Genomic DNA, 56,445 nt, shown 5'->3' on the forward strand with positions numbered 1-56,445 from the left:
CGGTCTCCTTCTCCTCGTGCCGGTCCGCCTTGTGCTCGGCGATCCGGGCGAACTCCTCCACGGTCAGCGACTCGCCCCGGGCCTGCGGGGAGACCCCGGCGGCGACCAGGGCGGTCTCGGCTGCGGCGGCGGAACCGGCCCAGCCGGCGAGCGCGGCCCGCAGGGTCTTGCGGCGCTGGGCGAACGCCGCGTCCACGACGGCGAAGACCTCGGCCTTGGACGCCGTCGTCTTGACCGGCTCGGTCCGGCGGACCAGGGAGACCAGGCCGCTGTCGACGTTGGGCGCCGGCCAGAAGACGTTCCGGCCGATGGCGCCGGCGCGCTTGACCTCGGCGTACCAGTTGGCCTTGACCGACGGCACGCCGTACACCTTCGAACCGGGGTCGGCGGCGAGGCGGTCGGCGACCTCCGACTGGACCATGACGAGGGTGCGTTCGATGGTCGGGAAGGTGTCGAGCATGTGCAGCAGGACCGGGACGGCCACGTTGTAGGGGAGGTTGGCGACCAGCGCGGTCGGGCCGGGTCCCGGGAGCTCCGTGACGTGCATCGCGTCGGAGTGGACGAGGGCGAAGCGGTCGGCGCGGTCCGGCATGCGGGCCGTGACGGTGGCGGGCAGCGCGGCGGCGAGGACGTCGTCGATCTCGACGGCCGTGACGCGGTCGGCGGCCTCCAGCAGGGCGAGCGTCAGTGACCCGAGCCCCGGGCCGACCTCGACGACGGTGTCGTCGGGGCGGACCTGTGCGGTGCGGACGATGCGGCGGACGGTGTTCGCGTCGATCACGAAGTTCTGGCCGCGTTGTTTGGTGGGGCGTACGCCGAGGGTGGTCGCTAGTTCGCGGATGTCGGCGGGGCCGAGGAGGGCGTCGGGGGTGGGGCTGGTCACGGGGACAAGGGTACGGGGGGTTTCGTGGGGTGGGGTTCCTGGTGCTCGGGGTGGGGCTGGGGGCGGGGCGTCGCGCAGCCCGGCGGGGCGGGGTGCTGCTGCGCCCACCCGTGCCGCCCCAAGCGGCACGACTGCCCGCAGTTGAGCGGGACGGGCCCGCCGGCTGTCAGCCGTGCAGTCTGCCGCCGCAATGGGGCCACGGGCTTGTGCCCTGTCTCACGTAGAGCTTCTTCGCTCGGTAGGTCTGTTCTGCCGCTGGGGCTTCCTGGGGGCGGCCTCGGCCGCCGAGGGACTGCCAGGTCTGGGTGTCGAACTGGTACAGGCCGCCGTAGGTGCCCGAGGAGTCGACCGCGTCGGGGCGGCCACCGGACTCGCAGTTGGCGAGGCCCTGCCAGTCGAGGTGGTCGGCGCCCTGCACGGAGTCCGGAGGGGTTCTGGTGCCGACCTTCACCAGTTGCGGGCGCGGTGCGCGCACCAGCTCGGCCTTCACGCGGCGCGGCTTCTGCTTGACGCCGTTGACCGTGCGCAGGGCGTAGGTGACGCGACGCAGACCGGGCTCTCCCGCCTGTTCGACGACCTCCGTGCCGCGGAACAGGGCCGGGTCCTCGGTCCGCTGCACGTGGAAGGGGACCGGCTCGTCACGGACCTCCCGGCCGCCGGTGATCCGCAGCACCGTGACGGTCTGCCCGTCGCGCGGGAAGCTTCCCTGCGGGACCGAGGTGGTGTCCTGGCCGCGCAGGGTGATCCCGGCCTCCTCGACCGCGTCCAGCACGGTGGCCGCGTTGGTGCGGACGGTGCGGGCCCGGCCGTCCGCCATGATCGTGACCGTGCGCTCGGTCCGTACGTCCAGCGCGAGCCCCGCGCGGCCGATCCGCCGGGCGCGGGACGTGGACACGTACGCGCCTTCCTGGCGCACCCCGAGCTGTCTGAGCGCCCCGTCGACCGTGTGGGCGGTCGTCCACACCTCGCGCCGGTGGCCGTCGAGGGTGAGCCGCACGGGGCGGGCGTAGTGCACGGCGACCTGGTCGCCGCTGGTGATCCGGGCGCCGGGGCCGGGTGCGACCACGTCGTGGGCGCCGACCTCGACGCCCTCCTCCGCCAGCAGCTCGGTGACGTCGTCGGCGAAGGTGTGCAGGGTGCGGGTCTTGCCGTCGACGTTCAGCTCGATCGCCTTGTCCTTGGCGACGAACGCCGTGGTGCCGCCCGCCAGGAAGGCGACGACCAGGGCCTGTGGGAGCAGTCGCCGCATGGAGCCGTCGCCAGGGCGTTCGACGTACCGCGTCTTACGCCGCCGCGCTGATCTGCGGTGGGAGCCGTTACGCGCCCCCGTACGCGATCCGGCACGTGCCTCGGCGCGCGCTTCGGCGCGTGATCCGGCCCGCGTTTCCGTACGCGCGTCCGGCCGAGATTCCCTACGGGGTTCCACACGCGATTCCCCACGGGGTTCCACACGCGATTCCCCACGGGGGTCCATGCGGGGTTCCCCACGGGGTTCCATACGGGGTTCCATACGCGGCCCCGGGCGGGGTGTGAGACCCCGCCGGGGCAGTCCGGGCAGGGGTGGTGCCTCGTAGGCGGGCCGGTAGGTGTCCTCGTGAGCGTCGGTCGTCCCGTAGCCGAGCGTCTCGGTGGTGTGCAGATCGGCCGGGGGCGTGTCGTAGCCGCCGTACACCGGTTCCAGGTAGGCCGGGCCGTACGTCTCGTACGTCTCGTAGTGCGAGTTGCTCACGCCGACGCGCTCCAGGGGCCGGAGGGGGTCCAGAGGGGTCCGGATCGGGCCCCCAGAACCTAGCGGAGCGATCGTCACTCTCCAAAGCGACGCGACTACGCACAGTCGTGCGGTGGAGGTGGCGGAAACCGCGGAGCCGGCGCAGTCGGCGCAGTCGGCGGGTCAGCCGGAGGTCAGTAGCCGAAGGCGCGTGCCGTGTTCGCCGCGAGGGCCGTCGCCAGCGCGTCCTCGTCGGTGCCGCGCACGTCGGCCATGGCCCGCACGGTGATCGGCACGAGGTACGGGGCGTTCGGCCGACCCCGGTACGGCGCCGGAGTGAGAAAGGGCGCGTCCGTCTCGACCAGCAGCAGCTCCAGCGGGGCCACCGCCACCGCGTCCCGCAGGTTCTGGGCGTTCTTGAAGGTGACGTTGCCGGCGAAGGACATGAAGTAGCCCGCGCTCGCGCAGATCTCCGCCATCTCGGCGTCGCCGGAGTAGCAGTGGAAGACGGTACGCTCGGGAGCGCCCTCCTCCTTCAGCACGCGCAGGACGTCGGCGTGGGCCTCGCGGTCGTGGATGACCAGGGCCTTGCCGTGCCGCTTGGCGATCTCGATGTGGGCGCGGAAAGACCTCTCCTGGGCCTCTTTGCCCTCGGGCCCGGTGCGGAAGTAGTCGAGGCCCGTCTCACCGACGCCCTTGACCTGCTCCAGCGCGGCCAGCCGGTTGATCTCGGCGAGCGCCTCGTCCAGTGCGGTCTGCCCGCCCGGTTCGCGCGCGCCCTGGCGCGACCAGCCGTCCGGGTCGCCGTGCACGATGCGCGGGGCCTCGTTCGGGTGCAGGGCGACGGTCGCGTGGACGGCGTCGTACGCCGCCGCCGTGTCGGCCGCCCACCGGGAGCCCTTGAGGTCGCAGCCGACCTGCACGACCGTCGTCACCCCGACCGACGCCGCCTTCGCCAGGGCCTCCTCGACCGTGCCGGACTGCATGTCCAGGTGGGTGTGGGAATCGGCGACCGGTACCCGGAGGGGTTCCGGGAGGGGTGGGGCCGCGTTCTTGTCCTGCCGGCCGGAGTCGTTCGAAGGCATGCCCCGATCCTACGAAAGGGCGACGCCCTCCCCGATGGGGGAGGACCGGGGAGGGCGTCGACAAGGGGAGCCGGACGGGTCAGCTCGCCTTGCGCTGGAAGGGGTGCAGCAGGTCGGACAGATGCCAGTGGTGTTCGCCCTTCTCCTGGTCGCCGGCGTCGTCGGTCTCGGCGTCCGGCGTCGGGGCCTGCGCGGGCCCGGCCGGGGACACGCGCTCGGGCCGGTGCGCCGCGTCACGGGCCGACGCGACCCGTCCGGCCCGCATGATCCGCACGACGTGACCGTCACAGTTGTGGCAGGTGGGCTTGCTCAGAGGGGAGGGCACGACCTTGCCGTCCGCGACGTAGAGGACGAACTCGTGCCCCGCGGCGTCCGTGTGGTGCTCTATCTCGAACGCCTGCTCCCAGCCGTGCCCGCATCGCATGCAGGCGAAGGAGTACGACTCGTGGACGACGGCGTTCGCACCGGCGCGGAGCCCGGTCTGCCCTGCGATCTCACTCATGCCAGCTCCAGTTGGTCCGCTGAGGCGTGAGGACGATTCCGTCCCCGCAACCCAGTGGACTCCTCAGCCGTCCGTAAGGCAGCAGACCTGCTTGAGTATTGGCGCCGATTTGGGCCTTCCTTGCCCCAGTGACGGGTCCCCTTTGCCCACCCATGGGGCGCCCGCTCAAACGAAAAGCGCCCTGCTCAGAGGCTACTTAGCGCCCCTTTACACGGGCAGCCGTCACCCGGAATGCTTCGCAGCAACAACGGCATCAAAAACCACTCGCTTCGGCACACCGGCTTCTTGCGCCACAGCGGCGATGGCCTCCTTACGCCGCTCCCCCGCCTCCTCCCGCACCCGGACCCGCCGCACGAACTCCTCGGGCCCGACTTCCTCCGGCCCCTTCTCGGGAGCCCCCTCCACCACGACGGTGATCTCCCCCCGCACTCCCTCAGCGGCCCAGGCCGCCAGCTCCCCCAGCGCCCCGCGCCGAACCTCCTCGTACGTCTTCGTCAGCTCCCGGCACACCGCCCCCCGCCGCTCCGCCCCGAACACCTCGGCCATCGCGGCGAGCGTGTCGTCGAGCCGATGCGGAGCCTCGAAGTAGACGAGCGTCCGCCGCTCCCCGGCCACCTCCCGCAGCCGCCCCAGCCGCTCCCCCGCCTTGCGCGGCAGGAACCCCTCGAAGCAGAAGCGGTCCACGGGCAGCCCCGACAGCGCGAGCGCGGTGAGCACGGCCGACGGCCCGGGCACGGCGGTCACCCGCACGTCCCTCTCGACGGCGGCCGCGACCAGCCGGTACCCCGGGTCGGACACGGACGGCATCCCCGCGTCCGTGACGAGCAGCACCCGCGCCCCGCCCACCAGCTCCTCGACCAGCTCCGGTGTGCGCGCGGACTCGTTGCCCTCGAAGTACGACACCACCCGCCCCTTGGGCGTGACGCCCAGCGCCTGGGTCAGCCGCCGCAGCCGGCGCGTGTCCTCGGCGGCGACGACGTCGGCTCCGGCCAGTTCCTCGGCGAGCCGGGGCGGCGCGTCCGAGATGTCGCCGATGGGGGTGCCTGCGAGTACGAGGATTCCGGTCACGCCCCCATCCTCCCAGGGGCGGAGGTTGCGGACGCATACCGGCCATGCACGGGACTCACACAGCACGGTTCCCTACGATGGCGCGGTGACCAGTACCGCGTCCTCCACGGACACCCGGCAGGGCCAGGCGCCGCACGAGCAGCGGCCGTCCTGGCAGCAGCGGCTGCGCCGCTTCGGCTATCGGCAGCCCGAAAGCGACGCCCGTGAGCCCCGTGACGTCCGTGACCGTCTGGTGCCGCCGTACACCGAGCCCAGCCCGCGCCTGTGGGCCGCGCTCGGCATCTCGTACCCGCTCGCGGGGCGGCTGGTGCGCTGGTCGGGCTGGATCGGCCCGCTGCTCGTCACGCTGCTGGCGGGAGTGCTGCGGTTCTGGAACCTGGGCAGCCCGAAGGCGGTGATATTCGACGAGACGTACTACGCGAAGGACGCGTGGGCGCTCGTCCACCGCGGTTTCGAGGTCAACTGGGACAAGAACGCCAACGACCTGGTCCTCTCGTCCGGCGGGCACGTCACCATCCCGACCGAGGCGGCGTACGTCGTGCACCCGCCGGTCGGTAAGTACGTGATCGGGCTCGGGGAGCTGCTGTTCGGCTTCGACCCGTTCGGCTGGCGGTTCATGACCGCGCTGCTCGGCACGCTCTCGGTGCTGCTGCTGTGCCGGATCGGCCGGCGGCTGTTCCGCTCCACCTTCCTGGGCTGCCTCGCGGGCGCGCTGATGGCGGTGGACGGCCTGCACTTCGTGATGAGCCGCACGGCGCTGCTCGACGGCGTGCTGATGTTCTTCGTGCTGGCCGCGTTCGGCTGTCTGCTCATCGACCGGGACAGGACCCGCGCGAAACTCGCCGCCGCGCTCCCGGTGGACGCGGACGGCCGGGTCCGTCCCGACCGGCACATCGCCGAGACGGCCCGCCTCGGTCTGCGGCCCTGGCGCTGGGCGACCGGTCTGATGCTGGGCCTGGCCATCGCCACGAAGTGGAACGGCCTCTACATCCTGGCCGCGTTCTGTCTGATGGCGGTCCTGTGGGACGTCGGTTCGCGCAAGGTCGCCGGGGCCCGGCACCCGTACTCGGCGGTGCTGCGGCGCGACACCGGCCTGGCGTTCGTCGCCACCGTCCCGGTCGCGATCGTCACCTACGTCCTCTCCTGGACCGGCTGGATCCTCTCCCCGACCGACGGCTCCGGCGGCTACTTCCGCAACTGGGCCGCGACCAGCGGCAAGGGCGGCGGCTGGACCTTCCTGCCCGACTGGCTGCGCAGCCTGTGGCACTACGAGCACCAGGTGTACGAGTTCCACGTCGGCCTGTCCTCGCCGCACACCTACCAGTCGAACCCGTGGAGCTGGCTGGTCCTGGGCCGCCCGGTGTCGTACTTCTACGAGTCCCCGGCGCCCGGCCGGGACGGCTGCCCCGCCGACGCCGGCGAGAAGTGCGCCCGCGAGGTCCTCGCCCTCGGCACGCCGCTGCTGTGGTGGGTGGGCTGCCTCGCGGTGCTCTACGTCCTGTGGCGCTGGCTGCTGCGCCGCGACTGGCGCGCGGGCGCCATCGCCTGCGGTATCGCGGCCGGCTACCTGCCCTGGTTCATGTACCAGGAGCGCACGATCTTCTTCTTCTACGCCATCGTCTTCCTGCCCTTCCTGTGCCTGGCGGTGGCCATGCTCCTGGGCGCGATCATCGGACCGCCCCGCTCCTCCGACACCCGCCGCGTCGTGGGCGCCACGGGCGCGGGCGTCCTCGTCCTGCTGATCGCCTGGAACTTCATCTACTTCTGGCCCCTCTACACCGGCCAGGCCATCCCGATCGACGACTGGCGGGCGCGGATGTGGCTGGACACCTGGGTATGACTCCCCGTACGAACCGGGGGGTTGGGGATGGATCAGGGATTAGCCGGACTTCTCGCAGGCATAGCGGGACTCATCGGTACGGGAGTCGGAGGGCTCGCCACGGCGTACGGCGCCCGCCTCGGTGCCGCCAAGACGCTCGAGGCCGCACACGCCCAGGTCGAGGCACAGTCCGGAGCTGAGCACGAGCACTGGGTGCGAGAGCAGCGTCGGCAGGCGTGTTCGGACATATTGGACGCCTATGGGACGTTCATGCTGTCGTTCAACCGCGTCACGGACAGCGTCTGGGGCCACGTGCAGCCGGCGGACAGCGACTTCGAAGCCGTGAAGGACGACGCGCGGAACTTCTATCTCGCGGGCGAGCGCCTCGGCTTGTGGGGGCCGGACGAACTCGTGGCGCGCTTCTCGCCGATCAGAGGCGCGGTGGAGGAATTGCAGTCCCTCGCGTTCGACTCGTACGACGTCGTGGCGTCGGCCGACGCGGCCGTGATCAGCAGTCATTACGACGCGTGCAGGCTCAAGGGCGACTCGGCCAAAGCCGCGAGGGCGCAGTTCATGACCGTCGCGCGCCGCGCCCTGGGGAGCCCGCTCTGAGCCCCGGCAGCGGGGTTCGAGATTGATCCCTGTTCGGCCAAGAATCGAAACTCAGGTCCCGACAGTAACCGCTTCCGCATAGAGTGCCCCCGGGATCGAGCTTTCTGAACGCGTTCAAAGGAGCGCGGAAGGCTCAACGGGGAGGGGACCGCCTCATGGGCAAGGGGGTCAAGGTCGCCGTCATAGGCGGCGTGTTCGCGGTGATGGTGGGTGGGGCCGGATACGGGGCCTACAACATCGTGAGCGCGCTGAACGGCGACGGGGGCACGAGCGGGGTGGCCGCGGGGAAGAAGTCGGGCCCGCCCGGCAAGGACGAGGTCGAGGAGACCACGGCCAAGTTCTTCGCGGCCTGGCAGGAGGGCACGGTCGCGACAGCGGCGTCGTACACCAACAACGACGCGGCCGCGGATCAGCTGCTGACCGCCTTCGCCACCGACGCGCACATCACCGACGTCAAGATCACTCCGGGCCCCGCGAAGGGCACCACGGTGCCGTACACGGTGAAGGCGAAGGTGTCCTACGACGGGAAGTCCAAGCCGCTCAGCTACAAGAGCAAGCTGACGGTCGTACGCGGCCTCACCACCGGCCGGGCGCTGGTCGACTGGCAGCCGTCCGTCGTCCACCCCGAGCTGAGGAAGGACGACACGCTGGTCACGGAGCAGTCGGCCAGCCCGCCCATCGAGGCCGTGGGCCGCGACGGCTCGGTCCTCACGAAGGAGAAGTACCCCTCCCTCGGCCCGGTCCTGGACGCCCTGCGCGACAAGTACGGCGAGAAGGCCGGCGGCTCCCCCGGCATCGAGCTGGTCGTCCGGCACAACGGCAACGGAGCTCCCGACACACCGCTACTGACCCTCGCCAAGGGCAAGCCCGGCAAGCTCGACACCACGATCAGCCCGAGCGCGCAGGCGGCGGCCGAGAAGGCGGTCAAGCGGTTCGCCGAGTCGTCGGTGGTGGCCGTCAAGCCGAGCACGGGCGAGGTGCTGGCTGTGGCGAACAACCGTACGGACGGCTTCAACGCGGCCTTCCAGGGCCAGGCGGCCCCGGGCTCCACGATGAAGATCATCACCGCCGCGATGCTCATCGACAACGGCGTGACCTCGATGAACGGCCCGGCGCCCTGCCCGACCGACGCCGTGTGGCAGGGCCAGACCTTCAAGAACCTCGAGGGCATGAAGCCCGACGAGGGCGCCACACTCGCGGGCAGCTTCATGCGGTCCTGCAACACCGCCTTCATCAAGCTCATCGACGAGAAGCCGCTCACCGACGCCTCGCTGACCCAGGAGGCCGAGGAGCACTTCGGCCTCGGCCAGGACGACTGGAAGACCGGCGTCGCCTCCTTCGACGGCCGCGTCCCCACGGTCAGCGGCCCGGACCGGGCGGCGGGCGCCATCGGGCAGGGCCAGGTCCAGATGAGCCCGCTGAACATGGCCTCGGTGACGGCCACCGCGATCACCGGCACCTTCCGCCAGCCCTACCTGGTCTCCCCGGAGCTGGACGACCGTGAGCTCGCCCGGGCCGAGGGCCTGAAGGCCGGCACCGCCGACCAGCTGAGGCAGATGATGCGGCTCACCGCCACCCAGGGCACCGCCCAGGAGGCCATGCGGGGACTCCGCGGCGACATCGGTGCCAAGACCGGCTCCGCCGAGGTCGACGGCAACGCCAAGTCCAACAGCTGGTTCACCGGATTCCGGGGCGACATCGCGGCCGCGGCCATGACGGAGGAGGGCGGTCACGGCGGTGACGCGGCCGGTCCGATTGTCGCAGCCGTGCTACGAACGGGCGGCTGATCTCATCCGGGCCGGGCGGGACTCTAGGGTGGTGGCGTCGTTGGTACAGCTGAGGGCAACGGGGACCCTGGGGATTCGCGGAGGAACGGACAGCAGTGGGCAACAGAAGGCGCGTCGCCGAGCGACGGAAGACGAAGCCCGCAGTGATCGGCGGGATGATCGCCGTGGTCGTCGGCGGAGCCGGGTTCGGCGCCTACGCGCTGTACGGCGGTGGTGCGGCGGCCGACGACGGGTCCAGATCGGCCTCCGCCGACGAGAAGCCCAAGGTGAAGACCGGGCCCCTGTCACCGTCCGAGGTCACCACCACCGCGCGGGCCTTCCTCACCGCCTGGCAGTCGGGGAAGGTCCCGCAGGCCGCCGCGGCCACCGACGACCCGGCCGCGGCGAAGCTGCTGCTCACCGGCTACACCAAGGACGCCCGCATCAAGGACGTCACCGTCACCCCGGGCACGCCCACGGGTGACAAGGTGCCGTTCTCCGTCAAGGGCACCGTGGCGTACAAGGACACCGAGAAGCCCCTGACGTACGAGAGCGCGCTGACCGTCATGCGCCGCACCAGCGACGGAAAGCCGCTGGTGGACTGGCACTCGGCGGTCGTCCACCCGGATCTGAAGGACGGCGACACGCTGGTCACGGGCGAGGCGGGCACGCCCCCCGTCAAGGCGCTCGACCGGGACGGCGGCGAGCTGACCAAGCAGAAGTACGCCTCGCTCGGCCCGGTCCTGGACGGGCTGCGCGAGAAATACGGCAAGGAGGCCGGCGGCAAGGCCGGCATCGAGCTCCGGGTCGTCCGCGGGAAGGCCGCCAAGGAGAAGGACCTGTCCGACAAGACCCTGCTGGAGCTGAGCGAGGGCACGCCGGGCACGGTGAAGACCACGCTGGACCCCGCCCTCCAGGCCGCCGCCGAGAAGCAGGTCGCGAAGAAGGCCAAGTCGTCGGTGGTCCTGATGCGGGTGTCGACCGGCGAGATCCTGGCCGCCGCCAACGCCTCGCCCGGCTTCAACACCGCCTTCCAGGGCTCCCTCGCCCCGGGCTCCACGATGAAGGTCATCACCTCGTCGCTGCTGATCGAGAAGGGTCTGGCCTCGGCGGACAAGAAGCACCCGTGCCCGAAGTACTTCACGTACGGGCACTGGAAATTCCAGAACGACGACAAGTTCGAGATCAAGGACGGCACGTTCAAGGCGAGCTTCGCCCGCTCCTGCAACACGGCCTTCATCAGCCAGGCGCCGAAGCTGAAGGACGACGACCTGACCAAGCAGGCCCAGCAGGTCTTCGGCCTCGGGCTGAACAACTGGGCGATCGGGGTGCCGTCCTTCGACGGCGCGGTGCCGGTGCAGTCGGCGGCCCAGAAGGGCGCCTCGCTGATCGGGCAGGGCGGGGTCCGGATGAACCCGCTGAACATGGCGTCGGTGTCGGCGACGATCAAGTCCGGCACCTTCCACCAGCCGTACCTGGTCTCCCCGGACGTGGACGGACGCCGGCTCGCAAAGGCCTCCCGCACGATGTCCTCGGGCACGCTGGGCCAGATGCGTGAGCTGATGTCGTACACGGCCGCCTACGGCACGGCCGCCGAGGCGATGGCCGGGGTCAGCGGTGACGTCGGCGCGAAGACCGGCTCCGCCGAGGTCGACGGGCAGAAGAAGCCCAACGGCTGGTTCACCGCCTACCGGGGCGACCTGGCCGCCGCGGGCGTGGTCCAGCAGGGCGGCCACGGCGGATCGACGGCCGGGCCGATCGTGGCGGCGCTGCTGAAGATGGGCGGCTGAGCCGCGGGCTCAGTGCGTCACGGGTTCCGCGGCGGCCATGTAGGTCCGCCGCAGGAACCGCAGCAGCGCCTGCCGTTCGAACTGCACCACCAGCACGCCCTCCGGCGAGTGGAACTCCACCACGGCCTGCACCCGCCCGCACGGCCACACCCGCACGTCACCGCTGCCCGTGGGAGCCCGCAGCCCCTCCTCCAGCAGCTCGCGGCCGAAGGTCCACTCGTGCGTCCCGGCCCCGGCCCCGGGGAGGCCGATGCGCACCGCCCGGGGGTCGCGTTCCGGGTCGTACCGCAGCGTGACCGGTATCGCCTCCAGCTCATCGATCAGCGGGACGGACACGTCCGTGACGATGTGGGCTCGCGCGTACTGCTCGACTACGGACATCGGGCGGTCCCTTCACCGTGAGCCAGGCGGACGGAATCTGTGCGTCCGCCCCCTCTTAAATTTCCCATATTTTCCGGATTGCACCCTTTGAGACGGAATATCCGTACTGGGATAAAACAAGCCACACGCTCTTGCAAACCGTTCGCATCAAGCCACATCATCGAACCGTGCATGTACCTGACGGATTCATCAACGCGCCCACCTCCGCCGCCACCGGTGTGATCGCCGCGGGCGCCGTCGCCGTGAGCCTGCGCGGCGCACGGCGCGAACTCGACGAGCGCACCGCACCGCTGGCCGGCCTCGTGGCGGCGTTCATCTTCGCGGTGCAGATGCTGAACTTCCCCGTCGCGGCGGGGACCAGCGGCCATCTGCTCGGCGGCGCGCTCGCCGCGATACTCGTCGGCCCCTACACAGGGGTCCTGTGCGTCTCCGTCGTCCTGCTCATGCAGGGCATCCTCTTCGCCGACGGCGGCCTGACCGCACTCGGCGTGAACATCACCAACATGGCGATCGTCACCACGGTCGTCGCGTACGCCGTCTTCCGCGGCCTGCTGAAGGTGCTGCCCCGCACCCGCGGGTCGGTCACGGCCGCCTCCTTCGCCGCCGCCCTGCTCTCCGTCCCGGCCGCCGCCCTGGCCTTCACCCTGATGTACGCCATCGGCGGCACCACCGACGTCTCGATCGGCAAGGTCGCCACCGCCATGGTCGGCGTGCACGTGCTCATCGGCATCGGCGAGGCCGTGATCACCGCACTGACCGTCGGCGCGGTCATCGCCGTACGCCCCGACCTGGTGTACGGGGCGCGCGGCCTCACGCAGAAGCTCAAGCTGCGGGTGAACGGCGAACTGGTCGACGCCCCCGGCGCCGAACCCGAGCCCGCCCCCGCGGCCGCCCGGACCTCGCACCGCAGGGTCTGGGCCGCGGGCCTGGTCACCTCCCTGGTCCTGGCCGGGTTCGTCAGCTTCTACGCCTCCGCGAACCCCGACGGCCTGGAGAAGGTCGCCACCGACCACGGCATCGACAAGAAGGCCGAGGAGCACTCCACGGCCGACTCTCCGCTCGCCGACTACGGCGTCAAGGACGTCGATGACGCCCGCCTGTCCGGGGGTCTGGCGGGCGTCATCGGCGTGGGCGTCACGGTCGTCGCGGGCACCGGTGTGTTCTGGGCCGTGCGCCGCCGCCGCTCGGACGACGTCTCCCCGTCCGACACCACGACCACCACCGTCTGACATGGGTGCCGGGCACGCGCACAAGCTCTACCGGCACGGGCACTCGCCCGTGCACGCACTGCCGCCGCACACCAAGCTCGCCGCGGTCTTCGCCTTCGTCGTGGTCGTCGTGTCGACTCCGCGGGAGGCGATGTGGGCCTTCGGGCTGTACGCCGCACTGCTGGGGGCCGTGGCGTACGCCGCGCGCGTGCCCGCCGGGTTCCTGCTCAGGCGGTTGCTGATCGAGGTGCCGTTCGTCGCGTTCGCGGTGCTCATGCCGTTCGTGGCCGAGGGCGAACGGATCGACGTCCTCGGCATGTCCCTCAGCGTGAACGGCCTGTGGGGCGCCTGGAACGTGCTCGCCAAGGGCACGCTCGGCGTCGCCGCCTCCGTACTCCTGGCCGCCACCACCGAACTCCGCGAACTGCTGCTCGGCCTGCAGCGCCTGAAGCTCCCGCCCCTCCTCGTGCAGATCGCGTCCTTCATGATCCGCTACGGCGACGTCATCACGGACGAGATGCGGCGCATGCGGATCGCCCGGGAGTCACGCGGCTTCGAGGCCGGCGGCGTCCGGCACTGGGGCGTGCTGGCCAAGTCCGCGGGCGCCCTGTTCATCCGCTCCTACGAACGCGGCGAGCGCGTGCACCTGGCTATGGTCAGCCGCGGCTACGCCGGTTCCATGCCGGTCATCGACGAGGTGACCGCGTCCCGGGCGCAGTGGTCGTACGCCCTCACCCTCCCGCTGTCCGCGCTCGCGGTCTGTCTGCTGGGATGGTCCCTGTGACTGCTTCCCTCGAGGTCTCGGGCCTCGCCTTCGCCTACCCGGACGGACACCAGGCCCTCTTCGGCGTCGACTTCTCGGTCGCGCGCGGCGAGCGGGTCGCCCTGCTCGGGCCGAACGGCGCCGGGAAGACCACCCTCGTCCTGCACCTCAACGGCATCCTGACCGGCGGCACCGGCACGGTGAACGTGGCCGGGCTGCCCGTCGGCAAGCAGCACATGGCAGAGATCCGGCGCCGGGTCGGCATCGTCTTCCAGGACCCGGACGACCAGCTCTTCATGCCGACCGTCCGGGAGGACGTGGCGTTCGGACCGGCGGCGGCCGGACTGAAGGGGCCGGAGCTGGAGGCGCGCGTGGACCGGGCCCTGGAGCGGGTCGGCATGGCCGAGTTCAGGGACCGCCCGCCGCACCACCTCTCCTTCGGCCAGCGCCGCCGGGTGGCCGTCGCGACCGTCCTCGCCATGGAGCCGGAGATCCTCGTCCTCGACGAGCCCTCCTCCAACCTGGACCCGGCCTCCCGCCGTGAACTGGCCGACATCCTCCGCTCCCTCGACGTGACCGTGCTGATGGTCACCCACGACCTCCCCTACGCCCTGGAGCTGTGCCCGCGCTCCCTGATCCTCAGCGAGGGCGTCATCGCGGCGGACGGCCCGACCGGTGAGCTGCTCTCCGACGAGGAACTGATGCGCGCCCACCGCCTGGAGCTGCCGTTCGGCTTCGACCCGCGTTCCGTGCCGGCCGCTCCGGCCCGTCCGTGACGAAGCCCGTCCGTGACAATGGGCGCGTGACGAACGAGGAGAGTCCGGGATCGCTGCTGCTGGACCAGCAGCTGTGCTTCGCGCTGTACGCCGCCCAGCGCGCGGTGACGGCCGCGTACCGCCCGCTCCTCGACGAACTGGGCCTCACCTACCCGCAGTACCTGGTCCTGCTGGTCCTCTGGGAGCGCGGCGAGACCCCGGTCAAGGAGCTGGCGGCGGCGCTGCGGCTCGACTACGGGACCATGTCGCCGCTGCTCAAGCGGCTGGAGAGCGCGGGTCTCGTACGGCGTGAGCGGTCGGCGCGGGACGAGCGGTCGGTGCTCGTGGCCGCGACCGGGCGAGCGGAGGAACTCCGGGAGCGCGCGGCGTGTGTGCCCGGTGCGCTGCTGGCCGCGACGGGGCTCGACGACACGGAGGTCGCGCGGCTCCGCGAGGAGCTGTGGCGGCTGGCGGGACGGGCCGAGTCGGCGGCGGACCGGGCTCGCTGACCACGAGGGTCAACCCGGTCGGCAACGGGGGTTACCCCCGGTTGCATCCCCCTGATGACGGAAGGTCAGTTACCGGCCAGTACCTTGTGCACGATGTGTTTGTGCACACTTGTTTGTGGGGGAGGACAGCATGACTGACGGCCCCGCCGTCGACACCCGCCCGACGAAGATCATGTATGTCGCGGAGGCCACCGCCCACGGGGGCCGCGAAGGGTACGTCACCAGCCAGGACGGCCACATCGACCTCAAGGTCGCGATGCCCCCGCAGCTCGGCGGCGACGGCAACGGCACCAACCCGGAACAGCTCTTCGCGGCCGGCTACAGCGCCTGCTTCCACAACGCGCTGATCCTCGTCGGCAACCGCGAGGGGTACGACCTGACCGGCTCCACGGTCGCCGCGAAGGTCGGCATCGGCCCCAACAAGCAGCACGGCTACGGCCTCGCGGTCGCCCTCAGCGTCTCCCTCCCGGTCCTCGACCCCGACCTCGCGACCAAGCTGGTGGACGCGGCCCACGAGGTCTGCCCGTACTCGAACGCGACCCGGGGGAACATCGACGTGACGATCCTGCTTGGCTGAAGGGGAGCACCCAGAACGCCACAGCGAGACGAGGAGTACGGACGTGGACGTGCACGGCACAGTGGCCGAGGGCTTCGAGCCGGTCAGGGAAGCGTTCGTACGGAACTTCGAGTCGCTCGGGGAGCGGGGCGCCGCGGTCGCCGTCTACCGGGACGGGCAGCGGCTCGTCGACCTGTGGGCCGGCACGAAGGACGTCGACGGCACGGACCCATGGGAGCACGGCACCGCACAGGTCGTGCGCTCGGCGACGAAGGGCGTCGCCGCCGCCGTACTCCTGCTGCTGCACCAGCGCGGACAGCTGGACCTGGACGCGCCGGTGGGCCACTACTGGCCCGAGTTCAAGGCGCGGGGCAAGGAACGCGTGCTGGTCCGGCACGTCCTGAACCACCGGGCCGGCCTCCCGGTGCTCGACCAGCCCCTCACCCCCGAGCAGGCCCTCGACCCGCTCCGGGGCCCCGAGGCGGTCGCCGCCCAGGCCCCCGCCTGGGAGCCCGGCACCGACCACGGCTACCACGCCCTCACCTACGGCTGGCTGCTCGACGAACTGGTACGGCGCGTGACCGGGCAGGGCACCGGCGAGTGGCTCGCCGCACAGCTCACCGGCCCGCTGGGCCTGGACCTCTGGCTCGGCCTGCCGGACACCGAGGCCGACCGGGTCGGACGCGCGGGCCGCGTCGACGGACCCGAGCCGGCGGGCGGCCTGCGCAGCCGCCCCAAGCGCTCCGTCACCGAGGCCTACGAGGACCCGACGTCCCTGACCCGCCGGGCCTTCGCCGCCATCACCCCGTTCCCGGACCAGAACGACCCGGCCTACCGCGCCGCGGCCCTCCCCGCCACCAACGCCATAGCGACGGCGGACGGACTGGCCCGCTTCTACGCGACACTGATCGGCGACACCTCCGGCGCCGCCCGCCTGTTCACGCCGGAGACGGTCGAACTGGCCCGGGCCGAGGAGTCGGCGGGCCCCGACCGGGTCCTGGTGGTCGGCACCCGCTTCGGCCTCGGCTACATGCTGCACGGCAGCGCCTCCCCCCTCCTCACCCCGGGCTCCTTCGGCCACCCGGGCCGCGGCGGCGCCCTCGGCTTCGCCGACCCCGACACCGGGATCGCGTTCGGCTACGTCACCAACGGCTTCCGCAAGACGGTGACGGCGGACCCGCGGGCACAGGGGCTGGTGAGGGCGGTGCGGGGGGCCATCGGTCTCTGAGGCGGCCCTGGACGTGGGGCGGCTCTAGACGTGGATCGGGTGGGACGTCCGCCCGGATGCCTGGTCGATCTCCTCGTGGGCCTTGGTCAGCAACTGCATGGCGAGTTCGTTGAGCGCCCGGGCCGCGGCGATCTCCTCCCCGACCCTCGGCTGATTGGCGTCGGTCCGATGCCGGCTGGCGTGCCCGTGCGCCCGTACTTCGGTGCCGTCGGGCAGCCTGACCATGGCGACCGCCCGGGTGTGCTGGTCGTCTTCCCTGAACTCCATCTCGACGTGCCATCCCACCGTGGTGTGCATCATGAGGATCACCTCCGGAAGACCTAGTTCCAGGGTGCTCCTCAGGTGGGGCGAACGCACCTGTCCGTTCCCCCCTATCCGGCGTGCAGCATCAGCCCGATCCCGACGACGAGCAGCCCGGCCGCGGCGATCCGCGGCGCCCCGAACCGCTCCTTGAAGAACACGGCCCCGATGGCGGCACCCACGATGATGGACGACTCGCGCAGGGCGGCGATGGGCGCGAGTTCGGCCTTGGTCTGGGCCCACAGCACGAGGGCGTAGGCGGCGACGGAGAGAGCGGCCCCGACCAGGCCGATCCCCGCGAACGGCCGCAGGGTCGCCACGGTCTTCCCGCGCCGGCGGCTCACGGCGTACGCCGGGATCACGACCCCTTGGACCGCCATCAGCCAGGCGATGTACCCGAGGGAGGACCCGGAGGCGCGCACGCCGAGCCCGTCGACGACGGTGTACGCCGCGATCGTCAGCCCGGTCGCCAGGGCCGCTCCGATCGCCGCCCAGTCGGGCCGGTGCCCGCGCAGGCCCCACAGGGCGACGCCGGTCAGCCCCGCGCAGGACAGGGCGATACCGGCGGCGGCCCACCGGTCGGGCACCTCGTCGGCGAAGACCGCCGCGAGCACCGTCACCACCAGGGGCGCGGTGCCGCGCGCGATGGGATAGGCCTGCCCGAAGTCGCCCAGCCGGAACGACGTCATCAACAGCGCGTAGTAACCGATGTGGATGACGGCGGAAACGAGCAGATAGGGCCAGGCCCGGCCCGCAGGGAACGCCACGAAGGGCGCCATGGCCAGCCCTATGAGCAGCCCACCGCCCGAGATCAGCGCGAATCCGGCCAGCTTGTCGGTGATCTTGTGCGCGATGGCGTTCCAGCTGGCGTGCGTGACGGCGGCGAGCAGTACGGCAATGGTGACCAGCGGCGTCACGAGGCGCTCTCGCGCACGTCCACGAGAGTGGCGCCGGCGTGGGCGACGAGGTCCGCGGGTGTCATGGGGAAGACGGTGTAGGGCGTCCCGGCGGCGGCCCAGACGGTCTCGTGCGCGAGCAGGGAACGGTCGGCGAGAACGCGCGTCTTCGTCCGGTGCCCGAAGGGCGGCACACCGCCGATGGCGTACCCGGTGGTCTCCCGGACGAGGTCCACCTTGGCCCGGGTGACCTTGTCGGCACCGAGCTCCTTACGGACGAGTTCGAGGTCGACCCGGGAGGCCCCGTCCATGAGCACCAGCACGGGCACCTTGTCCGCCGCGAAGATCAGCGACTTGCAGATCTGGCTCAACTCACACCCGACAGCGGCGGCTGCCTCGGTGGCGGTACGGGTGGCTTCCGGAAACCGGCGGATCCGAGTGAGCACGTCCGCGAGCCCCAGCTCCCGCAGGGCCTGGGCGAACAAGGGGTGCGCTCCGGAATTCTCGGCGTCAGTGGCGGCTGTCGTCGTCATGGGGGGCACGGTAGCGGTGGGTGTATGAGCCACGCGAGCGAGTACTTCCCGAGCAGAAGCCACCCGGCGAGAGGCGGAGCGCTCGCGCCTCGCCAGCACGCCGGGCGGGCTAAGCGGCGACCGGTGGGTGAGGGAGTCGGAGGGCGCGGGGCGGGTCCGGGCGGTGCGGCGGCCGGTGGTGATTTCGGTGCTCGGTGCTCTCGGCTGTCGTGGAAGCGGTAAAGGAGCGGTTGGGCGGCCCCCAGCCTGCATCAGCCCAGGTAGCCAGAGAGCGTAGTGGCCGAAACACTCCACTTACTGCTTGGGGGCAACGGGCTCTGGCCACCCGCCTTTCCGGGCCGCTCGCTCGCTTCTCTCACGTGCTGGAGCGGCCTGGGTCAAGGGTCGGCCGCAGGCCGATCGGCGGAGCCGACGCGAAGCGCCCTTGAGGCAGGCCGCTCCAGCACGACACTGGCAAAGAAGCGGGCGGCCCCGACAGTTACTTCGTGACGTACGTGAGGAATTCGGCCCGCGGCCGATGAGGGCGCCCCGTCCTACGGAGCCCTCACCGGCCTGTTTCTCAGGCAGTGGGGAGCGTCAGGTGCGGGCCAGTTCCCGGTCCGTGTCCCCTCGGTCGGCGGACGAGCGGCGCAGGCCCTCGCCCTCCACGTCGACGTTCGGCAGGGCCCGGTCCAGCCACCTGGGCAGCCACCAGGCCTTGCGGCCGAGGAGGGCCAGGACGGCCGGGACGATGGCCATGCGGACGACGAACGCATCGAAGAACACCGCGATCGCGAGGCCGAAGCCGATCATCTTGACCATGGACTCGGACGAGCCGATGAAGCCGGCGAAGACGGCCATCATGATGACGGCCGCGGCGGTCACCACCCTCGCCCCGTGCCGGAAGCCCGTGACGATCGCCTGGGCGGGCTTCTCGCCGTGGACGTAGGCCTCCCGCATCCGGGTCACGAGGAACACCTCGTAGTCCATCGCAAGGCCGAAGACCACGCCGACCATGAAGATCGGCATCATCGACATGACCGGGCCCGTCTGCTCCACGCCCATCAGGTCCGACAGCCAGCCCCACTGGAAGACCGCGACGACCGCGCCGAGGGCCGCCATGACCGAGAGGAGGAAGCCGAGGGCCGCCTTCAGGGGGACCAAAATCGAGCGGAAGACGACGATCAGGAGGAGGAAGGCCAGGCCTACCACCAGGACCAGGTAGGGGATCAGCGCGTCGTTGAGTTTCTCGCTGACGTCGATGTTCATCGCCGTGCTGCCGGTGACGAGGACGTTCGCGTCCGTGTCGGCCTTGATGTCCGCGCCCGCGTCCCGGATGCCGTGCACCAGGTTCTCCGTCGTGACGGAGGACGGCTGGGAGCCGGGGATGACGGTGATGGTCGCCGTGTCACCGGCCTTGTTGGGCGCCGGGGGCGTCACCGTGACGACGTCCTTCAGGCCTTTGATCTCGTCGCCGACCTGCGTGAAGGCCGCCTTCGGGTCGTCGCTGCCCTTCGCGTCGACGACGACCATGAGCGGGCCGTTGAAGCCCGGCCCGAAGCCCTCGGAGAGCAGGTCGTAGGCACGGCGCTGGGTGGTGGAGGTGGGCTGGGAGCCGTCGTCGGGCAGGCCCAGTTCCAGGGAGCTCGCCGGGAGGGCCGCCGCGCCGAGGCCGACGACGCCGAGGAGCAGGACCGCGACGGGGCGGCGGACGACGAAGCTCGCCCAGCGCGTGCCCAGGTTGGGGCGCTGCGGCTTGGTCGAAGGCTCGCTCGAAGGGTCCCCCGAAGGCTTCTTCGCAGCCCGGCCCAGCAGCTTGCCCTTCTCGCCCATCGGCTTGACCCTGCGGCCCGCGTAGCCGAGCAGCGCCGGGATCATGGTCAGGGCGATCAGGACCGCGATGGCCACCGTGCCCGCCGCCGCTATGCCCATCTTCGTCAGCATCGGGATGTTGACGACGGAGAGGCCGACCAGGGCGATCACGACCGTCAGGCCGGCGAAGACCACGGCGGAGCCCGCGGTGCCGACCGCGCGGCCGGCCGCTTCCTCGCGTTCGCGGCCCTCGGCCAGTTCCGCGCGGTAGCGGGAGACGATGAAGAGCGCGTAGTCGATGCCGACCGCCAGGCCGATCATCATCGCGAGGGTGGAGGTGGTCGTGCCGAGGTCGAGGGCGCTGGCGAGGCCGGTGATCGCGGAGACGCCGATGCCCACGCCGATGAGCGCCGTCAGCAGCGGCAGCCCGGCCGCGACGAGTGAGCCGAAGGTGATGACGAGGACGACCGCGGCGACCGCGATACCGATGATCTCGCTGGAGCCGGTGTGCGGAACCGCCTGGAGCGCGTCACCGCCGATCTCGACGGTCAGCCCGGCCTCCCGCGCGTCCTGCGCGCTGTCCTCCAGGGCATCCTTGGCGGCGTCGTCGAGTTCCATGCCGGAGACCTTGTACGACACCTGCGCGTAGGCGATCGTGCCGTCCCTGCTGACGGCCTTCGCCTGGTACGGGTCGGTGACGCGGGCGACCTCGGAGCCGTCGGACAGGGCCCGCACGGTCTTCTCGACGGTCGCCTTGTTGCCGGCGTCGGTCATCTTCTCGCCGTCCGGCGCCTTGAAGACGACGCGTGCGGTCGCTCCGTCGGCGCTGGCCCCGGGGAAGCGCTGTTCCAGCAGGTCGAAGGCCTTCTGCGCCTCGGTGCCGGGGATGGAGAACGAGCTGTTGCCCGCGGCGGGCGCGCTGGCCGCGCCGACTCCGGCGAGGGTCAGCAGGGCCACCCAGATCAGGGCTGCGAAGTGCCGTCGCCGGAACGAGAGCCGGCCGAGTTTGTAGAGGAATGTCGCCACGAGGGCTACTCCCGTTCAGGTCGTGGGGTCGGTTCTGGGCAGGGCTGATCAGCCCGACGACGTGAGCGGTTACGTCAGGTGGAGGGCTTGCTGAAGGAGACTCGTCAGCTGACGGGAACGCCGAGGGCGGGGAGGACCACGGCGTCGATGTACGAGATGAGGAACTCCTGGGTCGGCGGCTGCTCGTCGATCAGCGTGCGCGTGGCGAACGCGCCGATGAGCATGTGCACGACGTACTCCAGGGCCGGACAGTCGGCGCGGACCTCACCGCGGTCGACGGCCCGTCGCACCATGCGGTGGAACTCCTCCATCTCCGGTTCGATGAGCAGTTCCTTGAACGCCTGGAGGAGGTCCGGGTTGCCGTGCACCGCCATGAACAGACCCCGCATCAGCGCGGCGTTCTGCTGCATGGCGCAGTCGTCCTCACGCGAGGTGATGGCGTGCAGGTCGCCCCGCAGGGTTCCGGTGTCGACGTCGGAGATGCTGCCCGGCTTGTTGTGCCGGATCGCCTTCGCCACCAGCTCCGGCTTGCCGCCCCACTGGCGGTAGAGCGTGGCCTTGCTGGACCGGGTGCGGGCGGCCACGGCGTCCATGGTGAGGGCGTCGTAGCCGACTTCGCGGAGCAGATCGAGGACGGCCGCGTACAGCTCGGCCTCACGCTCGGGGGTGATCCGGCTGCGGCGCGCGGCGGCGGCCTCGGCCATCCCTGTCACCTTCCTCCTCCGGTTCCTGCGGCGGTACCTGCCGCGAACGACACGGTTTCGTACACGACGAATGTAGCGCAGCCTCCGATAGAAACGAAACGGTTTCGTACGTGTCATGGGTCACCGCACCGTCACCGCACCCCGTTTGCCCTGACTTGCTGCGGTACGCCCCCGGGCAAAGCATGGGGAGGTGAGCTATCTGCGTCTGCCGCACCTCCATGACGACCTGCTGTGCTTCGTGGCCGAGGACGACCTCTGGCTCGCCCCCCTCGACAGCCCCGGCCGCGCCTGGCGGCTCACCGTCGACCGCACCAAGACGGGCCCCGCCCGCTTCTCGCCCGACGGCCGGCATCTCGCGTACACGAGCTGGCGCAGCCTGGTGCCCGAGGTCCATCTCGCCCCGGTGGACGGCGGCCCGGCCCGGCAGCTCAGCCACTGGGGCAGCGCCGACACCCGGGTCTGCGGCTGGACCCCCGACGGCGAGATCCTGGCCGTGGCCTCCCACGGCGAGCCGTTCTCCTACTTCACCTGGGCCTACAAGGTCTCCCCGGACGGCGACCCGGGCCGCAAGCTGCCCTGGGGGCCGGTGGCCGACATCCAGGTCGCCGACATCGACGGAGAGCGCAAGTCCCTCCTCCTGACCGGCACCCCGCCGCACGAACCGGCCTCGTGGAAGCGGTACCGGGGCGGGGCCATGGGCAGGCTGTGGCTGCACGGCGAACGGCTGCTGGCCGGTCTCGGCGGCCATCTGCACTCCCCCATGTTCGTCGGCGGCCGGATCGCCTTCCTCTCCGACCACGAGGGCGTCGGCAACCTCTACTCCTGCGCCTACGACGGCTCCGACCTGCGCCGCCACACCGACCACGACGCCTTCTACGCCCGGCACGCCGCCGGCGACGGCACCCGGGTGGTGTACCAGTGCGCGGGCGACCTGTGGCTGGTCGACGACCTGTCGCCGGACTCGGAGCCGCGCCGGCTGGACGTACGGCTGGGCGGGCCGCGCGCGGGGCGGCGTCCGTACCAGGTGGCGGCGGCCCAGCACGTGGACGGGATCTCGGTCGACGAGACCGGGCGGGCCAGTGCCGTCGTGGTCCGCGGCAGCCTGTACTGGCTCACCCACCGGGACGGTCCGGCCCGCACCCTGACCGACACCCCGGGCGTCCGGGTGCGGATGCCGGAGATGCTCGGCGCGAGCGGGCGGGTGGCGTACGTGACGGACGCGGAGGGCGAGGACGCGATCGAGATCGCCTCCCTTCCCCGGGCGAGCGGCGACCGCGTGCCCAGGCGGCTGGCCTCGGGCGCCCTGGGCCGGGTGCGCGAGCTGGTGTCGGACCCGGCGGGCGAACGGCTCGCGGTCGCCTCGCACGACGGGCGGCTGCTGCTGGTCGACGTCACCGAGGAGTCCGAGGGCGAGGTCGGTGAGCTGATCCGGTCGGTCAACGGGCCTGTGCGGGATCTCGCGTTCTCCCCGGACGGGCAGTGGCTGACCTGGTCGCATCCGGGTATCGGGCGCACGCTGCGGCAGATCAAGATGGCCCGGCTCACCGGGGCCGCGGAAGGGGGCCGGCTCGTCGTCGACGTCACCAACGGCCGTTTCGAGGACGAGAACCCGGTGTTCACACGCGACGGCCGCTACCTCGCCTTCCTCTCCTGGCGCGGCTTCGACCCCGTCTACGACGTGCACACCGGCGACCTGTCCTTCCCGCTGGGCTGCCGCCCCTACCTCGTCCCGCTGTCCTCCGCGACGCCCTCCCCGTTCGCGGTGAACCCGGAGGGCCGCCCGGCCGCCGGGGGCCTGGACCCGGTGGAGGACGACGAGAACGGGGAGAACGGGGCCGTGACCGTCGAGGTGGAGGGGCTGGAGAGCCGGGTCACGCCCTTCCCGGTGGCCGCCTCCAAGTACTCGGCGCTGCATCCGGTGGCGGGCGGCGGGCTGGTGTGGCTGCGCTGGCCGATCTCGGGCGCGCTCGGCGAGACGTTCGCCAACCCGGACGACACCAGCGGGCGGCCGACGCTGGAGCACTTCGGCATCACCAACGCCAGGAAGTCCGAACTCGCCCTGCACCTCGACTTCTTCGCGGTCAGCGGCGACGGCACCCGGCTGGTCGTGGTCGACGAGGGCGAGCTGCGCGCGGTGCCGGCCACCGAGCAGGGCGACTCGGACACGACGGTGTGGATCGACGCGCGCCGCATCCTGCACGTGGTCGACCCGGCGGCGGAGTGGCGGCAGGCGTACGAGGAGGCCGGGCGGCTGATCCGGGCGTACTTCTGGGAGCCGGGCATGTGCGGCATCGACTGGGACGGGGTGCTGGACCAGTACCGTCCGCTGGTCGAACGGGTCGCGTCCCCGGACGAGTTCGCGGACCTGCTGCGCGAGGTGCTGGGCGAGCTGGGCACCTCCCACGCCTACGTCACCGCCGCCCGGCGCAACGAGGGACCGCCGCACTACCAGCGCCGGCAGGGTCTGCTGGGCGCCAACTTCGTACGCCGGGACGACGGCTGGACCGTCAAGCGGATCCTGGCCGGCGACTCCTCGGACTCCAAGGCCCGTTCCCCGCTGGCCGGTACGGGCATCCGGGAGGGGGCCGTGCTGACTCACGTCGACGGCCGACCGGTGGATCCGGACGCGGGCCCGTATCCGCTGCTGGCGGGCGCGGGCGGTACGACGGTGGAGCTGACCTTCTCCCCGCCGGCGAAGCCACCGGAGGGTGAGGGCCCGCCGCGCCGGGTCGCCGTCGTCCCGCTGGTCGACGAGCGGCCGTTGCGCTACCAGGACTGGGTGGCCAAACGCCGGGCGGTGGTCAGGCAGTTGAGCGGGGGCCGCTGCGGCTATCTGCACATCCCGGACATGGGCGGTTCAGGCTGGGCGCAGTTCAACCGCGACCTGCGCATGGAGGTGTCCCGCCCGGCACTGATCGTGGACGTGCGCGGCAACGCCGGCGGCCACATCAGCGAGCTGGTCGTCGAGACGCTGAGCCGCACGATCCTCGGCTGGGACCTGACCCGCGACGCGCAGCCCGTGTCGTACACCTCGAACGCGCCGCGTGGCCCGGTGGTGGCGCTGGCGGACGAGGCGACCTCCTCCGACGGCGACATGATCACCGCCGCGTTCAAGCTGCTGAAGCTGGGCCCGGTGGTGGGGCAGCGCACCTGGGGCGGTGTGGTCGGCATGACCGGCCGCCACGAACTGGGGGACGGCACGGTGATCACGGTGCCGATGAACGCGGCCTGGTTCGACGCGTACGGCTGGTCGGTGGAGAACCGGGGTGTCGCCCCCGACATCGACGTCCTGCGCACCCCGCTGGACTGGGCGGAGGGCCGGCACGCCCAGTTGACCGACGCGGTGGAGCTGGCCCTCGGGCTGCTGGAGACCAACCCCGCGGCGAAGCCGCCGACTTACAGCGACGTACCGGACCGCTCCCGCCCGAAGCTGCCGCCCAGGGCGTGAGAAGCCGGGGGTGAGGGAGCCGGGGGTGAGGAAGCCGGGGGACGCGAGAAGGGGTGCCCCGCGCGAGGCACCCCTTCCGTTCAGCGCGCAACGTCAGGCGTCGTAGTCCTGGTCGAAGCGGTCCTCCTGCTCGCGCTCCCGCTCACGGTCGCGGTCACGCTGCGGGTGCTGCGGCGAGTCCATGTCCTCGTCGCGCCGGCGGCCGCGGCCCTGCATCTGCTCGCGGGCCTGGTCGGCCTTCTGGCGGGCCTGGTTCTGCCACTGCTCGGACTTCTCCTGGAACTGGTCCTTCATACCCATGTGGGTTCACTCCCGTTGGGGGTGAGGGGATCTGGCTCGATCAGATTCACACGGGTCATGACCCTGCGCATGTCGATCACTTACGGAGCGTAGTCCGCTGCTGCTCATCGGCCGCTCCACCCGCCCCGACGAGGCCGGTGCGGATGCCCGTCAGCCGGTCCGCGAACCGCCGCATCTCCCGTTGTCCCACCGTCCCGACGACCCCGGGCAGGTAGCCGCGCACGCCCTGCATGCCGCGCAGCCACCACTGCCCGTACACATGGCTGGAGCGCCGCTCGATCCCGGTCACGAGCCGGTCCACGGGCGGTCCGAGCGGGTAGGTCTTGTTGGACGGCCAGGGCAGCCGCTGCCTCAACTCCCGCATGACGTCGTCCTGGTCGGCCCCGCGCACCATGTCGGTGTCGGTCCACGACAGGTACCCGACACCGACCTTCACGCCCCGGTACCCGACCTCGGCGCGCAGGCTGTGCGCGTACGCCTCCACGCCCGCCTTGGAGGCGCAGTACGCGGTCATCATCGGCGCCGGGGTGATCGCGGCCAGGGACGCGATCTGGAGCAGATAGCCCCGGCTCTGCAGCAGCATCGGCAGGAAGGCGCGGGCGGTCACCGCCGAGCCGACCAGGTTGACCTCGATCACCCGCCGCCAGGACTCCGGGTCGGAGTCGGCGAACGGCCCGCCGGTGGCGACACCGGCGTTGGCGACGACGATGTCGACCCTGCCGAAGCGCTCCTTCACCTCGCTCGCGACCCGGGCCATCGCCTCGTGGTCGGTGACGTCGGCGTGCCAGTGGTCGCTGTCGCTGTGCAGCCGCCCGGAGACCTCCTTGAGGGCGTCCGGCTCCAGGCCGACCAGCGCCACCTTCACGCCGCGCGCGGAGAGCTTGCGGGCCAGCAACTCCCCCACGCCACGCGCCGCCCCGGTCACCACGGCGACCTTCCCTTCGAGGTTCACCCTGCTCATGCGCTCTCCTCGGTCACGACGTGGATGTGTGCGGCGGCCAGTTCCCGGATCTTCGCGCCGACGAGTTCGGGTGCCTCGACCGGGGTCATGTGGCCGATGCCGGGCAGCTCGGTGAGTCCCGCGCAGTGCGGCAGCGCGGCGGCCAGGGCCCGGGACTGCGCCGGCGGGGTCAGCCGGTCCGCCGTACCGACGACCACGGCCGTGGGCACGTCGAGTTCCCGTACGCCGTGGTCGAGGTCGAGCAGGTCCAGCACGTGCGACCAGGTGTGGCGGACCTTGCGGGGGCAGGCGTGCACGATGCGGGCGCACGCCTCGACCATGTGCGGGGCCGAACCGGGGCCCATCGTGCCGTACTTGAGGATCCGGCGGGCCAGCGGCGTGACCGGCCCGAGCGGGGCGCGGGAGCCGAGGATCCGCCGGGTCAGCCAGGTCCGCAGCCGCCCGGCCCGCATCGGTACGACGGTGGCGGCCGCGACCAGCTGCGAACTGCCCGTGCTGCACAGCAGGACGGCGGCGGTGTGCTCACGGAAGACGGCCCTGCCGGAGGCCGCCATCACGGTCATGCCGCCCATGGAGTGCCCGGCGATGACGGCCTGTTCGCCCGGGGCGAGGGTGGCGGTGAGGACCGCCTCCAGGTCGTCGGCGAGCGCGTCGGTGCTGCACGCGGGGCTCGCGGGGCTGCGTCCGTGGCCGCGCTGGTCGTAGGCGATGACCCGGTGGTCGGCGGCCAGTGCGCGGATCTGCGCCGCCCAGAAGGCGGTGGAGCAGGTCCAGCCGTGGGCGAGGACGACGGCCGGGGCGCCGTCGGGTCCGTGGACCTCGACGTGCAGCCGGGCGCCGTCGGCGGAGACGGCGGTCAGTTCCCGCGCGGGGGCGGGCGGGGCGTAGGGGCCGGAGTCGACGTGGAGGAGACGGCTCACGCGTCCACCTCGGCCTTCTCCTGCGCGATGGTCTTCCTGGCCGCGGGGGTCCGCAGGACGGCGTACTCCGTGAGATCCACCCTGCGGGTCGCTCGCCGGAACTCTCCGGTCGTGCCGGGCCAGATGGTGGTGTTGCGGCCGCTCGCGTCGAGGTACCAGCTGGTGCAGCCGCCGGTGTTCCACACGGTGCGCTTCATGCGCTCCTGCACCCGGTGGTTCCAGGCGCGCACGGCGCTCGGGCGGGCGTCGAGGGCGACCCGTCCGCCGAGGACGTCGAGTTGGCGGACGTAGTCGGCCAGGTAGTTCAGCTGCGACTCGATCATGAGGATCATGGAGGAGTTCCCGAGGCCGGTGTTGGGCCCGATGATCGTCATCCAGTTGGGAAAGCCGGCCGCGCTGGCGCCGCGCAGGGCCTCCATGCCGCCCTTCCAGCTCTCGGCGAGGGTCCGCCCGTCGGCGCCCACGACCCGCTCGGCGATGGGCATGTCGGTGACGTGGAAGCCGGTTCCGAAGACGATCGCGTCCACCTCGGCCTCGCTGCCGTCGGCGGCGACGAGGGTGGACCCGCGGACCTCCGCGAGCCCGCTGGCGACCACGTCCACGTTGGGCTGCGCGAGCGCCGGATAGTAGTCGCTGGACAGCAGGATCCGCTTGCAGCCGATGCGGTAGTCGGGGGTGAGCTTCGCCCGCAGGGCCGGGTCCTTGATGGAGCGGGCCATGTTGCGCCGGGCCAGGTCCTCGACGAGGCCGAGCTGCTTCGGGTGCTTGGTGAACGCCTGGACCTGCAACTCCCGGATGCCCCACAGCAGTCCGCGCCTGAGCTGCGAGGTGAAGGGCAGCTGCCGGTGCAGCCACCGCTCGGCGCCGCTGATGTCCCGGTCGACGCGGGGCATCACCCAGGGCGGGGTGCGCTGGAACAGGGTCAGGCGCGAGACCTCGGGCTGGATGGCGGGCACGATCTGGGCGGCCGAGGCGCCGGTCCCCACCATGGCGACGCGCTTGCCGCGCAGGTCGCAGTCGTGGTCCCAGCGGGCCGAGTGGAACACCTCGCCCGGGAAGGAGTCCAGACCCGGGACGGCCGGGATCTTCGGGTCGGACAGCGGCCCGGTGGCCGACACGACGAGGTCCGCCGACAGGCTCCCGCTGCTGGTCTCGATGTCCCAGCACAGCCGCTCGCCGTTCCAGGTCATCCGCTTCACCTCCGAGTCGAAGCGGAGGTGCGGGCGGAGCCGGAACACGTCCGTCACGTGCTCCAGGTAGGCGCGGATGTGTTCCTGGCCCGAGAAGGTGCGCGGCCAGTCGGGGTTGGGCGCGAAGGAGAACGAGTAGAGATGCGACGGCACGTCGCACCGGCAGCCCGGGTAGCTGTTGTCCCGCCAGGTGCCGCCGACGCTGCTCGCCCGCTCCAGGACGACGAAGTCGGTGACGCCCTCGCGGCGCAGCCGTACGGCGGCCCCCAGTCCACCGAATCCGGACCCGACCACCGCGACCCGCACATGCTCGCGTTCGTGTTCGCGTTCGCCCATGCCGACACCTCCACACACCACGAGACCGCGCCAGTGAACACTGGCGCAATGGGAGCGTAGGGCAGTGGCGTACTGATGGGTAGGGGGCGGGACGAGGAAGTTACCCCTGGTACGCCTTAAGGTGCCCAGGTGGCCGAGAAGCGTGAATACCGCATGGAAGAGCTGGCCCGCCTGGCCGGGATCACGGTGCGCACCCTGCGTTTCTACCGCGAACGCAAGCTGATCCCGCCACCCCGCCGCGAGGGCCGCATCGCCTGGTACGACGACGACCACCTGGCCCGGCTCCGCACGATCACGGCACTGCTGGACCGCGGCCACACCCTCAGCGGCATCGCGGAACTCGCCGAGGCCTTCGACCACGGCCGCGACGTCGGCGACTTGCTCGGCGTCGGCGCCCCGACCGAGGAGGAGCCCGTCCACCTCACCCCCGAGGAACTCGCCGACCACTTCGCCGGCGAGGCCACGCCCGAGAACCTCGCCGCCGCCATGGAACTGGGCTACCTCGGCACCGACGGCGGCGAGATCGTCCACATCAGCCGCCGCCTCCTGGACGTCTCCTCGGCCCTGGTCCACGAGGGCATCCCCCTCGCCGAGGTCCTCCACGCGGCCAAACAGGTCCGCACCCACGCCGACGCCCTGGCCGAACTCTTCACCACCCTGGTCCTCCGCCACGCCTCCGAGACCGACCTGCCCCGCCTGCGCCCGCTGGCCCGGAGCGTGGTGGAGGCGGAACTGTCGCTGGCGCTGGACCGGCGGATGCGAAAGCAGGGCTAGCGGTCGTACACCACGGTCACCGGGGCGTGGTCGGACCAGCGCTCGGCATGCGTCGCGGCCCGCTCCACGAACCCCTTGACCGCCCGCTCGGCGAGCCCGGGGGTCGCGGCGTGCAGGTCGATCCTCCAGCCCGTGTCGTTGTCGAAGGCCCGCCCCCGGTACGACCACCACGAGTACGGCCCCTCGGTGTCCGGGTGCAAGGCGCGGACGACGTCGACGTAGCCACCGTCGGCCGGGTCGAGGACACGGGACAGCCAGTCGCGCTCCTCGGGCAGGAACCCGGAGTTCTTCTGGTTGCCGCGCCAGTTCTTCAGGTCGGCCTTCTGGTGGGCGATGTTCCAGTCGCCGCAGACCAGCACCTCGCGCCCGTCGGCGGCGGCACGCTCCCGGAGCCCCTTGAGGTAGGCGAGGAACTCGCCCATGAAGCGCTCCTTCTCGTCCTGCCGTTCGGTACCGACCTCGCCCGAGGGGAGGTAGAGGGAGGCGACGGTGACCCCGGGCAGGTCCGCCTCCAGGTAGCGCCCGCTGCCGTCGAACTCCTGCGAGCCGAACCCGACCTGGACCCGGTCGGGCTCGCGGCGGGTGTAGAGGGAGACGCCGGCCCGGCCCTTGGCGGCGGCCGGCGCGTGCGTCACATGCCAGCCCCCGGGGGCACGGACGTGCTCGGGCAGCTGTTCCGGTTCGGCGCGCACCTCCTGGAGGCACACGACATCGGCTTCCGTCTGCCCGAGCCACTCCACGAAGCCCTTCTTCGCGGCGGCACGCAGTCCGTTCACATTCACAGAGGTCACAGTGAGCACCCCGGCACGATACCGGCACACTGGACCAGGTCCAGATCCGGATCGAATACGGTGGCTCGCATGCACATACGCCGGGTCTCCTTCGACCACCCCGACGCCGTGAAGCTGAACGATCAGGTCCAGGCCGAGTACGCCGTCCGCTACGGCGACGACGGTGACGCCACGCCCATGGCCCCGTCGGACTTCGATCCGCCGAACGGCATCTACCTGATCGCGTACGACGAGCACGACACCCCGGTCGCCTCGGGCGGCTGGCGTGCCCAGGAGGCGAACGGCGAGGGCAACCTGGACGGCGACGCCGAGCTCAAGCGCATGTACGTGGTGGAGCAGGTGCGCGGCCGGGGTCTGGCCCGTCGCATCCTGGCCGCCCTGGAGGAGGACGCCCGCGCGGCCGGCCGGGTCCGCATGGTGCTGGAGACGGGCCTCAAGCAGCCGGAGGCCATGGCCCTGTACACGTCCAGCGGCTACGAGCCGTGCGCGAAGTTCGGCTACTACCGCCATTACGAGGCGAGCCGCTGCTTCGCGAAGAGCCTCTGAGCCGTGTGGCGCTGAACACACGTCAGAGCCCCGGTCGGGGATCCCGACCGGGGCTCTGATCTGTGCGTGGACCTGAGGGGATTTGAACCCCTGGCCCCCTCGATGCGAACGAGGTGCGCTACCGGACTGCGCCACAGGCCCTTGCAACGAGTGAAACTTTAGCACCCCGATCGGCCTGCTTGGAAATCCGTTCCCGTAGGGCGGTCACCTGCGGCTTCGCGGGCCTATTCGTTGGCGGCCCGGGGCCGGTCCCCGTCCTCGTACTGATCGAACAGCGGCGTGCGGCCGCGCTCTCGGGCCCGCCGTGCGGAGGCCGCGCGGCGGGCGTCACTGCGCCCGTCGTCGTCGCCCCTCTCCTGCGAGCGGTGTTCCGCCTCACCGGGGTCCGCGGGGTGGGCCTCGTCCTCCAGGTCCGGGGTGACCGCGCTCGATCGCGCCGAGCTCCAGGTGTCGGGGGCGCCGAGGTCCACGTCGCTGGTGGCCCGGGGTGCGACGGGTGCGGTCACGTAGGTCGGCAGGGGCACCGGCACGGGCTCCCAGCTGTCGCCCTGTCCCGGCCGGCGCTGACGCTCGCGCTGCTGGTCGACCCACTCGGCGTGGTCGGTCTGCTCGACGAGGGCGCGCCGGTCCGCCGCGAGGGCCGACAGACCGGGGTCGGCCACCGGCTCGGGTCCCCCCTCCGGTTCGTCGGCCTCTTCGTCGGCGGAGGCGCGCCGACGGGGCTGGCGCTGCCGTTCCCGGAGCCGCTGGGCGGCGGCCTCGGCCCGGCGGCGGTCCATCTGGTAGGCGAAGCGGCGGCGCTCCTGGGTGCGCAGGTACGCGATGTAGACGCTGAGCATCACGGCGGGCACGCCCGGGGCCCACAGGAACGCGAGGCCGCCGACCGCGGCCACGATCGCGCCGAGGGTGAAGGCGAGGAACAGCATGATGGTGGTGCGCCGACGGCGCGCGAGCACCTTCGAGCGCCGGGCTCGTGCTGCGGCCGCCTGGGACTGGGGTGACGGGCCGCGCCGCGCGGCGGGCACCCGGCCGCGCCGGCGGTCGTCGCCCGGCGCGTTCGGGCCGGGCGCCGGGCGGGCCTGCTCGGGGGCGGGCGACGGTACGGGTGCCTGGGTCTGAGGACGGGTCTTGGACACGGCGAAGGCCCGGACGTCCACCGAGTCGGTGACGGCGTCCAGGTCGGCGTCCTGCTCCCCCTCGTCGGTGGAGCGCGCCCGCAGGTCCTTGGCGTACCGGCGCTCCATCCCCGCCCGTCCGGACAGCAGCCGGATGGCGGTGCTGAAGCGTTCCGTCGGACGGGCCTCGTTCAGCTCGTCCTGCCTACGGAGCCACATCGGCACCAAGTAGGCGGCCCAGGCCCCGACAATGACTGCGTAGATGAGGCCGCTGCTGCTCACGTCTCACACCGTAGAGGGGTTTGCGTGAGGCCATCCGCCAATTGCGCCGGTGTGTCGCACGATCTGGCTGATATTTCGAACTTTTTTTGTGACCGATGCGATCAGCAGACCACCGAGGCCGGGAATTCAATGCCCTGAGACGGTCATCAGCCGATCAATTTCGAACACTTATTCAATTACCGGGGTGGTGCCGCATACCCGGATTACTCTGCGATCGTGCCCGGTGCCAGCGTCTGAGCAACCCGTCCGGCACCTCTTCCGCGGTGAGCGCGAAGACGAGGTGGTCGCGCCAAGCGCCGTCGATGTGGAGATAACGCGGCCTGAGCCCCTCCTCCCGGAATCCGAGTTTCTCCACGACCCGGCGGCTCGGCGCGTTCTCGGGGCGAATGCAGACCTCGATGCGGTGCAGTCCGACGGTGCGGAAACAGTGGTCCACCACGAGCGCCACCGCCGTCGGCATCACCCCGCGGCCGGCCACCGACTCGTCCACCCAGTACCCGACGTGCCCCGAGCACATCGAGCCCCAGGTGATCCCGGCGACCGTCAACTGCCCCACCAGCCGCCCCTGGTACTCGATGACGAAGGGCAGCATCCGGCCCGCGTTCGCCTCCGACCTGAGGTGGCGGACCATCTGGCGGAAGGTCGGGCGGTGCGCGAGCGGCCCGCCGGGCGCGGGCGGCGGAATGGTCGCCTCCCAAGGGCGCAGCCAGTCGCGGTTGCGCCGGTTGACCTCGCGCCACGCCCGCTGGTCGCGCAGCTTTATCGGCCTGAGGACGATGTCGCCGTCCACCAGCTCGACGGGCCAGGATGGGCTGTTCAGCTCGCACCCCCGCTGCTGGGTCTGGGGTGGTCGCCGCCGCGGAGCTGCTCGACGGCGTGGACCAGCAGCGGCTCCAGCACCGCCAGTCCGTCCTTCACACCGCCGCTGGAGCCGGGCAGGTTGACGATCAGCGTGCCCCCGGCCACTCCGGCCAGGCCCCGGGAGAGCGCCGCGGTCGGCACCTTCTCCCGGCCGAACGCCCGGATGGCCTCGGCGATGCCCGGCACCTCGTGGTCGATCACCAGGCGGGTCGCCTCGGGGGTGCGGTCGGTGGGCGAGATGCCCGTGCCGCCGGTGGTGACGATGACGTCGTAGCCGGCCTCGACACCGGCGCGCAGGGCCGCCTCCACCGGGTCGCCGTCGGGGACGACCTGCGGGCCGTCGGTCTCGAAGCCGAAGCGCTTCAGGCCGTCGGCGATCAGCGGGCCGCCCTTGTCCTCGTAGATCCCGGCGGCGGCCCGGTTGGAGGCGGTGACGACGAGAGCGCGGTACATCATGCCCGGCTCCAGTCGCCCGACTTGCCGCCCGTCTTCTCCTCCACCCGTACGTCCGTGATGACCGCTCCCTTGTCGACCGCCTTGACCATGTCGATCACGGTGAGCGCGGCGACGGAGACCGCGGTGAGGGCCTCCATCTCGACGCCCGTGCGGTCCGTGGTCTTCACGGTGGCCAGGATCTCCACGGCGTCGTCCGCGACCGACAGGTCCAGTTTCACACCGGACATCGACAACGGGTGACAGAGCGGGATCAGGTCCGGGGTGCGCTTCGCGCCCATGATCCCTGCGATCCGCGCGGTCGCGAGGGCGTCGCCCTTGGGGACGCCCTCGCCGCGCAGCAGCTCGATCACCCGGGGCGAGACGAGGACGCGTCCGCTGGCGCGGGCGGTGCGCGCGGTGACGTCCTTCTCCGACACGTCCACCATGCGGGCGGCGCCCGCCTCGTCGATGTGCGTCAGTCGGTCCTGCGAAGGGGTGTCCTGCGGAGGGGCGTCCTGCGACGGGTTGCCCTGCGTAGGGGGGTCCTGCGTGCTCATGCTGTGTGGCGCTCCCGGTCCGGGCCTGCTGTGCGCGACACGGTACCCCCAACCAGCGGGGCTCAGCCGAGCAGGACCACCTCGACCTCGGTGCCGGGCTCGACGGACTCGGTGTCCTCGGGGACGACGATCAGCGCGTCCGCGTGGGCGAGGGCCGCGACCAGGTGGGATCCGGCGCCGCCGACCGGGGTGACCCGGCCGTCGGCGTACCTGCCACGCAGGAACTGGCGGCGGCCCTTCGGGGAGGTCAGCGCCTTGCCGGCGGCCAGGGTGGCCCGGGTCGTCGGCCGGTGGACGTCCTCCAGGCCCATGAGGGCGCGGATCGCGGGGCGGACGAACAGCTCGAAGGAGACGTACGACGACACGGGGTTGCCGGGCAGGGCCAGCAGCGGGGTGTGGTCGGGGCCGATGGAGCCGAAGCCCTGGGGCTTGCCGGGCTGCATGGCGAGTTTGCGGAAGTCGATGCCGCTGCCCGCCTCGTCCTCGTCGCCGACGTGGGACAGCGCCTCCTTGACGACGTCGTACGCGCCGACGCTCACGCCGCCCGTGGTGACCACCAGGTCGGCGCGGACCAGCTGGTCCTCGATGGTGGAGCGCAGGGTCTCGGCGTCGTCGGCGACGGCGCCCACGCGGTAGGCGATGGCGCCGGCGTCGCGGGCGGCGGCGGTGAGGGCGAAGCTGTTGGAGTCGTAGATCTGACCGGTGCGCAGTTCCGCGTCGGGCTGGACGAGTTCGCTGCCGGTGGAGAGCACCACCACCCGCGGGCGCGGGCGGACCCGGACGGTGCCGCGGCCGATCGCGGCGAGCAGGGAGATCTGCGGCGGGCCGAGGACGGTGCCGGCCTCCAGGGCGCGGTCGCCGGCCTTGACGTCGCTGCCCTTGGCGCGCACGTGGGCGCGGGGCTCGGCCGGGCGGTACACCTGTACGTGGCCGGTGGCTCCCTCGGGGGCGAGGGTGCGGGCGCGCATCCCGCGGACCGGGCCCTCGCCGAGCCCGCCGTCCGTCCACTCGACGGGCACGACCGTCTCGGCGCCGGGCGGCAGCGGGGCGCCGGTCATGATGCGGGCGGCCTGGCCCGGGCCCACGTGGAGCGGCTCGGCCTGGCCCGCGGCGACGTCCCCGACGACCTCCAGGGCCGCCGGGAACTCCTCGCTCGCGCCCGCCACGTCGGCGACCCGCACCGCGTACCCGTCCATGCTGCTGTTGTCGAACGGCGGCAGGGAGACCGGCACCGTGATGTCGTCGACCAGGACGCAGCCCTGGGCGTCGAGCAGGTGCAGCTCGATGGGTTCCAGGGGGCGGACGGTGGCGAGGATGTCCTCCAGGTGCTCGTCCACCGACCAGAGGTGGTCGGGGCCCGAGTGGTCCTGGCCGGTGACGTGGGGCGCGGTGCTGCTCAACGGGTTACATCTCCTCGGCTACGTAACTGCGAAGCCAGGTCCGGAAGTCCGGGCCCAGGTCTTCACGTTCGCACGCGAGGCGGACGATGGCACGCAGGTAGTCGCCGCGGTCGCCGGTGTCATAGCGGCGGCCCTTGAAGACGACGCCGTGCACGGGGCCGCCGATCTTCTCGTCGGCGGCGAGCTGCTGGAGCGCGTCCGTGAGCTGGATCTCACCGCCGCGGCCCGGCTCGGTCCGGCGCAGTATGTCGAAGATGTTCGGGTCGAGGACGTAGCGGCCGATGATCGCGTAGTTGGACGGGGCGTCGGCCGGGTCGGGCTTCTCGACCAGGCCGCTGACCTGGACGACGTCGCTGTCCTCGGTGGTCTCGACCGCCGCGCAGCCGTAGAGGTGGATCTGCTCCGGGGCGACCTCCATGAGCGCGACGACGCTGCCGCCGCGCTGCTCCTGGACCTCGACCATGCGCTGCAGCAGGGGGTCACGGGGGTCGATCAGGTCGTCGCCGAGGAGGACGGCGAAGGGCTCGTCGCCCACGTGCGGGGCGGCGCACAGGACGGCGTGGCCGAGGCCCTTGGGGTCGCCCTGGCGGACGTAGTGCATGGTCGCGAGGTCGCTGGACTCCTGCACCTTGGCGAGGCGGCGGGCGTCGCCCTTCTTCTGGAGCGCCGACTCCAGCTCGTAGTTGCGGTCGAAGTGGTCCTCGAGGGGGCGCTTGTTGCGGCCCGTCACCATGAGGACGTCGTCGAGACCCGCGGCGACCGCCTCCTCGACCACGTACTGGATCGCGGGCTTGTCCACGACCGGCAGCATCTCCTTGGGAGTGGCTTTGGTGGCCGGCAGGAACCGGGTGCCGAGGCCTGCTGCGGGAATGACAGCCTTGCTGATCCGAGGGTGCGACTGAGTCATGCCCGCCACCCTATCCGGTGCCTTTGTGCGGAATCCGCGGCTCCGGTTCATAGGCGCTCATATGAGCGTATTAGCACGGTACGGGAGCAACCATTGAGTCACATCGAACGTCCGGGTGATCCTGACAAGCGGATGTTGCGACGAGAGCTCCTCGGGGTGAGGAACAGGTTGACGGCGGATGACCTGCGGGAAACCTCGGCCGCGCTGGCCGGGCGGGCGCTGGAACTGCCCGAGTTGGCCGGGGCCGGCACGGTGGCGGCGTACGTCTCCGTGGGGAGCGAACCGGGGACGCTCGCGCTGCTGGACGCGCTGTGCGCCCGGGGCGTGCGCGTCATGCTTCCGGTCCTGTCGCCCGACAACGACCTGGACTGGGGCGTCTACACGGGGGAGGGTTCGCTCGCGCGTGTCCAACACGGCGGCAGGATGGCCCTCTTCGAGCCCACGGGCGAGCGCCTCGGCCCGGACGCCGTGACCACCGCGGACGCCGTGCTGCTGCCGGGGCTGGCGGTCGACGCGCGCGGCATGCGCCTCGGGCGTGGCGGAGGCTCGTACGACCGGGTGCTGGCGCGGCTGGAGCGAGCCGGGGCGCATCCCGCGCTGGTGGTGCTGCTGTACGAGACGGAGGTCGTCGAGCACGTCCCGGAGGAGCCGCACGACCGGCCGGTGCACGCGGTGGTGACGCCCTCGGGGGTGCGGCGGTTCGGGCAGCGGGCCGGCTGACGCGAAAAGGGCCCTCCACGCGTGCGTGGAGGGCCCTTTTCAGTGGCTCACGGTTTGAGCACCAGCTTGTCCGTCGTGCTGCTCTCGACCGCCTTGTCCGAGTAGGACCACGGCAGCAGTTCGCCGTCGGCCCACTTCTCGGTCTGGTCGACGTAGTGGGCGCTGTAGGCGTGCCCGGAGGCGCCGGAGAGGTTTATCCAGCGGGACTTGTCGAGGTCGCCGAGGTTCACGACCATCCGCATGGACGGCACCCACACGACGCCGTAGCCGCCGGCGGCGTTCCAGCCGGTCGCGTTGACCGTCGCCTCGCCGCCGCTCAGCTCCCACGGACCGCGGTTGAGGGTGTACTGGAGGAACCCGGGGCCCTCGGTGCCGAGGGTCTGGTTCTTCAGGAACAGGCGGTGCAGCCGGCCCCAGCTCCAGGAGTCGATGTCCTTGCCGAGCTTGGCGGTCAGCTCCCAGCGGGCGTCGACCATGGCCCGCTTGAACAGCTGGTCGCGGTTGACGGCACCCTCGCGGGTGCCCACCTCGGGCGTCTTCCACCAGTCGCTGTCCGGCTGCTGCATCAGCTTGCGGACCACCTCGAACCAGCGGTCACCGCCGTCCGGCTGCGCCTGGTCGGGTTCGCGCTGGCCGCACTCGCGCATCTCCTGGGCCTCGTCGGCGGGGCCGGTGGTGTTGACCGGCTTGACCCACAGGCACTGGCCCTTGGGGCGCAGCTCCTTGGGCAGCTTGTTGCCGAAGGCGAGCTTGAGGATGTTGCGCCAGACCGCGTTGAAGTAGGCGGCCGCGGCCGAGTCGGCGTCCTGGGTGTAATCCCAGCCCTCCAGGAGCTTCTGCGCCTCGCGGACGTCCTTGTCCTCGGGGTCGATCTTCAGCAGCGTGGGCACCAGCAGCCGGGCGATCTCGCTGCTGCTGTCCAGCTGCATCTGGCGCATGTCGTCCGTCGAGATCTTGCCGCCGTCCTTGATCTTCGACTGGATCAGGTCGGTGATCCGCTGGCTGCGCGTACCGTAGCCCCAGTCCGCGGTGAGCGTGTAGGGGTACTTGTCCGGGTCGACCACGGCCTGGTTGGCGGTGACGATGTAGCCGCGCTCCGGGTTGTACTCGTAGGGCAGCGCGTCCTGGTCGATGTAGCCGGTCCAGCGGTACTTCGGGTCCCAGCCGGGCGCCGGGACGGAGCCGTCGTCGTCCTTCGAGCGGGTGGGGATCTTCCCCGGCAGGGTGTAGCCGATGTTGTCCTCGGTGTCCGCGTAGATCAGGTTCTGCGAGGGAACCTCGAACTGCGCGGCGGCCTTGCGGAAGTCGGTCCAGTCCTTGGCCTTGTCCATGGCGAAGACGGCGTCCATGGTGGTGCCGGGCTGCAGGGCGGTCCAGCGCAGCGCGACGCCGTAGCCGTCGCCCCGGTCGGGTGCGGCGGTGTCGACGGAGGCCTTCTTGCCGACCTTCACGAGCTCCTCGGCACGGTCGGAGAGCAGCGGCCCGTTGTTGGTCTCGCGGACGACGATCTTCTTGGGCGGGCCGCCGGCGACCTTGATGGTCTCCTCGCGCGACCGGAACGGCTTGATCTTGCCGTCGTACAGGTAGCCGTTGCCGGTGATCTTCTCCAGGTAGAGGTCCGTGACGTCGACCCCGGAGTTGGTCATGCCCCAGGCGATGTTCTGGTTGTGACCGATTATCACGCCCGGCATACCGGCGAAGGTGTAGCCGCTGACGTCGTACTGGCACGCGCTGGAGACGCTGCGGCAGTGCAGGCCCATCTGGTACCAGACGGAGGGCAGCGAGGGCGACAGGTGCGGGTCGTTGGCCAGCAGGGGCTTGCCGGTGATGGTGTACTTCCCGCGGACGACCCAGGAGTTGGAGCCGATGCCGTCGCCGTTGACCCCGACGGCCGGCGGGAGGTCGTCCAGAACGTCGGTGAGGCCGCCGAGCTGGCTGCCCAGACCCGCGGTACCCGAGGCGCCGGAGGTGCCCGACGTACCGGAGGCGCCCGAGGCGGTCCCCTGGGTGCCCGCGGTGCCGGTGGAGGCGCCGCCGGTGCCGCTCGCGCCGGACGTACCCGAGGTACCGGACGTACCGCTCGTGCCGCCCTGCTCGAACGTCCGGGTCAGCTCGTTGTACTGGCCCTCCTGGACGATCGCCTTGTTCCGGCTGTACGGGTACTCCGGGTACAGGTCGGCGATCTGCTTCGGGCCGAGGCGGCTGGTCAGCAGGGCGCGGTCGACCTCGTCCTGCATGTTGCCGCGCAGGTCCCAGGCCATCGCCTTCAGCCAGGAGATCGAGTCGACCGGGTTCCACTTCTGCGGCTTGTAGTCGTTGGTGAACCCGAGCGCGGCGTACTCCAGGGAGATGTCCTTGCCGTCCTTGCCCTGGAGGTAGGAGTTGACCCCTTGGGCGTAAGCCTGGAGGTACTTCTTCGTGGCGGCCGACAGCTTGGTGTCGTACTCCTCCTTGGCGACCCGGTCCCAGCCGAGCGTGCGCAGGAACTCGTCGTTGTCGACCTGGCTCTTGCCGAACATCTCGGACAGCCGCCCGGCCGCCATGTGGCGGCGTACGTCCATCTCGTAGAACCGGTCCTGCGCCTGGACGTAGCCCTGCGCCATGAACAGGTCCGCGTCGGAGGAGGCGTAGATCTGCGGGATGCCGTTGTTGTCGCGTTTGACCTCGACGGGTCCCGAGAGGCCCTTGAGCTGGAGGGTGCCCTTGGTCTGCGGGAAGGAGGCCCGGACGGTGCTGACGGACCAGTACCCCCCGAAGGCGACGCCCCCGATGAGGGCCAGCGCCAGAAGGAGCACGACCAGGCGGGCTTTGCGCCCCTTTCTCCTGCCGGACTTGCCGGGCTGCTGACCCGTGGAGGCGGTGGTGTCGGTGGGCATCGCTGTCCTTGCTGTCCTAACGCGAGCGGCAGGTTCGGCTGTGCTTTTAACTGAGCGCTGGAGCAACGATAGGCGCAGGGCCTTGCGCCCCTTGACGCGGAGTCGGGAACAAGCCCGGACGAACGTTCGATCTTGCCCCCTTGAGTGTCAAGAAATCGTCAAGAGTTAGGTAAGGTAACGAAGTAGTTGGCGCGATGCGCCACAGCGTCATGTGCGATGTACGTGAGCTCACGCGCGGATGCGGGTGAGCCAGGGAAGGATTCGGCCGCTGACTGTTCACCACCTCAACCAGCTCCTGCTCGTCTGCTCGCTCGTCCTGCTCGTCGCCGTCGCAGCGGTACGGATCTCCTCGCGCAGCGGGCTCCCCAGCCTGCTCGTCTATCTGGGGATCGGCGTCGCCATGGGCCAGGACGGCGTGGGCGACATCCACTTCGACAACGCCGAACTGACCCAGGTCATCGGATACGCGGCGCTGGTCGTGATCCTGGCCGAAGGTGGTCTGGGCACGAAGTGGAAGGAGATCGAGCCGGTCATGCCGGCCGCCACGGCACTGGCGCTGGCCGGTGTCGCGGTGAGCGTCGGGGTCACGGCGTCGGCCGCGCACTACCTGATCGGGCTGGAGTGGCGGCAGGCGCTCATCATCGGGGCGGTGGTCTCCTCGACCGACGCGGCGGCCGTGTTCTCCGTGCTGCGCAAGATCCCGCTCCCCACGCGCGTGAAGGGCACCCTGGAGGCCGAGTCCGGCTTCAACGACGCCCCGGTGGTCATCCTCGTGGTCTCCCTGTCCACGGCGGGCCCGGTCGAACACTGGTACGTACTGCTGGGCGAGATCCTGCTGGAGCTGGCCATCGGCGCGGCCATCGGGCTCGCGGTGGGCTGGCTGGGCTCCTGGGGGCTGAGGCACGTGGCACTGCCGGCCTCCGGCCTGTACCCGATCGCCGTCATGGCGATCGCCGTGGTGGCGTACGCGGCGGGCGCGCTGGCGCACGGCAGCGGCTTCCTCGCGGTGTACCTCGCCGCGATGGTGATGGGAAACGCGCGGCTACCGCACTGGCCGGCCACGCGCGGCTTCGCCGACGGGCTGGGCTGGCTGGCGCAGATCGGCATGTTCGTCATGCTCGGCCTGCTGGTCACCCCGCACGAGCTGGGCGACGACATCGTGCCCGCGCTGGTCATCGGACTGGTACTGACCATGGTGGCGCGCCCCCTGGGCGTGTTCGCCTGCCTGCTGCCGTTCCGGGTGCCGTGGCGGGAGTCGGCGCTGATGTCCTGGGCGGGACTGCGGGGGGCCGTGCCCATCATCCTCGCGACCATCCCCATGGTGGAGGGCGTCGACGCCAGCGACCGGATCTTCAACATCGTCTTCGTCCTGGTCGTCGTCTACACCCTGGTGCAGGGCCCGACACTGCCCTGGCTGGGCCGGAAGCTGCGGCTCGGCGACAGTCCGGAGGCCGCCGACCTCGGCATCGAGTCGGCCCCGCTGGAGCGGCTGCGCGGGCATCTGCTGTCCGTGGCGATCCCCGAGGGGTCGAAGATGCACGGCGTGGAGGTGGCCGAGCTGCGGCTGCCGCACGGCGCGGCCGTGACGCTCATCGTGCGCGGTGGCGAATCCTTCGTTCCGCTGCCGACGACGATCCTGCAACGCGGGGACGAGCTCCTCGTGGTCGCCACGGACCCCGTCCGAGACGCGACCGAGAGCCGGCTGCGCGCGGTGGGACACGGCGGCAAGCTGGCCGGGTGGCTGGGGACGGACGGGGCGAGTCGATAAAGGCTGGTTCACGCCCTTTGGGATGTGCAGGTCGGCGGGCCCGTGGTGCTCACTTTCACAGGCACAGACCCCTTGATCCCTGTACGATGAAGGCGTTACCCAGATCGAACCAACTCTGCCTGACGCAGAGCTGGCGCGACCGTATGGCGGTCGGGTCGCCCCTCCTCACCGGGCCCCGGCATCTACCGCAGTTCCGCGCAAGAGGACAGCTCTCGGCGCCGCCCGCTGACCGGGCCGCGCTACCAGGCGGCAGAAAGGCACGGGCCGTGGCGTCCACGGTCACCTCGAAGAAGCCGCGGAACCCGAAGACCTCGGAGAACTCGACGGCTTCCACCCGCCCGGGATACGGCCGGCTGCTGCGCACCCGCGGCGCCTGGACGTTCCTGATCCCCGGCTTCGCGGCACGCCAGCCGTTCGCGATGCTGACGATCTCCATCGTGCTGCTGGTGCAGCACACCACCGGCTCGTACGGAGCGGCGGGCGCCGCCGCGGCCGCCACCGGTGTCTCCATGGCCCTGTTCGCGCCCTACAGCGGACGTCTCGCCGACCGCTACGGGCAGCGCGCGGTGCTGATCCCCGGGGTGCTGCTGCACGCGCTGTCCGGGCTGACACTGACGGCGCTGGCCCTGGCGGACGCTCCCCTGTGGGCGCTGTTCGCGGCGGCCGTCCCGACCGGCGCCTCGGTCCCGCAGATCGGGCCCATGGTGCGGGCCCGCTGGGGCGTGAAGCTCAAGGACTCGCCGCTGATGACGACCGCGGCGGCCTTCGAGTCGGTCACGGACGAACTGACCTTCGTCGTGGGCCCGCTGCTGGCCACGGCCCTGTGCACGGCCGTCGACCCGGCCGCCGGCCTGGTGACGGAGGCCTCCCTGACCCTGCTCGGCGGCCTGCTGTTCGCCGCACAGAAGAGCTCCCAGCCCTCGGTCTCCCGCGGTGGCCACGCGCGCGTGGAGCACGTCTCCGCGTTGCGCGTCCCCGGTGTGCGTGTGCTGATCGTGACCTTCCTGGGCATCGGCTCCGTCTTCGGCGGTATGCAGGTCTCGCTGGCCGCGTTCACCGAGTCGATCGGCGAGCCCGGCCTGAACGGCGTCCTCTACGGCGTCTTCGCCGCGGGCAACATGCTCTCCGGCCTCGTCTGCGGCGCCATCGCCTGGAAGACGGCCCCGCAGCGGCGCCTGGTCGTCGGTTACACGGCCCTGGCGCTCACCGCGTCGGGCCTGTGGGCCGCCCACTCGGTCCTCGTCCTCGCCGGCCTCGGCCTGCTGGTCGGCATGTGCATCGCACCCGCCCTGATCACCGGCTACACCCTGGTCGAGAGCCTGGTTCCGGCGGGCGCCCGGACCGAGGCCTTCACCTGGCTGACCGGTGCCGTGGCGCTGGGCCAGGCGGCCGCCGTCACGGTCGCCGGGCAGCTGGAGGACCGCCTCCGCGACGGCGCCGGCTTCCTGGTGCCGATGGGCGGCACCGTGCTGGCCCTGCTGACCCTTCTGGCCCTGCGTTCCCGGCTGGCGACACCCGCGCACGGCCGCACCGTGGCACGTGGCGTGGGTCACCGCGTGCCGGTGGCAGTGGACTGAGCGGCCGGAATACGTCACTATGGAGCGTCGTTAGCACTCATCGAGTGAGAGTGCCAGGAGGAAGACAGTGCCGACCTACCAGTACCAGTGCACCGAGTGCGGCGAAGGCCTCGAGGCGGTGCAGAAGTTCACCGACGACGCCCTCACCGAGTGCCCGAACTGCAAGGGCCGCCTGAAGAAGGTGTTCTCGGCGGTCGGCATCGTCTTCAAGGGCTCCGGCTTCTACCGGAACGACAGCCGCGGCTCCTCGTCGAGCAGCTCCCCGGCGTCGTCCAAGTCGTCGAGCTCGTCGTCCTCCGACTCGGGCTCCGGGTCCGGCGCCGGCTCCAGCTCCGGTTCGAGCTCGTCGTCGAGCTCCGGCAGCTCCGCCAGCAGCAGCACCACCGCCGCGTAAGGCCGATTTCTTACGGGACCCTGTCGCCTCTCCGGCGACAGGGTCCTCGGCGTTTCCGCGTGCGGTTAAGGTGCGGACATGGCGAACAAGGCGAACGTGACGGGCTCGGCGGGCAAGGGAAGCGCCGGGATCGGTGTCATAGGCGGCTCCGGGTTCTACTCCTTCCTCGACGACGTGACCGAGATCCAGGTCGACACCCCCTACGGGCCGCCCAGCGACTCCCTCTTCCTCGGGGAGGTCGCCGGCCGGCGGGTCGCCTTCCTGCCCCGGCACGGGCGGGGCCACCACCTGCCGCCGCACCGGATCAACTTCCGGGCCAACCTGTGGGCGCTGCGGTCGGTCGGCGTGCGCCAGGTGCTCGCCCCGTGCGCGGTGGGCGGTCTGCGGCCCGAGTACGGGCCGGGCACCCTGCTGGTGCCGGACCAGCTGGTCGACCGGACCAAGTCCCGGGCGAACTCGTACTTCGACGGACTGCCGCTGCCCGACGGCTCGGTGCCGAACGTGGTGCATGTGTCGCTGGCCGACCCCTACTGCCCCGCCGGGCGCGCGGTCGCGCTGAAGGCGGCGCGTGGCCGGGACTGGGAGCCGGTGGACGGCGGCACCCTCGTCGTCGTCGAGGGGCCGCGCTTCTCGACCCGTGCGGAATCGTTGTGGCACCAGGCGCAGGGCTGGTCGGTGGTGGGCATGACCGGTCATCCCGAGGCGGCGCTCGCCCGCGAGCTGGAGCTCTGCTACACGTCCCTGGCCCTGGTCACGGACCTCGACGCCGGCGCCGAGACCGGGGAGGGTGTCTCGCACGACGAGGTGCTGCGGGTGTTCGCGGCGAACGTGGACCGGATGCGGGGAGTGTTGTTCGACGCGGTGGCGGGGCTGCCGGCGGAGCAGGAGCGGGACTGTCTGTGTGCCGGGGCGTTGGGTGGGATGGACCCGGGGTTTGCGTTGCCGTAGGCGACGGGTGGGGACCCCGGGTGTGGGCTGCGGGATGTGGGGTGTCAGGTGTGGGCTGCGGGGGCGGAAGTCGCCGTTCGGATGAGGGAGTTGTCCACAGGCCGGGGGTAGGTCCACAGGCCTGAGCGGACGGCGGTGAGAAGCCTCATCGTGGGGAGCGCAAGCCGGTCCCTCGTCCCAGGTGGTGATCCCCGTGTCCCTCGCTCGCTCGTCGTTCGCGCCTTCCACTCCCTCGTGGTCCGTCGCCCCGTGCCCGCCCGGCCCCGAGGTGCCGGCGACCCGGGAGGTGCCGCGGTTCGACCCGGTGCGGGTCCGCGGCCGGTCCCGGGCGGGCCGGCTGGTGCGGAACCGGCGGCGGGCCGTGGCGGTCGGGCTCGCGGTCACCGCGACCGCGCTGGTGGCGGCCGGGCCGCGCGACACCGACGGGGCACGCGGTCATCCGCGCGCCCAGCCTCCCGCGCACACGGCCTCGGTGTCCGGGGCGCGCCCGGTGCGGACGCGGGGTGCGGTGGGGGCGGCGACCGCCCCGGTGCGGATCGCCGACGCGGCCACCGTGCGGCTGCTGCGGCCCGGCGACCGGGTCGACGTCATCGCCGCCGAGGAGACGGTGGCGGGCGGTGAGGCACGGGTGGTCGCGCGCGGGGCCCGGGTGACGAAGGTGCCGGAGCCCGAGGAGGGCGCGACCGACGGCGGGGCGCTGGTCGTGCTGTCGGTGCCGCGCGCCACCGCCGCCCGCCTCGCCGGGGCGAGCACCACGGCGCGGTTGGCGGTGACGCTGTGGTGATCATGTGCATGAACTCGTCAAGGCCCTCGTTCGAGGGACCCAGGTGCTCCCTTCGGCCCAACGTTCACGTAGGTTGCGGAGCGTTTTGTTCCACAAGCTGCTTGTGCGAGGAGAGACCCCGAGGTGAGCGAGAACAAGGAACCGAGCCTCTGGCAGGGCTTCAAGGCCTTCCTGATGCGCGGGAACGTCGTCGACCTGGCGGTGGCGGTGGTGATCGGTGCAGCGTTCACCAACATCGTCAACGCCGTGGTGAAGGGGATCATCAACCCGATCGTCGGAGCCATCGGGACCAAGAACCTCGACCACTACAGCTCGTGCCTGAGCACGACGTGCGAGGGCGAGCAGGGCATCCAGATCCTGTGGGGTTCCGTCCTGGGCGCGGCTCTGAGCTTCGTGATCACCGCGGCGGTCGTCTACTTCCTGATGGTCCTGCCCATGGCGAAGTACCTGGCCCGGCTGGAGGCCCGCCGCAAGGCGAAGGAGGGCGCGCAGGAGGTCATCGAGGTGACCGAGCTGGAGGTGCTCAAGGAGATCCGCGACGCGCTGGTGGCGCAGCGCGGCGCCGGGGACGACCGGCGGTAGCGCTGCGGGCGGCGGCCGGCCCGGCCTGGAAACGGTGGGCCGGTGACCTCGCTCAGAGGTGGTGGGGCGGCTTCTCGTCGAGGAAGCGCTTGAGGTCGGCCGCGCCGCCGGTGTCGGTGCGCTCGCCCCAGCCGCGGTCGGTGTCGTCGGAGGACTGCTGGTCGAGCGGGTCGTCGAAGATCAGCGCGGGCTTCGGCGGGCGCGGCTGCGGGTCGGGGGCGGTGCTCATGCGTCCAGGGTACGGTCGCGGAGAAAATCCCGGCGCCTTCTGTTGTGCTGGGAATCATGACGTCCAGCCCCGCTCCCCCGCCTGTCGTGCTCTTTCTTCTTCGACCTGTGCTTCTTGACATCCTCTCCCTGTCAAAAGAGGGGGATTTCAGCCCATGCGGGCTGAGGTTCACGGGCGCTCGAACGGCGGGTGGCCGTTGTCACCCCTCCGGCACCGGCTACTCGCCGGGGGCGAGGGATCCCGCCCTGTCCTGCCGCGACGTTGATACTGGCGTTGGTGTCCGCGTTACAGGTGAAGCCGCAGGAGGAACAGACGAACTCGGCTTGGCTCTTGCGCGAGTTTTTGTCGATCCAGCCACAGGCACTGCACCGCAGAGACGTGTAGGGGGCGGGTACGTCTTCAACGCGTCCGGGGGCTTTGTGCCCGGTGCGCTGCCGCAGCATGCCCCACCCCTGGGCGAGGATGCCCCGATTCAGCCCGGCCTTGGCCGCCTGGCCGTTGTTAAGGTACTGACCGGGCTGGTCGGGGTCGGGCTTCGCTTTGGCCCTGGCGGTCATTGTCTTGATGTTCAGCTTCTCGAACCGCACCAAGTCGTACGTGCGGGCAAGCACGGTTGAGGTCTTCTCGCACCAGTCCTTACGCCGGTTCGCCTCCTTGGCCTTGAGCTTGGCCACCTTCGCATACGCGCAGCTCTTTTGAGAGCTGCCCTTTTTGGCACGGGCAGCACGGCGCTGGTGTTTGCGGACCTGGGCACGCTCGCGGATGGTGAGCTGGGGACAGTTGAAGGTGCGGCCGTCGGAGAGTGCGGCAGTGATGGTCACGCCCCGGTCGATGCCGATGGCCTCGCCCGTGCCCGGCTTGTCGATCGGGTCGGGGATGACGGCGAAGGCAATGTGCCACTGGCCGTTCTTGAGGGTGACGCGGAACGTCTTCGCCGCGGGAAGCCGGGCGCCCTTGCCCTTGGCACTGAGGCGGAAGCGGACCCATCCGCAGCCGGGCACCTTCACCTGCGCCCAGCGGCGGTTGAGCTTCTGCACGCTGACGGCGCGGCCCATGACCTGCTTGTTGGTCTTGGGGTTGATCAGCGGTCGGCCGTCCAGCTCGTACTCGGGGACACGATCACTGCCGATGACGCGGAAGCCTTCGTGCACGTGCTTCTTGCGCCAGGTCGGTTCACCGAACCCGGACTTGAACCGCGCGGCCTTGGCCTTGGCGAAGTCCTTGAGCGCCTGCGCCTGGACGGTCTGGTTCCCGGCGCGCAGCCATGCGCTGGCAGCTCGGGCCTCGGTGAGCTGACGGCACTGCTCGGCGAACGAGGGCGCTCCGATGCGCTTGCCGTCGGGCCGCTGGTGCGCCTTGTCCCGGCGCCAGTGCGCGTGCTGCTCGACCGCGAGGTTCCACACGTAACGGGCGTGCGCGCAGTGCAGCAGCATCTGCTGCTCCTGCTCGCTCGTCGGGTACATCCGAAACCGTGCCATGCCGCGAACCTAGAGCCCACATTCCCCGACCGCGCACACCATCGATCACACTCACCCGCACGAGTGACCACACCGCGCAAGCACCAGCCATCGGACCCCAACCCGTCACCACCACCCGCTAGCAACATCATGGACGACCACGCCGCATCACCCTGACGGCGATGAGGCTCCCCCGCCCCGCTCACGCGGGAACAGGCATTCACCCCTGCCTTGAACGGACCAGGCACCCTGCCCAGAAAGCAAGGTGGGCGGCCTTCACGCGTGGCACTTCCAGGCGGGCATCGCCCAGCAGCTGGTACTGCCGTCGACGGCACTGCTGGTGATCTGCTGCACGTTCCTGGGTGACTGGGCGGTGTTCGCGGCGGGAGTGGTGTGCGCGCTGTCGGTGGTGACGGGAGAGACCCTGGCCACGCGTCCGGCGAGGGGCCGGCCGGGCTGACAGCGCCGACCCGTTGATCACACCCGCCCCGCGGGTCGCACCCGGCCGGTCCCCGCTGCACAACACTGGGCGCCATGACAGTTGACGCTCTGGTGGACGCTCTGACGGATGTCTCCGGCCTGCGGGTGGGGCACGCGACACGTACCGGCGACGGTTGGCTCACCGGCACCACGGTGGTGCTCGCCCCGGAGGGCGGGGCCGTGGCCGCCGTGGACGTGCGGGGCGGTGGTCCCGGCACCAAGGAGACGGACGCGCTCGACCCGCGCAACGTGGTGCGGAAGGTCGAGGCGGTGGTACTGACCGGCGGCAGCGCGTACGGGCTCGACGCCGCGTCGGGGGTGATGGCCTGGCTGGAGGAGCAGGAGCGCGGGATCCGTGTCGGGGCGGACCCGGGGCACGTCGTGCCGGTGGTGCCGGCCGCCTGTGTCTTCGATCTGGGGCGGGGCGGAGATTTCCGGGCTCGGCCCGACGCGGCCACGGGACGTGCGGCGGTCGAGGCGGCCGCGGCGAGCGAACCGGGCGCACCGGTGCCTCAAGGGTGTGTGGGCGCCGGTACGGGGGCGGTGGTCGGGGTGATGAAGGGGGGCGTCGGCAGCGCGAGCACCGTGCTCGGCTCGGGGATCACGGTGGCGGCGCTGGTGGTGGCCAACGCGGCGGGGTCGGTGCTGGATCCGGAGACGGGGGTGCTGTACGGGGAGTTGTTCGAGGGGCGTGTGGAGTACCCGGAGGCGAAGGTCCACGAGGCCGCGCGGCGGCGTCTCGCCGAGTCCGCGGCGAGGAGCGCTCCGCCGCCGCTCAACACCACGCTCGCTGTGGTCGCCACGGACGCGGACCTGTCGAAGGCGCAGGCGCAGAAGCTGGCCGGTACGGCACACGACGGCATCGCTCGCGCGGTGCGGCCGGTGCACCTCCTCAACGACGGGGACACGGTGTTCGCCCTGGCGACGGGAGACCGCGCCCTGGACGCCGCGAACCCGCTCGCGCTGAACGAGATCCTGGCGGCGGGCGCGGACATGGTGACCCGTGCGATCGTCCGGGCCGTGCGGGCCGCGGAGCCGGTCGACGGTCCGGGCGGGGCGTGGCCGTCGTACGGGGAGCTGTACGGGAGCCGCTGAACCGGCGGACGTGTACAGCCACTTCACAGCGCTGCGGGACATTGTCCCGGCCCTGTAACGGTGATGTCGTTCATGGCGGTCGGACGGAACCCGACCGGCCGCCCGGCCCCTCTTCCCTCACGACTGGAGCGGATCACGCACATCACACCAACTGGGGGAAGCCCGTGACATCGCTGGACATTGCAGCGCGGCGTGCACTGGGGGCCTGTGCCGCCCTGATGGTCGGCGCACTGACGCTCACCGCCTGCGGTGGCAGCGCCAACGCCGAGGACGACGGCAAGGGCGGCGAGGACTCCAAGACGTCCGTCGCCAAGATCGCCATCTCGGCGAAGGACGGTTCGACCGGCGCCTCCATCAACACGACCGGCGTGAAGGTCAGCGACGGGAAGCTGGCCGAGGTGAAGATGACGGTGTCGGGCAGCGGCCAGGTCGTGCCGGGCTCGGTGTCGGCCGACGGCAGGACCTGGAAGCCGAAGGAGCAGCTGGAGCGCGGGACCAAGTACCGGATATCGGCGACTGCGAAGGACTCCGAGGGCCGTACGGCCGCGGCCAACTCGATCTTCACCACGGTGACGTCCTCGAACAGCTTCATCGGGACGTACACCCCGGACAACGGCGCCACGGTGGGTGTGGGCATGCCGGTGTCGTTCACCTTCGACAAGGCCATCACCAACCAGAAGGACGTGCGGTCGCACATCACGGTCACCTCCAGCAGTGGGCAGAAGGTGGTCGGGCACTGGTTCAACTCGCAGCGGCTCGACTTCCGGCCCGAGGAGTACTGGAAGGCCGGCTCCAAGGTCACGATGAAGATCGACCTGGACGGCGTCGAGGGCACGAACGGCGTCTTCGGCGTGCAGAAGAAGACGGTCACCTTCACCGTCGGCCGCTCGCAGGTCTCCACGGTCGACGCCAACACGCAGACCATGACGGTCGTCCGGGACGGGAAGACCATCAAGACGGTCCCGATCTCGGCGGGCAGCCCGGAGCACACCACGTACAACGGGCAGATGGTGATCTCCGAGAAGTTCGTGCAGACCCGGATGAACAGCCGGACGGTCGGGCTGGGCGGTGAGTACGACATCCCGGACGTGCCGCACGCGATGCGTCTGACGACGTCCGGCACCTTCATCCACGGCAACTACTGGTACAACAAGGGCAATCCGCCCTTCGGCCGCGAGGGCACCAGCCACGGCTGCGTCGGCCTGGCCGATGTCCAGGGCGCAGGCGGCAGCACGTCCGCCAAGTGGTTCTACGACAACTCGCTCATCGGGGACGTGGTGATCGTCAAGAACTCCCCCGACAAGACGGTGGCTCCGGACAACGGGCTCAACGGCTGGAACATGGCGTGGAGCCAGTGGGCCGCGGACAGCGCCTCCTGACGGACTGAACGACCCTCCCAGCAAGGGTTTTTGACGGACAGAACGGGCCGCGCGGGAACTTTTCGCGCGGCCCGTGCGTTTTCCTGGACGTACGTTTTCTCGGTTCCCGGACATGATGTCCGACCGAGGGGCTACGGTATGCACCCACAAGGTGACATGCAGCAACGCCGGGAGAAACCTTGAGCGTTCCGTACGAGACGGCAGCGTACGAACCCCACGACTCGCCCGAGTCTCCGGAGGAGCACCTCGCGCGACTCCTCGGCCGCGCCCTGAACTCCTTCGAGTTGCCCGACGAGACGATAAGGCGGCTCGACTGCGCGCTGGCGCACGACGGTTCGCTGCACTCCGCGCACCACAGCGAGGGCCTGCACCGGGAGACCTACCGGCACACCTGGCTCCTCGCCGACGGCTCGGCGCTCACCCTCTGGGAGCTCGTCCACAACACCGCACCGGGCAGCGAACCGCAGCACGAGGTGTACGTCGACGAGGAGGAACTGCGCGCCGCCACGGGCCGTCTGCCGCTGCCGCCGGACACCCCGGACTTCGAGCTGCCGGTGACGGTGCAGCTGTCCCCCGTCCCTACTCCCCGGCACGCCTATGCCGGGGAGGACTCGGCGGATCACGCACGCCGTTTACTGCGCCGCGCGGAGAACCCGGACCGGCCGGGCGCGGACACGGCGGCCCTGCTGGCCACGGCGTCCGGCCACCAGATCACCCAGGCCTTCGGCCGCCCGTGCCGCGCGGGCCGGGCAGGGCTGGGCTTCTCGCTCTACGAGCACGCCTTCCTGCTGCGCGACGGCGCGGAGGTCTCCCTCTGGGAGGTGGAGCACACGGCGACGCCGGACGGGCGGCACATGTGCGAGGTGTACGCCAGCGAGGACGCGGCACGCGAGGCGATGGAGCGCCGGGCGGCGCAGCTGTCCTAGATGCCTCTGCCGCGCAGCTGACGCACCAGCTCGGCGAAGGCGTCTCTCTCCCCCGGTGTCAGCTCCACGGACTCCGAGCGAGGCCCCGTCTGCCGCTGTTGCGGGAGGGCGGGGAGGGAGTGGCCTTCGGGCCACCGGGAGACGTGATCGGGCATGTGCCCCAGTAGACACCACGGCCCGGGACTTGAGTCCCGGGCCGTGATTTTCGTGATCTATCTCGCAGGTGGCGTGAACAGGTCACACGCCCCGAAAGGGACGTCCCGCAGTGGCCCTCAGGCCGCTACCGGCTGCTTGCTGTCCGCCGCGGGGGCGGCGGTGCCCTCGCCGGCTGCCGTGGCGGCGCCCGGGGCCTGCTTGCGCATGCCCTTCAGGACGACCACCAGGGCCGTCGTGACGCAGACGCCCGCGGCGATGGCGACCAGGTAGAGCAGCGGGTTGCCGATCAGCGGGACCACGAAGATGCCGCCGTGCGGGGCACGCAGGGTGGCGCCGAAGGCCATGGACAGGGAGCCGGTGATCGCGCCGCCCGCCATGGAGGCCGGGATGACGCGCAGCGGGTCGGCCGCGGCGAACGGGATCGCGCCCTCGGAGATGAAGGAGGCGCCGAGCACCCAGGCGGCCTTGCCGTTCTCCCGCTCGGTCTGGTTGAAGAGCTTGCCGCGCACGGTCGTGGCCAGGGCCATGGCCAGCGGCGGCACCATGCCGGCCGCCATGACCGCCGCCATGATCTTCATCGCCGAGTCGCTGGGGTTGGAGACGGCGATACCGGCGGTGGCGAAGGTGTAGGCGACCTTGTTGACGGGTCCGCCGAGGTCGAAGCACATCATCAGGCCGAGGAGTGCGCCGAGCAGGATGGCGTTGCTGCCGGACAGGCCGTTCAGCCAGTCGGTCATGCCCTTCTGCGCCTCGGCGATGGGCTTGCCGATGACGACGAACATCAGGAACCCGACGATCGCCGAGGAGATCAGCGGGATCACCACCACCGGCATGATGCCGCGCAGTGCCGCCGGGATGTTGACCTTCTGGATGGCGATCACCACGCCACCGGCGATGAGACCGGCCGCCAGACCGCCGAGGAAGCCGGCGTTGATGGTGAGCGCGATCGAGCCGCCGACGAAGCCGGGGACGAGACCGGGCCGGTCGGCCATGCCGTAGGCGATGTAGCCGGCGAGGACCGGGACGAGGAAGCCGAAGGCGACGCCGCCGATCTGGAAGAGCAGGGCCGCCCAGCTGTCGGCCTGTGTCCAGAGGAAGTGGTCCATCACCGACGGGGCCTTGTCGACCTTGTAGCCGCCGATGGCGAAGCCCAGGGCGATCAGCAGACCGCCCGCCGCGACGAACGGCACCATGTAACTGACGCCGGACATCAGCCACTTGCGCAGCTTGGTGCCGTAGCCCTCGCCGGATTCGCCGGTGCGCTCGACGGGCGTGGCGCCCGGGGAGCCGGAGGTGACCTCGCCTCGGGCGGCCTTCTCGCGGACCTCGGTGATGAGTTCGGCGGGGCGGTTGATGCCCGCCTTCACACCGACGTCGACGGTCGGCTTGCCGAGGAACCGCTCCTTCTCCCGTACGGGCACGTCGTGGGCGAAGATCACGGCGTCCGCCGCCGCGATGACCTCCGGGTCGAGGCGGGTGAAGCCGGCCGAGCCCTGGGTCTCGACGGTGACCTCGACGCCCGCCTCACGGCCGGCGTTCTCCAGCGACTCGGCCGCCATGTAGGTGTGGGCGATGCCGGTGGGACAGGAGGTGACGGCGACGATCCGGAACGGGCGCTCCTCGGGAGCTTCGGCGCCGTCGTCGGTGACCGTGGCGGCGGCGGGAGAGGCCGCTCCCGCCGACGCCACGGTGTCTTCGGAACCCGTCTCCACGGGGGTCTCGGCCTCTTCGGGCTCGTCGCCGCGGATCAGGGCCGCCGCGGCCGCCGTGTCGCCCACCGAGCGCAGGGCGTCGGTGAATTCGCTGTTCATCAGCTGCCGGGCCAGCGACGACAGGATCGTCAGGTGGGCGTCGTCGGCACCGGCCGGCGCGGCGATCAGGAAGATCAGGTCGGCGGGGCCGTCGGCCGCACCGAAGTCGATGCCGTCCGCGCTGCGCCCGAAGGCGAGCGTCGGCTCGGTGACGTGCTCGCTCCGGCAGTGCGGGATGCCGATGCCGCCGTCGAGGCCGGTCGGCATCTGGGCCTCGCGGGCGGCCACGTCGGCGAGGAAGCCGTCCAGGTCGGTCACCCGGCCCAGGGCCACCATGCGCTCGGCGAGGGCGCGCGCCGCCGCTTCCTTGGTGTCGGCGGACAGGTCGAGATCGACCAGGTCCGCGGTGATCATGTCGCTCATCGCGGGCTCCTTAGCTCGCGTATCGCCCGGTCAGTGGGGTGGGCGGGGAGGGGGACGGGGGTGGGGTGGGGGGTGACGGGGGCGGAGGCGGGGAGTAACGGGGTGGCTCGCCGCTCGCGGTCGGGTACGTCCTGCTCGAGGTGGGTCATGACACCGGCTCCTTCAGTACCCGGTCGGCCGGGATGTCGGCCGTGACCGTGACCGCCGCCGGATCGAGATCGCCCGGCTCCGGCATGACGCTGCCGGGCAGCTGGACGGCGGCGGCACCGTGCGCGACCGCGGAGGCGAGGGCTTCGGGGCCGCTGCCGCCGGCGATCAGGAATCCGGCGAGGGAGGAGTCACCGGCGCCCACGTTGCTGCGGACGGCTTCGACTCGGGCGCTGCCGAACCAGGCACCCTCGTCGGACACCAGCAGCTGCCCGTCCGCGCCGAGGCTCGCGAGCACGGCCCGGGCACCCATCTCGCGCAGTTCCTCGGCGGCCTTCACGGCGTCGCCGACGGTGGTGAGGGGCCGGCCGACGGCTCCCGCGAGTTCCTCGGCGTTCGGCTTGACCACGTCGGGCCGCTCGCGCAGGGCCTGGAGGAGGGCGGGCCCGGAGGTGTCCAGGGCGATCCGCGTCCCGGCGGCGTGCGCGCGGGCGACCAGGTCGGCGTACCAGGAGGGGGCGAGGCCGCGCGGGAGGCTGCCGCAGCAGGCGATCCAGGCGGCGTCGCGGGACTGCTGCCGTACGGTCTCCAGGAGGAGTTCGCGTTCGGCCTCGGACAGTTCCGGGCCCGGCGCGTTGATCTTCGTCAGGACGCCGTCGGACTCGGCGAGGGCGATGTTGGAGCGGGTGGCCCCGGCGACCGGGACCGGGGCGACCTCGATGCCCTGCGCGTCGAGCAGGTCGGCGACGAGCGCGCCGGGGGCGCCGCCCAGGGGCAGGACCGCCACGGTGCGCTGCCCGGCCGCCGCGACCGCGCGCGAGACGTTCACGCCCTTGCCGCCCGGGTCCATCCGCTCGCCGGTGGCGCGGATGACCTCGCCGCGGTCGAGGGACGGCACCTCGTAGGTCCGGTCCAGGGACGGGTTGGGGGTGACGGTGAGGATCATGCGCGCACTACTTCCGTGCCGCCGCGCTCGATGGCGACGGTGTCTTCGGGGCTCAGCCCGCTGTCGGTGATCAGCAGGTCCACATCGCTCAGGTCGCCGAAGCGGGCGAAGTGCTCCTGGCCGTGCTTGGAGGAGTCGGCGAGCAGCACCACGCGGCGGGCGGCGGCCAGGGCCGCGCGCTTCACGGCGGCCTCGGCGAGGTCGGGGGTGGTCAGGCCGTGTTCGGCGGAGAAGCCGTTGGCGGCCACGAACAGCACGTCGGCGCGGATCTCGCCGTACGCGCGCAGCGCCCAGGCGTCCACGGCGGCGCGCGTACGGTGCCGTACGCGCCCTCCGATGAGGTGGAGCTGGATGCCGGGGTGGTCGGCGAGCCGGGCCGCGATGGGCAGGCTGTGCGTGACGACGGTGAGGGAGGCCTCCAGGGGGAGGGCCGCGGCCATCCTGGCCACCGTCGTACCGGCGTCGAGGATCATCGTGCCCTCGCCGGGCAGCTCCGCGAGGGCCGCCTTGGCGATGCGGTCCTTCTCGTCGGCGGCCGTCGTCTCGCGCTCGGCGATGTCCGGCTCGAAGTCGAGGCGGCCGACGGGGATGGCGCCGCCGTGCACCCGGCGGACCAGGCCGGCGCGGTCGAGGGCCTTCAGGTCCCGGCGGATCGTCTCCGCCGTGACCTCGAACTCCTCGGCCAGCGACACGACATCCACTCGGCCGCCGTCACGGGCGAGCCGGAGGATCTCCTGCTGCCGTTCCGGTGCGTACATGTCTGTTCGCCTCCGCCTCGTGCCCGAACGTGTGGTTTCAGCGGGAGGCTACGCCGAGATTTCCGCGAAGTAAACAGGTTCGGACCCAATCGGGCATGATCAGAAATGGAAACGGGCCCGGCACCTCGTGGTGCCGGGCCCGTCCCCCGCTCTCAGACCAGCGCCGGCTCCTGCTCTTCGGCCACCGCCTGCTCCCCCTCGACGTGCTGCGCGGGCCGCTTCGGCAGGGCGAACATCAGCAGGAAGATGACACCCAGCACCCCGGCCACCCAGCCCAGCGCGTTGTGGAAGGCGTCCGCGAAGGCCGGGCCCACCTGGTCCGGGCGCAGACGGTCGCCGATCG

53 protein-coding genes, 1 tRNA gene and 1 pseudogene (2 of these 55 only partly in view) are annotated in these 56,445 nt (G+C 71.4%); 24 read left to right on the forward strand and 31 right to left on the reverse strand.

The window, feature by feature from the left end:
* The 5 genes from rsmA to rsmI form a co-directional block, all read right to left on the reverse strand.
* Positions 1-883, reverse strand: partial view of a 16S rRNA (adenine(1518)-N(6)/adenine(1519)-N(6))-dimethyltransferase RsmA gene (gene rsmA / locus ABZ016_RS12190; RefSeq protein ID WP_356916476.1) — the 5' portion only. It extends 5 nt beyond the left edge of the window; 883 of the gene's 888 nt are visible here — the first part of the coding sequence; its start codon is at positions 881-883; the stop codon falls past the left edge of the window.
* Between the two features lie 166 nt (positions 884-1,049).
* A complete protein-coding gene (locus ABZ016_RS12195; protein WP_356916477.1) occupies positions 1,050-2,612 on the reverse strand; it encodes a ubiquitin-like domain-containing protein in 1,563 nt (520 codons plus the stop codon).
* A gap of 173 nt (positions 2,613-2,785) precedes the next feature.
* Positions 2,786-3,676, reverse strand: a complete 891-nt coding sequence (locus tag ABZ016_RS12200; protein ID WP_356916478.1) for a TatD family hydrolase — start codon at positions 3,674-3,676, stop codon at positions 2,786-2,788.
* Positions 3,677-3,755: 79 nt separating this feature from the next.
* Positions 3,756-4,178 (reverse strand): hypothetical protein, encoded by a 423-nt coding sequence (locus ABZ016_RS12205; RefSeq protein WP_356916479.1) that lies wholly within the window; start codon positions 4,176-4,178, stop codon positions 3,756-3,758.
* Between the two features lie 222 nt (positions 4,179-4,400).
* Positions 4,401-5,246, reverse strand: coding sequence for a 16S rRNA (cytidine(1402)-2'-O)-methyltransferase (gene rsmI, locus ABZ016_RS12210; RefSeq protein WP_356916480.1), 846 nt, complete (start codon positions 5,244-5,246; stop codon positions 4,401-4,403).
* 85 nt (positions 5,247-5,331) lie between these two features.
* On the opposite strand from rsmI, the gene ABZ016_RS12215 reads away from it, so the two are divergent.
* The 4 genes from ABZ016_RS12215 (at position 5,332) to ABZ016_RS12230 (ending at position 11,233) form a co-directional block, all read left to right on the forward strand.
* A complete protein-coding gene (locus tag ABZ016_RS12215; RefSeq protein ID WP_356916481.1) occupies positions 5,332-7,086 on the forward strand; it encodes a phospholipid carrier-dependent glycosyltransferase in 1,755 nt (584 codons plus the stop codon).
* A 27-nt stretch (positions 7,087-7,113) separates the two neighbouring features.
* Entirely contained in the window at positions 7,114-7,677 is a 564-nt protein-coding gene (locus ABZ016_RS12220) for a hypothetical protein (protein ID WP_356916482.1), read from the forward strand.
* Between the two features lie 155 nt (positions 7,678-7,832).
* Positions 7,833-9,464 carry a penicillin-binding transpeptidase domain-containing protein gene (locus ABZ016_RS12225; RefSeq protein ID WP_356916483.1) on the forward strand — a complete coding sequence of 544 codons (1,632 nt, stop codon included), beginning with the start codon at positions 7,833-7,835 and terminating at the stop codon, positions 9,462-9,464.
* Between the two features lie 95 nt (positions 9,465-9,559).
* Entirely contained in the window at positions 9,560-11,233 is a 1,674-nt protein-coding gene (locus tag ABZ016_RS12230) for a penicillin-binding transpeptidase domain-containing protein (RefSeq protein ID WP_356916484.1), read from the forward strand.
* 9 nt (positions 11,234-11,242) lie between these two features.
* Here the strand turns inward: ABZ016_RS12230 and ABZ016_RS12235 are convergent, their stop codons facing one another.
* Positions 11,243-11,614, reverse strand: coding sequence for an SsgA family sporulation/cell division regulator (locus ABZ016_RS12235; protein ID WP_356916485.1), 372 nt, complete (start codon positions 11,612-11,614; stop codon positions 11,243-11,245).
* A 167-nt stretch (positions 11,615-11,781) separates the two neighbouring features.
* Here ABZ016_RS12235 and ABZ016_RS12240 point away from each other — a divergent pair, with 167 nt between their 5' ends.
* From ABZ016_RS12240 to ABZ016_RS12265, 6 genes are all read left to right on the forward strand, one after another.
* Complete coding sequence (locus ABZ016_RS12240) at positions 11,782-12,843, forward strand: energy-coupling factor ABC transporter permease (protein WP_356916486.1); 1,062 nt, start codon at positions 11,782-11,784, stop codon at positions 12,841-12,843.
* A 1-nt stretch (position 12,844) separates the two neighbouring features.
* Positions 12,845-13,606, forward strand: a complete 762-nt coding sequence (gene cbiQ / locus ABZ016_RS12245; protein ID WP_356916487.1) for a cobalt ECF transporter T component CbiQ — start codon at positions 12,845-12,847, stop codon at positions 13,604-13,606.
* Positions 13,594-14,361 carry an ABC transporter ATP-binding protein gene (locus ABZ016_RS12250; RefSeq protein WP_356916488.1) on the forward strand — a complete coding sequence of 256 codons (768 nt, stop codon included), beginning with the start codon at positions 13,594-13,596 and terminating at the stop codon, positions 14,359-14,361. The genes cbiQ and ABZ016_RS12250 overlap by 13 nt, the downstream gene beginning before the upstream one ends.
* Positions 14,362-14,387: 26 nt before the next feature.
* The gene (locus tag ABZ016_RS12255; protein ID WP_356916489.1) at positions 14,388-14,849 is read left to right on the forward strand and encodes a MarR family transcriptional regulator; all 462 of its coding nucleotides are present in this window, start codon (positions 14,388-14,390) and stop codon (positions 14,847-14,849) included.
* 130 nt (positions 14,850-14,979) lie between these two features.
* On the forward strand, positions 14,980-15,426 hold the full coding sequence (locus ABZ016_RS12260) for an organic hydroperoxide resistance protein (RefSeq protein WP_356916490.1): 447 nt from the start codon (positions 14,980-14,982) through the stop codon (positions 15,424-15,426).
* Between the two features lie 43 nt (positions 15,427-15,469).
* Positions 15,470-16,633 (forward strand): serine hydrolase domain-containing protein, encoded by a 1,164-nt coding sequence (locus ABZ016_RS12265; protein ID WP_356916491.1) that lies wholly within the window; start codon positions 15,470-15,472, stop codon positions 16,631-16,633.
* 24 nt (positions 16,634-16,657) lie between these two features.
* Here ABZ016_RS12265 and ABZ016_RS12270 read toward each other — a convergent pair whose 3' ends face one another.
* The 5 genes from ABZ016_RS12270 to ABZ016_RS12290 all read right to left on the reverse strand — a co-directional run bounded on the left by ABZ016_RS12270 (position 16,658) and on the right by ABZ016_RS12290 (position 21,883).
* A complete protein-coding gene (locus ABZ016_RS12270) occupies positions 16,658-16,933 on the reverse strand; it encodes a DUF1876 domain-containing protein (RefSeq protein ID WP_356916492.1) in 276 nt (91 codons plus the stop codon).
* 71 nt (positions 16,934-17,004) lie between these two features.
* Positions 17,005-17,850, reverse strand: a complete 846-nt coding sequence (locus tag ABZ016_RS12275; protein WP_356916493.1) for a DMT family transporter — start codon at positions 17,848-17,850, stop codon at positions 17,005-17,007.
* Entirely contained in the window at positions 17,847-18,362 is a 516-nt protein-coding gene (locus ABZ016_RS12280) for a YbaK/EbsC family protein (RefSeq protein WP_356916494.1), read from the reverse strand. Before ABZ016_RS12280 ends, ABZ016_RS12275 begins: the two co-directional genes overlap by 4 nt.
* A gap of 576 nt (positions 18,363-18,938) precedes the next feature.
* A complete protein-coding gene (locus ABZ016_RS12285) occupies positions 18,939-21,179 on the reverse strand; it encodes an MMPL family transporter (protein ID WP_356916495.1) in 2,241 nt (746 codons plus the stop codon).
* A gap of 104 nt (positions 21,180-21,283) precedes the next feature.
* The gene (locus ABZ016_RS12290) at positions 21,284-21,883 is read right to left on the reverse strand and encodes a TetR/AcrR family transcriptional regulator (RefSeq protein ID WP_356916496.1); all 600 of its coding nucleotides are present in this window, start codon (positions 21,881-21,883) and stop codon (positions 21,284-21,286) included.
* 190 nt (positions 21,884-22,073) lie between these two features.
* Between ABZ016_RS12290 and ABZ016_RS12295 the strand changes: the two genes are divergently transcribed.
* Positions 22,074-25,331 carry a S41 family peptidase gene (locus ABZ016_RS12295; RefSeq protein ID WP_356916497.1) on the forward strand — a complete coding sequence of 1,086 codons (3,258 nt, stop codon included), beginning with the start codon at positions 22,074-22,076 and terminating at the stop codon, positions 25,329-25,331.
* 93 nt (positions 25,332-25,424) lie between these two features.
* Here the strand turns inward: ABZ016_RS12295 and ABZ016_RS12300 are convergent, their stop codons facing one another.
* From ABZ016_RS12300 to ABZ016_RS12315, 4 genes are all read right to left on the reverse strand, one after another.
* Positions 25,425-25,631, reverse strand: a complete 207-nt coding sequence (locus ABZ016_RS12300; RefSeq protein WP_345662528.1) for a hypothetical protein — start codon at positions 25,629-25,631, stop codon at positions 25,425-25,427.
* Between the two features lie 76 nt (positions 25,632-25,707).
* Positions 25,708-26,592, reverse strand: a complete 885-nt coding sequence (locus ABZ016_RS12305) for an SDR family oxidoreductase (RefSeq protein ID WP_356916498.1) — start codon at positions 26,590-26,592, stop codon at positions 25,708-25,710.
* Positions 26,589-27,512, reverse strand: coding sequence for an alpha/beta hydrolase (locus ABZ016_RS12310; RefSeq protein ID WP_356916499.1), 924 nt, complete (start codon positions 27,510-27,512; stop codon positions 26,589-26,591). The genes ABZ016_RS12305 and ABZ016_RS12310 overlap by 4 nt, the downstream gene beginning before the upstream one ends.
* Positions 27,509-29,038, reverse strand: coding sequence for an NAD(P)/FAD-dependent oxidoreductase (locus ABZ016_RS12315; protein ID WP_356916500.1), 1,530 nt, complete (start codon positions 29,036-29,038; stop codon positions 27,509-27,511). The genes ABZ016_RS12310 and ABZ016_RS12315 overlap by 4 nt, the downstream gene beginning before the upstream one ends.
* 129 nt (positions 29,039-29,167) lie before the next feature.
* On the opposite strand from ABZ016_RS12315, the gene ABZ016_RS12320 reads away from it, so the two are divergent.
* Positions 29,168-29,812: a MerR family transcriptional regulator gene (locus ABZ016_RS12320; RefSeq protein ID WP_356916501.1), complete on the forward strand. Its 645-nt coding sequence runs from the start codon at positions 29,168-29,170 to the stop codon at positions 29,810-29,812.
* Here ABZ016_RS12320 and ABZ016_RS12325 read toward each other — a convergent pair.
* Positions 29,809-30,603, reverse strand: a complete 795-nt coding sequence (locus tag ABZ016_RS12325; protein ID WP_356916502.1) for an exodeoxyribonuclease III — start codon at positions 30,601-30,603, stop codon at positions 29,809-29,811. The two genes, ABZ016_RS12320 and ABZ016_RS12325, sit on opposite strands and share 4 nt — an antisense overlap.
* A 69-nt stretch (positions 30,604-30,672) precedes the next feature.
* On the opposite strand from ABZ016_RS12325, the gene ABZ016_RS12330 reads away from it, so the two are divergent.
* Positions 30,673-31,149, forward strand: coding sequence for a GNAT family N-acetyltransferase (locus ABZ016_RS12330; RefSeq protein ID WP_356916503.1), 477 nt, complete (start codon positions 30,673-30,675; stop codon positions 31,147-31,149).
* Between the two features lie 67 nt (positions 31,150-31,216).
* On the opposite strand, the gene ABZ016_RS12335 is transcribed toward ABZ016_RS12330, so the two are convergent.
* The 7 genes from ABZ016_RS12335 to galU form a co-directional block, all read right to left on the reverse strand.
* A tRNA-Ala gene (locus tag ABZ016_RS12335) sits at positions 31,217-31,290 on the reverse strand.
* Positions 31,291-31,373: 83 nt separating this feature from the next.
* Positions 31,374-32,546 (reverse strand): gephyrin-like molybdotransferase receptor GlpR, encoded by a 1,173-nt coding sequence (glpR, locus tag ABZ016_RS12340; protein WP_356916504.1) that lies wholly within the window; start codon positions 32,544-32,546, stop codon positions 31,374-31,376.
* A gap of 172 nt (positions 32,547-32,718) precedes the next feature.
* Complete coding sequence (locus ABZ016_RS12345; RefSeq protein ID WP_356916583.1) at positions 32,719-33,339, reverse strand: GNAT family protein; 621 nt, start codon at positions 33,337-33,339, stop codon at positions 32,719-32,721.
* A 23-nt stretch (positions 33,340-33,362) separates the two neighbouring features.
* Entirely contained in the window at positions 33,363-33,863 is a 501-nt protein-coding gene (locus tag ABZ016_RS12350; protein ID WP_356916505.1) for a MogA/MoaB family molybdenum cofactor biosynthesis protein, read from the reverse strand.
* Positions 33,860-34,399 carry a cyclic pyranopterin monophosphate synthase MoaC gene (gene moaC, locus ABZ016_RS12355; protein WP_356916506.1) on the reverse strand — a complete coding sequence of 180 codons (540 nt, stop codon included), beginning with the start codon at positions 34,397-34,399 and terminating at the stop codon, positions 33,860-33,862. Before moaC ends, ABZ016_RS12350 begins: the two co-directional genes overlap by 4 nt.
* A 62-nt stretch (positions 34,400-34,461) precedes the next feature.
* Positions 34,462-35,799 (reverse strand): gephyrin-like molybdotransferase Glp, encoded by a 1,338-nt coding sequence (gene glp, locus ABZ016_RS12360; protein ID WP_356916507.1) that lies wholly within the window; start codon positions 35,797-35,799, stop codon positions 34,462-34,464.
* Between the two features lie 4 nt (positions 35,800-35,803).
* Positions 35,804-36,706 carry a UTP--glucose-1-phosphate uridylyltransferase GalU gene (gene galU, locus ABZ016_RS12365; protein WP_356916508.1) on the reverse strand — a complete coding sequence of 301 codons (903 nt, stop codon included), beginning with the start codon at positions 36,704-36,706 and terminating at the stop codon, positions 35,804-35,806.
* A gap of 132 nt (positions 36,707-36,838) precedes the next feature.
* Between galU and ABZ016_RS12370 the strand changes: the two genes are divergently transcribed.
* Positions 36,839-37,426 carry a 5-formyltetrahydrofolate cyclo-ligase gene (locus ABZ016_RS12370; RefSeq protein ID WP_356916509.1) on the forward strand — a complete coding sequence of 196 codons (588 nt, stop codon included), beginning with the start codon at positions 36,839-36,841 and terminating at the stop codon, positions 37,424-37,426.
* A 47-nt stretch (positions 37,427-37,473) separates the two neighbouring features.
* On the opposite strand, the gene ABZ016_RS12375 is transcribed toward ABZ016_RS12370, so the two are convergent.
* Positions 37,474-40,302, reverse strand: coding sequence for a penicillin acylase family protein (locus tag ABZ016_RS12375; RefSeq protein WP_356916510.1), 2,829 nt, complete (start codon positions 40,300-40,302; stop codon positions 37,474-37,476).
* 238 nt (positions 40,303-40,540) lie between these two features.
* Here ABZ016_RS12375 and ABZ016_RS12380 point away from each other — a divergent pair, with 238 nt between their 5' ends.
* From ABZ016_RS12380 to mscL, 6 genes are all read left to right on the forward strand, one after another.
* Entirely contained in the window at positions 40,541-42,070 is a 1,530-nt protein-coding gene (locus ABZ016_RS12380; RefSeq protein WP_356916511.1) for a potassium/proton antiporter, read from the forward strand.
* Positions 42,071-42,336: 266 nt separating this feature from the next.
* The gene (locus ABZ016_RS12385; RefSeq protein WP_356916512.1) at positions 42,337-43,647 is read left to right on the forward strand and encodes an MFS transporter; all 1,311 of its coding nucleotides are present in this window, start codon (positions 42,337-42,339) and stop codon (positions 43,645-43,647) included.
* 67 nt (positions 43,648-43,714) lie between these two features.
* Positions 43,715-44,041, forward strand: coding sequence for an FmdB family zinc ribbon protein (locus ABZ016_RS12390; protein WP_356916513.1), 327 nt, complete (start codon positions 43,715-43,717; stop codon positions 44,039-44,041).
* A gap of 78 nt (positions 44,042-44,119) precedes the next feature.
* Entirely contained in the window at positions 44,120-44,989 is an 870-nt protein-coding gene (locus ABZ016_RS12395; RefSeq protein WP_356916514.1) for an S-methyl-5'-thioadenosine phosphorylase, read from the forward strand.
* Positions 44,990-45,257: 268 nt separating this feature from the next.
* Entirely contained in the window at positions 45,258-45,773 is a 516-nt protein-coding gene (locus tag ABZ016_RS12400; protein WP_356916584.1) for a hypothetical protein, read from the forward strand.
* A gap of 123 nt (positions 45,774-45,896) precedes the next feature.
* Positions 45,897-46,355, forward strand: a complete 459-nt coding sequence (gene mscL, locus ABZ016_RS12405) for a large conductance mechanosensitive channel protein MscL (protein ID WP_356916515.1) — start codon at positions 45,897-45,899, stop codon at positions 46,353-46,355.
* A 52-nt stretch (positions 46,356-46,407) separates the two neighbouring features.
* On the opposite strand, the gene ABZ016_RS12410 is transcribed toward mscL, so the two are convergent.
* Positions 46,408-46,584, reverse strand: coding sequence for a hypothetical protein (locus tag ABZ016_RS12410; protein ID WP_356916516.1), 177 nt, complete (start codon positions 46,582-46,584; stop codon positions 46,408-46,410).
* A 131-nt stretch (positions 46,585-46,715) separates the two neighbouring features.
* Positions 46,716-48,017, reverse strand: a complete 1,302-nt coding sequence (locus ABZ016_RS12415) for a transposase (RefSeq protein ID WP_356916517.1) — start codon at positions 48,015-48,017, stop codon at positions 46,716-46,718.
* A gap of 298 nt (positions 48,018-48,315) precedes the next feature.
* On the opposite strand from ABZ016_RS12415, the pseudogene ABZ016_RS12420 reads away from it, so the two are divergent.
* The 4 genes and pseudogenes from ABZ016_RS12420 to ABZ016_RS12435 form a co-directional block, all read left to right on the forward strand.
* Positions 48,316-48,501: pseudogene (locus tag ABZ016_RS12420) on the forward strand (low temperature requirement protein A); the annotation flags it as partial.
* A 74-nt stretch (positions 48,502-48,575) separates the two neighbouring features.
* The gene (locus ABZ016_RS12425; protein WP_356916518.1) at positions 48,576-49,616 is read left to right on the forward strand and encodes a P1 family peptidase; all 1,041 of its coding nucleotides are present in this window, start codon (positions 48,576-48,578) and stop codon (positions 49,614-49,616) included.
* A 164-nt stretch (positions 49,617-49,780) separates the two neighbouring features.
* Complete coding sequence (locus tag ABZ016_RS12430; RefSeq protein ID WP_356916519.1) at positions 49,781-50,995, forward strand: Ig-like domain-containing protein; 1,215 nt, start codon at positions 49,781-49,783, stop codon at positions 50,993-50,995.
* Positions 50,996-51,174: 179 nt separating this feature from the next.
* On the forward strand, positions 51,175-51,921 hold the full coding sequence (locus ABZ016_RS12435) for a DUF6227 family protein (RefSeq protein WP_356916520.1): 747 nt from the start codon (positions 51,175-51,177) through the stop codon (positions 51,919-51,921).
* Here the strand turns inward: ABZ016_RS12435 and ABZ016_RS12440 are convergent.
* From ABZ016_RS12440 to ABZ016_RS12460, 5 genes are all read right to left on the reverse strand, one after another.
* Positions 51,918-52,076: a hypothetical protein gene (locus ABZ016_RS12440; protein WP_356916591.1), complete on the reverse strand. Its 159-nt coding sequence runs from the start codon at positions 52,074-52,076 to the stop codon at positions 51,918-51,920. The genes ABZ016_RS12435 and ABZ016_RS12440 overlap by 4 nt on opposite strands.
* A 117-nt stretch (positions 52,077-52,193) precedes the next feature.
* On the reverse strand, positions 52,194-54,251 hold the full coding sequence (locus ABZ016_RS12445; protein ID WP_356916521.1) for a fructose-specific PTS transporter subunit EIIC: 2,058 nt from the start codon (positions 54,249-54,251) through the stop codon (positions 52,194-52,196).
* Positions 54,252-54,396: 145 nt separating this feature from the next.
* On the reverse strand, positions 54,397-55,344 hold the full coding sequence (gene pfkB / locus ABZ016_RS12450) for a 1-phosphofructokinase (RefSeq protein WP_356916522.1): 948 nt from the start codon (positions 55,342-55,344) through the stop codon (positions 54,397-54,399).
* Positions 55,341-56,102 carry a DeoR/GlpR family DNA-binding transcription regulator gene (locus ABZ016_RS12455; protein WP_356916523.1) on the reverse strand — a complete coding sequence of 254 codons (762 nt, stop codon included), beginning with the start codon at positions 56,100-56,102 and terminating at the stop codon, positions 55,341-55,343. The genes pfkB and ABZ016_RS12455 overlap by 4 nt, the downstream gene beginning before the upstream one ends.
* A 152-nt stretch (positions 56,103-56,254) precedes the next feature.
* Positions 56,255-56,445: the end of an MFS transporter gene (locus ABZ016_RS12460; protein WP_356916524.1), read on the reverse strand. Its footprint extends 1,315 nt past the window's final position; only the last 191 of its 1,506 coding nucleotides appear in the window; the start codon falls outside the window, past its right edge — the gene reads right to left on this strand; it ends in the stop codon at positions 56,255-56,257.

It is taken from the genome of Streptomyces sp. NPDC006372 (assembly GCF_040612515.1).
Lineage (GTDB): Bacteria > Actinomycetota > Actinomycetes > Streptomycetales > Streptomycetaceae > Streptomyces.

Coding starts and splice junctions, on each gene's coding strand:
- ABZ016_RS12200 (WP_356916478.1), bottom strand. CDS start 3,676: ATGCCTTCGAACGACTCCGGCCGGCAGGACAAGAACGCGGCCCCACCC.
- ABZ016_RS12205 (WP_356916479.1), bottom strand. CDS start 4,178: ATGAGTGAGATCGCAGGGCAGACCGGGCTCCGCGCCGGTGCGAACGCC.
- ABZ016_RS12220 (WP_356916482.1), top strand. CDS start 7,114: ATGGATCAGGGATTAGCCGGACTTCTCGCAGGCATAGCGGGACTCATC.
- ABZ016_RS12225 (WP_356916483.1), top strand. CDS start 7,833: ATGGGCAAGGGGGTCAAGGTCGCCGTCATAGGCGGCGTGTTCGCGGTG.
- ABZ016_RS12235 (WP_356916485.1), bottom strand. CDS start 11,614: ATGTCCGTAGTCGAGCAGTACGCGCGAGCCCACATCGTCACGGACGTG.
- cbiQ (WP_356916487.1), top strand. CDS start 12,845: ATGGGTGCCGGGCACGCGCACAAGCTCTACCGGCACGGGCACTCGCCC.
- ABZ016_RS12250 (WP_356916488.1), top strand. CDS start 13,594: ATGGTCCCTGTGACTGCTTCCCTCGAGGTCTCGGGCCTCGCCTTCGCC.
- ABZ016_RS12260 (WP_356916490.1), top strand. CDS start 14,980: ATGACTGACGGCCCCGCCGTCGACACCCGCCCGACGAAGATCATGTAT.
- ABZ016_RS12270 (WP_356916492.1), bottom strand. CDS start 16,933: ATGATGCACACCACGGTGGGATGGCACGTCGAGATGGAGTTCAGGGAA.
- ABZ016_RS12280 (WP_356916494.1), bottom strand. CDS start 18,362: ATGACGACGACAGCCGCCACTGACGCCGAGAATTCCGGAGCGCACCCC.
- ABZ016_RS12290 (WP_356916496.1), bottom strand. CDS start 21,883: ATGGCCGAGGCCGCCGCCGCGCGCCGCAGCCGGATCACCCCCGAGCGT.
- ABZ016_RS12300 (WP_345662528.1), bottom strand. CDS start 25,631: ATGGGTATGAAGGACCAGTTCCAGGAGAAGTCCGAGCAGTGGCAGAAC.
- ABZ016_RS12305 (WP_356916498.1), bottom strand. CDS start 26,592: ATGAGCAGGGTGAACCTCGAAGGGAAGGTCGCCGTGGTGACCGGGGCG.
- ABZ016_RS12315 (WP_356916500.1), bottom strand. CDS start 29,038: ATGGGCGAACGCGAACACGAACGCGAGCATGTGCGGGTCGCGGTGGTC.
- ABZ016_RS12330 (WP_356916503.1), top strand. CDS start 30,673: ATGCACATACGCCGGGTCTCCTTCGACCACCCCGACGCCGTGAAGCTG.
- ABZ016_RS12350 (WP_356916505.1), bottom strand. CDS start 33,863: ATGATGTACCGCGCTCTCGTCGTCACCGCCTCCAACCGGGCCGCCGCC.
- moaC (WP_356916506.1), bottom strand. CDS start 34,399: ATGAGCACGCAGGACCCCCCTACGCAGGGCAACCCGTCGCAGGACGCC.
- galU (WP_356916508.1), bottom strand. CDS start 36,706: ATGACTCAGTCGCACCCTCGGATCAGCAAGGCTGTCATTCCCGCAGCA.
- ABZ016_RS12370 (WP_356916509.1), top strand. CDS start 36,839: ATGTTGCGACGAGAGCTCCTCGGGGTGAGGAACAGGTTGACGGCGGAT.
- ABZ016_RS12375 (WP_356916510.1), bottom strand. CDS start 40,302: ATGCCCACCGACACCACCGCCTCCACGGGTCAGCAGCCCGGCAAGTCC.
- ABZ016_RS12380 (WP_356916511.1), top strand. CDS start 40,541: ATGCGGGTGAGCCAGGGAAGGATTCGGCCGCTGACTGTTCACCACCTC.
- ABZ016_RS12395 (WP_356916514.1), top strand. CDS start 44,120: ATGGCGAACAAGGCGAACGTGACGGGCTCGGCGGGCAAGGGAAGCGCC.
- ABZ016_RS12410 (WP_356916516.1), bottom strand. CDS start 46,584: ATGAGCACCGCCCCCGACCCGCAGCCGCGCCCGCCGAAGCCCGCGCTG.
- ABZ016_RS12415 (WP_356916517.1), bottom strand. CDS start 48,017: ATGCTGCTGCACTGCGCGCACGCCCGTTACGTGTGGAACCTCGCGGTC.
- ABZ016_RS12425 (WP_356916518.1), top strand. CDS start 48,576: ATGACAGTTGACGCTCTGGTGGACGCTCTGACGGATGTCTCCGGCCTG.
- ABZ016_RS12440 (WP_356916591.1), bottom strand. CDS start 52,076: ATGCCCGATCACGTCTCCCGGTGGCCCGAAGGCCACTCCCTCCCCGCC.
- ABZ016_RS12445 (WP_356916521.1), bottom strand. CDS start 54,251: ATGAGCGACATGATCACCGCGGACCTGGTCGATCTCGACCTGTCCGCC.
- pfkB (WP_356916522.1), bottom strand. CDS start 55,344: ATGATCCTCACCGTCACCCCCAACCCGTCCCTGGACCGGACCTACGAG.
- ABZ016_RS12455 (WP_356916523.1), bottom strand. CDS start 56,102: ATGTACGCACCGGAACGGCAGCAGGAGATCCTCCGGCTCGCCCGTGAC.